Origin of the sequence: Comamonas sp. Y33R10-2, from assembly GCF_019355935.1 — a bacterium.
Classification (GTDB): Bacteria; Pseudomonadota; Gammaproteobacteria; order Burkholderiales; family Burkholderiaceae_C; genus Comamonas.
This window is the reverse complement of the sequence record NZ_CP079925.1, coordinates 1840257-1897805: the sequence shown is the minus strand read 5'-3', so window position 1 is coordinate 1897805 and position 57549 is coordinate 1840257. Positions and strand designations below refer to the sequence as shown.

The following is a 57549-nucleotide window of genomic DNA, read 5'->3' as shown; positions in this document are numbered from 1 at the left end:
CTATGGTCACCTGAACATGCCCGGGGTGATGGACAAAATCGTCAAGGGCTTCAAGGCCAAGGTCAATGAGGATATGTATACCGGCAGCCTATACACGGGGCTGACGATGCTGGATCAGGCCTTTGCCAAGGCCAAGACGACGGAGCCCGTCAAGATCGCCGCAACCATGGAGGGTATGAAGTTCAAGAACTACAACGGTGATGTTGAGATGCGCAAAAGCGACCACCAGTTGCAGCAAGGCCTGTATATCGCGCGCTGGGAAAAAGCGGGTGGTAAGTACCCCACGGATTCTGAAAACACGGGCTACACCTTTGTACCTGTGAAGTACTACGAGCCCTATGTGGCCAGCACGCCCACCAGCTGCGAGATGAAGCGACCTTCTTAAGCTCGATAGGTAGAGCAGTCAAGGGTGCCCAAGCGGCACCCTTTTTCATCTCTGTTTTTGGGCGACTGTTTTTGTTGTTTGCCTAAGTTACAGCACATGTGGCTGGACATATAGCTGCCTATGAAACTGCATAAGTCGCAGCATTTTTCACCTCATCTGTCACTCAAGTGTCGGCAACCGCTGAAAAGTGAGCCTCAAAGTCGCCTGCGTGATAGCTGCTAAGGCTTTCCCTCAAAGGCAAAAGTCTGCAGGGCGATAGATTGGCGTCATTGGCTCAAAACAATGCAAGGAGACAGCGATGCAATGGTTGAATTTTGAGAAAAAGGCATGCTGATGACGCCTGAATTTTTCACCATCTCCATGCTCAACGGCGTGAGTTACGGGCTGCTGCTCTTCATGCTTAGCTCGGGCCTGACTTTGATTTTCAGCATGATGGGCGTGCTCAACTTTGCCCACGCCAGTTTTTACATGCTGGGCGCGTACTTTGCATACACGCTCAGCGGCATCGTGGGTTTTTGGCCTGCGCTGCTGATTTGTCCTGTGCTGGTCGGCGGGCTGGGTGCGCTTTTTGAGCGTTTTTGCTTGCGCCGCGTGCACAAATACGGCCATGTGCCAGAGCTACTCATCACCTTTGGCCTGTCTTACTTGATTTTGGAAGTGGTGCAACTGGTCTGGGGCCGGGGCACCGTGCCTTATGCGCTGCCGCCTGCGTTGCAAGGCCCGCTGTTCACGCTGTACGGCACGCAGTTCCCCAAGTCGCGCTCGTTTGTGATGCTGGTGGCGCTGCTGATGCTGCTGGCCGTCTGGCTGCTGCTGACTCGCACGCGCATTGGTTTGGTGATTCAAGCCGCGCTCAAGAACCCTGACATGGTTGAAGCGTTGGGTCACAACGTGCCCCGCGTTTTCATGATGGTGTTTGGCGGCGGTTGCGCGCTGGCTGGCTTGGCGGGGGTGCTGGGCGGTAACACCTACGTGACTGAGCCGGCCATGGCCGCATCTGTGGGTTCCATCATCTTTGTGGTGGTAGTTGTGGGTGGCATGGGATCGCTGGCCGGTGCCTTTGTCGCCTCGCTGCTGATTGGCGTGCTGCAAACCTTTGCCGTGGCGCTGGACTGGTCGCTGGCGGGGCTGTTTATTTCCATGGGGCAGCAGGTCAATGAAGCCACCTTTGGCTGGCCCGTGCTGCGACTGACGGTGTCGCAAATCGCGCCCATCTTGCCCTACCTGTTTTTGGTGTTGATTCTCATCTTCCGCCCCAAGGGCCTATTGGGCACAAGAGGAGATTGAGCCATGTCATCGATAGCAAAAAATGACGCGAAAAATTCCATGAATGATTCTGATGTCGAAAATTCCAAGGATCAAGCGAAGAAACAGGCCAATGATCAGCGCTATTACCGCTTTAAACCCCTGAACATTGGCCGCATTCTGATCTGGAGCCTGTTTGCGCTGGCCTTGATCGTGGCTCCCATGATCTTCACCAGCTCGCTGGCGCTGACCATGCTCAGCCAGATGGGCTATCTCATCATCATCTGCTTGTCATACAACATCTTGCTGGGGCAGGGCGGCATGCTGAGCTTTGGTCATGCGGTGTATACCGGTTTGGGATCCTTCATTGCCATTCATGCCATCAACAAGGCCAGTGGTGGCGAGTGGCCGATTCCTCTGGTGTTGATTCCCATCATCGGCGGGCTGGGTGGGGTGTTTTTTGCCGCCATGTTTGGCTATGTGACCACCAAAAAATCGGGCACCACCTTTGCCATGATCACCATGGGGCTTGGGGAGCTAGTGGCATCCATGGCACTGATGTTCCCCGAGTTCTTTGGCGGTGAGGGTGGCATCACCACGGACCGCGTCTACAGCAAGTTCTTTGGGCTGGATTTTGGTTCTGGCCTGCAGGTTTACTACCTGATTGCGGCCTACTGCTTTGTCTGCACGGCAGCCATGTTCGCCTTCACCGGCACGCCCTTGGGGCGCATGCTCAACGCCGTGCGCGACAACCCCGAGCGCGTGGAGTTTGTGGGCTACAACACCCAGCGCGTGCGCTACTTCGCTTTCATCATTGCGGGCTTCTTCGCCGGTATTGGGGGCGGGTTGACTGCTATCAATTTTGAGATTATCACGGCTATGGATAGCGTCAGCGTGGTGCGCTCCGGCGGCTATCTGCTCTTCACCTTCTTGGGCGGCGCTACCTTCTTCTTCGGCCCCATTATTGGCGCGGTGCTGCTGGTGCTGGCGTCAGTGCTGCTGTCTGAGCTGACCAAGGCCTGGCTGCTGTATCTGGGCCTGGTCTTTTTGCTCATGGTGATGTATGCGCCTGGCGGTGTGGCGAGCCTGATCATGATGAATTTGCGCGTGGCCAAGTTTGGGCATTTCAAGCGCTTGATAAAGCCTTATCTGGGCGTATTGCTTGCAGCGGTGATGACCTTGGTGGGTGCGGCTTCGCTGGTTGAGATGATCTATCACATACAACTCAACGCCGCGCAAGGCCCCAAGGTGCCATTAATGGGGGCGCAGCTGGACACCAGTGCTGCCGCGACATGGGCTGTGGCGATTGTGGTTTTTGTGGTGGGGCTGGGCTTGTTGGAGACCGCACGGCGCATCACGGCACGCCGCTGGGGGCAGGTGCAAGAAGCGATAGAAGAAAGCATTAAAAAAGGGGAGGGTTGAGCCATGTCCAGCATTGCCATTCATCAACCAACTTCACAAACGACTGCGCAAGCAAGTCAGTCTGCAGGCAAGCCCTATGCGCTGGAACTGCGAGAGCTGCGCAAGAACTTTGGCAAGACTGAAATCATTCGCGGCGCTAATTTGGCTGTGAACGCCGGTGAGCGCATCGCCATCATTGGCCCGAATGGTGCGGGCAAGAGCACGCTGTTTAATCTGATTAGCGGCCGTTTTGAACCCAGCAGCGGAGACATATTGCTGCATGGCCAGCGCATTGACGGCAAAAAGCCATTCGAGGTCAACCGCATGGGCTTGTCGCGCAGCTTTCAGATCACCAACATTTTCCCCAAGTTGTCGGTGTTTGAAAACCTGCGCTGCAGCGTGCTCTGGAGCTTGGGTTATCGCTACAGCTTTTGGCGTTTTCTCTCCAATTTGCATGACGCCAATGCGCGTGCCAATGAGCTGATGGAAATGATTGGCCTGCACCGCAAGCGCGACACTCTGGCCGTAAACCTGACCTATGCCGAGCAGCGTGCGCTGGAGATTGGCATCACCATCGGCGGTGGCGCCAGCGTTATCTTGCTCGATGAACCTACAGCCGGCATGAGCAATAGCGAAACCGCTCATTTCATCCAGCTCATCAAGAAGGTGACGGAAGGAAAAACGCTATTAACAGTAGAGCATGACATGGGCGTGGTGTTTGGGCTGGCGGACAAAATTGCCGTGGTGGTCTATGGCGAGGTAATTGCCTTTGATACGCCTGAAGCGGTACGCGCTAACCCACGCGTTCAAGAAGCCTATCTCGGATCTTCCGTGGCAGATCAACAGGCGGGAGGGCATTGAGATGTTGAAAATTAATGACTTACATGCCTATTACGGCAAAAGCCATGTGCTGCATGGCGTGGATTTTGAGGTCAATGCGGGCGAGATTGTGGCATTGCTGGGGCGCAATGGCTCGGGTCGCTCCACCACGGCAAAAGCCATCATGGGCTTGGTGCATTGGGAAGGCGCTCTGAACTGGAAGGGCAAGAACCTGAAAGGCAAAAAAGCCTATGAGGTCGCTCACTTAGGTATTGGCTATGTGCCTGAAAGCCGGGATGTGTTTTCTAGCCTTACGGTGCACCAAAACCTGATGCTGGGCCAAAAATCAAAGCATCAAAGCAAGAGTAGCCGCTGGGGTTTTGACGATATGTATGCCATGTTCCCGCGCCTGAAGGAGCGCCAGCACACGGAGGCGGGAGTGATGTCGGGCGGAGAGCAGCAGATGCTGACCCTGTGCCGCACGCTGATGGGCGACCCCGACCTCATCATCATCGATGAGCCCACTGAAGGGCTGGCGCCAAAGATTGTGGAGCTGGTGGGCGAGTACCTCAAGAAGATCAAGGACCGGGGTGTGTCTGTACTGCTGATTGAGCAAAAGCTAACCATCGCCATGAATATCTCAGACCGGGCTTTGGTCATGGGGCACGGTCACATCGTGTTTGATGGCACACCCGATACCTTGCGAGCTAATGAGAAGATTCGCAAAGAGTGGCTAGAGGTTTGACACGAGACACCCCCTGAGCGGCTTTGCCGATCCCCCCTCTCTCGCTTTGCGGGAGGGGACGATGCCCTCGCCGCGAGGCGGCTCTTGCTTGGCATCTCTAAGGGAGGAGGCGCCAGTCATTGCGGATCAGGAGGCTGTCTCGCTCAGGACAAACATCAGTTGCGCAATGCAGCAAAAATCGGACAATAAAAACGCACGACCGTTCTTTTATATTTATCGAACAGGGGACAACAGCATGACTGCTGAATACAAAGTGGACGGAGCCATCGCCGTCATTACCTTGAACAACCCGCCAGTCAATGGCCTGGGCTTGTCCACACGCCGCAGTGTGGTTGAGGGATTGCAGAAGGCACTGGCCAACGAGGCTGTGAAAGCCATTGTGATTACCGGAGCGGGCAAGGCCTTCTCCGGTGGCGCGGACATTACCGAGTTTGGCAAGGAAGAGGCCTACAGCGAGCCGCATTTGCTGTCACTGATCAAGCTGTTTGATGAATCTCCAAAGCCGGTGGTTGCCGCTATCCACTCAGTTTGCATGGGCGGTGGGCTTGAGCTGTCGCTGGGCTGCCATTACCGCATTGCAGCGCCAGGCACGGCTGTAGCGTTGCCTGAGGTGAAGCTGGGTCTGCTGCCCGGCGCTGGTGGCACGCAACGCCTACCGCGCGCTTTAGGTGTTGAGCCCGCGCTGAACATGATCGTCAGCGGCGAGACCGTGATGAGCGATATGCTGGCCATGCAGCCCGGCCAGAAGCTATTCAACAAGATGGCATCGTCGACTGAGACCTTGATGGCCGAGGCCAAAGCCTTTGCACTGGAAGTGGCCGATGTGCGCCCCCTGCCGCGTGTGCGTGACCTGCCTTGCAAGCACCCGCAGGGAGAGGCTTACTTTGAGTTTGCCGCCACCATGGTGCAGGGCATGTCCAAGAACTTCCCAGCGCCCATGCGCTGCTTGGAGGCCGTGAAGAACGCCACCACCAAAAAGTTTGAAGATGGCATGGCCGCTGAGAGCGAAGCCTTTATGCAACTGATGATGACGCCCGAGTCCCGCTCGCTGCGCCATTTGTTCATGGCCGAGCGCGCTGCGTCAAAAATTGCCGATGTACCCTCTGACACTCCGGTGCGAGACATCAAGGCAGTGGGCGTGATTGGTGCGGGCACCATGGGCGGCGGCATCGCCATGAATTTCTTGAATGCAGGTGTGCCCGTCAAAATTTTGGAGACCAAGCAAGAAGCGTTGGATCGTGGCGTCGCCACCATCAAGAAGAACTACGAAGCACAGGTCAAAAAGGGCAAGCTGAAAGAAGATAAATACGCCCAGCGCATGGCGCTGCTGAGCACCACGCTGTCCTATGAAGACCTCAAAGACTGCGATCTGATCATCGAAGCCGTGTTTGAAGAGTTAGGCGTTAAAGAAACTGTGTTCAAACAGCTGGATGCGGTGGCCAAGCCCGGAGCGATTCTGGCCTCCAACACCTCCACGCTGGATGTAGACAAAATTGCCGCTTTCACCAAGCGCCCGCAAGACGTGGTGGGCATGCATTTTTTCAGCCCCGCCAACGTCATGAAGCTGCTCGAAGTAGTGCGCGGCAAGGCCACGGCCAAGGATGTGCTGGCCACGGTGATGAAGGTGGGCAAGAAGATCAAGAAGACGGCTGTGGTGTCCGGCGTCTGCGACGGCTTTATCGGCAACCGCATGATTGAGCAGTATTCGCGCCAAGCGGGCTTTTTGCTGGACGAAGGCGCATCGCCGCAGCAGATCGATAAAGCGGTTGAAAAATTTGGCTTTGCCATGGGGCCGTTTCGCATGGGCGATCTGGCCGGTAACGACATTGGCTGGGCGATTCGCAAGCGCCGCTATCAAGAAAAGCCGGACATGAAGTACAGCGCCAGTGCAGACCGCTTGTGCGAGTTGGGTCGCTTTGGTCAGAAGACCGGCGCAGGCTGGTATGACTACGTGCCCGGCAAGCGCGATGCGCTGGTCTCCGATGTGGTGACAAAAATGGTGGACGAGCATCGCAAAAGCTTGGGAATTACGCCGCGCAAGATTTCAGACGAAGAAATTGTGCAGCGACTGGTGTTCGCGCTCGTCAATGAGGGCGCGCATATTCTGGAAGAAGGTATTGCAGGCAAGTCCGGCGATATCGACATGGTCTACCTGACTGGCTACGGCTTCCCGCTGTGGCGAGGTGGCCCCATGCATTACGCCGGCGAAGTGGGCTTGTTCAACGTGATGCAAGCCATGGGCCGCTTTGCCCAGAACCCCCATGACGATGCCAAGTTCTGGCAGCCTGCGCCATTGCTGGCCCGATTGGCCGCCGAAGGCAAACAGTTCAGCTAAGCGCCATTCACACAGCCCTTGATACGTCGTTGCCAAGCCTTGTCGTACCTTTTGTACTGCCTGCGGCTTAGCGCCTCGTCTCAAACGCAAATTTTTTCGTTTTTGCTGGTCTGTGTGAAAGGCTTGATTCCAAGCAATACCCAGAATCAAAGGACAGAACATGACATCCGCAGTGATTGTTTCTACCGCCCGTACCCCGCTGGCCAAAAGCTGGAAGGGCTCGTTCAACATGACTTACGGCCCGACCTTGGGTGCCCACGCGGTCAAGGCTGCTGTGGAGCGTGCAGGCATTGAGAGCGCTGAAGTGGAAGACGTAATCATGGGCATGTCGCTGCCAGAAGGCACGACCGGCGCCAACGTTGCCCGCCTGATCGCCGTGCGCGCAGGCCTGCCGGTGACGACGTCCGGCATGACCATCAACCGTTTTTGCTCCTCAGGTCTGCAGTCAATCGCACTGGCGGCCCAGCGCATCATCGCGGGCGAAAACGATGTGCTGGTGGCCGGTGGTCTGGAGAGCATCTCCTGTGTGCAGCCCCATCTGAACCCGCACATGGCGTTTGACCCCGAGCTGACCGCCATGAAGCCAGAGATTTACTGGAGCATGCTGCAGACGGCCGAGCAGGTTGCCAAGCGTTACAACATTAGCCGCGATGCGCAGGATGAGTACGGCGCATCCAGCCAGCAGAAAGCCGCCGCTGCGCAGGCCGCCGGTTTGTTTGAAGCCGAAATTGCTCCCATGAAGACGGTGATGGGCGTGGTCGACAAGGTGCGCGGCATGATCACCAAGGAAGTGACTGTCAGCCAGGATGAAGGCATTCGCGACGGCACGACCAAGGAAGGCATCAGCGGCCTGCGCAGCGCGCTGCCGGGCGGGGTAATTACGGCAGGCAACGCCAGCCAGTTCTCTGACGGCGCCGGCGCCTGCGCCGTGGTCAGCGAAGCCTATGCATCGCGCAAGGGGCTCAAGCCTCTGGGCCGTTTTCTGGGCTTTGCTGTGGCCGGTTGCGAGCCTGACGAGATGGGCATTGGCCCCATCTATGCCATCCCCAAGGTGCTTAAAAAGCTGGGCTTGTCCATCAACGATATTGACCTGTGGGAACTCAACGAAGCCTTTGCCGTGCAGGTAATCTACTGCCGCGACAAGCTGGGCATTCCACCCGAGAGGCTCAACGTCAACGGCGGCGCGATTGCTGTGGGTCACCCTTATGGCGTCTCGGGTCAGCGTCTGACGGGCCACGCTCTGATTGAAGGCAAGCGACGCGGCGCCAAGCGCGTGTGCGTGACTATGTGCATTGGCGGAGGCATGGGTGCAGCGGGCGTGTTTGAAGTCCTGTAAGCCTGCTGACTTAAGGCCGCTATCCGTAAGGGGGCGGCCTTTTATTTGCTTTTGGTTGATAAAAGTAATAGCTACTAGCGCTTACTGGTAAAGCGTTGCAGTAGTTTTTGATGGGATATTGATATGCGCCTGCGCTCCACCATTGATTTCTTGCTCTACGACTGGCTGCAGGCCGAAGATTTGAGCCGCCGCCCCCGTTTTGCGGATCATTCGCGCGACACCTTTGATGCCGTGATGGACACCTGTGAGCGCATTGCCCGCGAGAAGTACGCGCCCTTTAATCGAACGGTGGACCAGCAGGAGCCGCAGTTTGATGGTGAAAAAGTCATCTTGCCGCGGTGCACGTATGACGCCCGAGAAGCCTATGCCCAATCAGGCATGCTTAGCGCCGCGCAAGACTATGAAATTGGCGGTATGCAGCTGCCCTATGTGGTGGAGTCCGCCGCTAATTGCTTTTTTGCCGCAGCGTCGATCAGCATCGGCTCGAATATGCTGACTAGCGGCAACGCCAACGCCATCATGGCGCACGGTACGCAGCTGCAAAAAACGGTGTTTGCCGCCAATGAGTTCAACGGCCGCTGGGCAGGAACCATGGCGCTGTCCGAGCCGCAGGCGGGCTCGTCCCTGTCCGACGTCGCCACGCGCGCCGAGCCTGATGGCGATGATTTTGAAAACGAAGAGCTGGGTCCACGCTACCGCCTCAAGGGCAACAAGATGTGGATCAGCGCGGGAGACCATGAGCTGACCGAGAACATCGTGCATCTGGTGCTGGCCAAGATTCCCGGCCCCGATGGCAAGCCTGTACCCGGCGTCAAAGGCATTTCGCTGTTCATCGTGCCTAAGAAGCTGGTTGATGCGCAGGGCCAGTTGACTGGCGAGCGCAATGATGTGGTGCTGGCCGGCCTGAACCACAAACTGGGCTGGCGCGGCACGACCAATACACTGCTTAATTTTGGCGAAGGCAAGTACCCGGTGCGCGGGGCGTCCGGGGCGATTGGCTATCTGGTTGGCAAGCCCGGCGAGGGCCTCAAATGCATGTTTCACATGATGAACGAGGCGCGTATCTCCATCGGCATGGCTGCATCCATGCTGGGCATGGCGGGCTATCACGCCAGTCTTGAATATGCGCAAAGTCGCCCGCAAGGTCGCCCGATTGGTGGTGGCGGCAAGGATGCCAGTAAGCCGCAATCGCGCATCATTGAGCACGCGGATGTCAAGCGCATGCTGCTGGCGCAAAAAGCCTACTGCGAAGGCGCGCTGGCGCTGAACTTGCTCTGCGCAAAACTGGTGGATGAGCAGAACACGGGGGAGGGCGAACAGGTGGCAGAGGCCAGGCTGCTGCTGGAGGTGCTGACTCCCGTCGCCAAAAGCTGGCCCAGCGAGTTCTGTCTAGAGGCCAACTCTCTGGCCATTCAGATTCATGGTGGCTACGGCTATACGCGTGACTTTGCGGTCGAGCAGTACTGGCGTGACAACCGTCTGAACATGATTCACGAAGGCACGCATGGCATTCAGGCCATGGATTTACTGGGGCGCAAAGTCATCATGGAGGGGGGCAAGGGCCTGCAGTTGCTGGCCACGCGCATCAACGCCACGATTCAAAAAGCGCAGCAGCAGGCAAAGCTAAGCACCTATGCCAACCAACTGGCCCGCGCGCTGGCCGATGTGGGGTCCACCACCAAGGCGGCTTGGGCGACCGACAACCCGCAGGAAGCGCTGGCCAATGCTGTGCCGTACATGCAGGCCTTTGGCCATGTGGTGCTGGGCTGGATCTGGCTGGATGTGGCGCTGGCCGTGCTGGCCAAGGATGACGCGCTGGCCATTGCCGCACACCGCGGCAGCATGGCGGCGCAGCGCTTTTTCTTTGTCTACGAGCTGCCGCGTGTCAGCGCTTGGTTGCAGGTCGTCAAGACGCGGGATATGACCTGCGCGAACATGGAAGAAGAAGCTTTTTAAAAAGCTCTCACACCAATAAAAAAATCCTGCATTGCGCGGGATTTTTTTATGGGTGACTTGGCTCAGGGCTTTTCGCAGTCATCACTCATGCCCACCATGCCAGATAGCTTTTGCAGGCTGGAGCGCTGTTTCAGGCATTCCTGATGCTTGACTTCCTGCGCCTTGAGCTGCGCGGTCTGCATGGCTTTGGCGCGTTCCGCACGTAGCAAGGCGATGCGTTCGCGGATTTGCGGCATCAGGGCGGTGGTGGCTTTTTCGCCTTCCACAATGGCATGGCTGCGCTGGGCAAAATCAGCAGGGCCAATGTCTAGTACCTTGGGGCGAATGATGATGTCGGCACGTGCCAGTTCGGCCTGTCCCAGCTTTTGCCCCATGATGGCAATCGACTGGTTGAGCGCGCCCAGCATATTGCCGGGTGTCTTGCCGCTGGCCTTGTTGGAGATGTCCACGGCAATCACGATGTCCGCACCTAGCTTGCGTGCAGCGTCAACCGGCACGGGGCTGACTATGCCACCATCGACGTAGTGAAACTTGCCAATAGAGACTGGCTGAAACATGCCCGGCACGCTGCTCGATGCGCGCACGGCTTGACCTACATTGCCGCGTGTAAACACGGTGCGCTCACCGTCTTCCAAGCGTGTAGAGATAGCCACAAAAGGCTTAGCTAGCTGTTCCATCGGCTTGCGGCTGACTTGCTCATTCACATAGTCTTCCAGCTTCTGGCCCAACACCAGACCGCCTGAGGAAAATTGCAGATCTCGAATCTTGCTTTCGTCCAGCGCCACGGCTTTTTCTTGTAGCTCAAACGCATTCATGCCGCTGGCGTACATGGCACCCACCACGCTGCCTGCGCTAGTGCCCGCGACAAACGCAGGGGTGAGGCCGTTGGCCTCCAAAATCTTGATGACGCCAATGTGGGCAAAGCCTTTGGCTGCGCCGCCGCCGAGTGCCAGGCCGATCTTGATTGGGGGTGCCGATGCGGTGGTTGCAGGCCCATCTGCCACAGCTTTGGGAGAGGGCGGGTTGCTGCCGCATGCGGCAAGGCCGAGCAGGCTCAAATAGACCAAGGGGCGCAAAAAAGCATTCGAGCGCATACCAGAAAGTCCTGCTGTCATAAAGGCACAAAGTATAGCTTTTGGCGTTTTGACCTTCCCGCACGAGTGTCAGCTTGCAGGCAAACAAAGACTATAGCTGTAGCGCACGGGTTGTCTGCAAGTCTTGAACTCCATAAACAGCATCGGACTTTTCCTACAAGCGTGGACGAGTTTTTCGTATTAGAAAGAGAAAGATGGGTCGTTACAGTTACTAGTCAAATTAATGTCAGAAATAAGGGGGCAATAAACATGTCAATGATTTTTACTCGTACCGTTCAAGTTCTGGCTATCAGCACTTTAGCTTTCGGTTTGGCTGCTTGCGGCAAGACAGATGACAACAAAACTGCGGGCCAGAAGCTGGACTCCGCTATTTCCCAGACTCAGCAAGCCACTGACAACGCTGGCAACAAGATGGCTGACGGTGCTGCTAAGGCAGGTGACTCTGCAGCTGATGCACTGGCTAAAGCTGGCCAAGCTACAAGCAATGCAGTGGAGAATGCCGGCAACAAGATCGAAGAAGGCGCTGACAAAGCCGGTGCTGCATTGGACGATGCTGGCATCACCGCTGCCGTCAAGACTGACCTGATCAAGGCTCCTGACATTAGCGCGCTGCAAATCAATGTGGATACCAAAGGTGGCGCCGTGACTCTGTCGGGCACCGTTCCTTCGCAAGCTGTGAAGACACAGGCCGGCGATATCGCCAAGGCCACAAAGGGCGTGACCTCGGTCAACAACAATCTGACCGTGAAGGCTGGCTAATACTCTTTAGCTACCGTCTCGTATAAAGCCAGAGCGCGCAAGCCCTCTGGCTTTTTTTCGCCGTTATCGCGTCTCTACGCCAGCTAAGATAGCTTTATGACCCAAGCCGATCAAAAGCTCTCCACCCATCTGATTCACCACCCGTACCGTGCTCCCGTGGACTTTGATGCGCCGCAGCCTGCTGTGCACAAGGCTTCGACCGTGTACTTCGAGAATGTGCAGGCCATGCGTGATCGTCGCTGGCTTGATAAGAGCAGCTACACCTATGGTCTGCATGGCACGCCCACCACGTATACGCTGGAAGAACGTCTGGCTTCTCTAGAAGGCGGCTTGCAATGTTTGTTGGTTCCCAGTGGACTGGCGGCCATCGCCACGGTCTCGCTGGCGCTGCTGAAAACAGGCGATGAAGTGCTAGTGCCTGATAACGCCTACGGCCCCAACAAAACCTTGACCGAAGGCGAGTTAGCCCATTTCGGCATCACCCACCAGTATTACGACTCCATGAACGTGGAAGATCTGGCCGCCAAGATCACGCCCGCGACAAAGTTAGTGTGGCTGGAGGCTCCGGGCTCGGTCACCATGGAGTTCCCCAATTTGGTCGATCAAGTGCGACTGTGCCGCGAAAAAGGCGTGACCACAGTGCTGGACAACACTTGGGGCGCGGGTCTGGCTTTTCGGCCTTTTGATTTGTTGGGCGACGGCAGTGTGGGCGTTGATATCACTGCCCATGCGCTGACCAAGTACCCTAGCGGCGGCGGTGATGTGCTGATGGGAAGCATCATTACGCGGAGCCAGTCGCTACACATGCGAATCAAGCTGGCGCATATGCGACTGGGGCTGGGCGTGAGTGGCAATGATGCAGAAGCCGTGCTGCGCAGCCTGCCCAGCATTGGCCTGCGTTACCACGCTCAAGACCGTGCTGCACGCCAGCTGGCGCATTGGTTGGCAGCGCAAAGCGCCGTAGTTCAAGTGTTGCACCCGGCCATGCCAGATGCTCCGGGTCATGCGCATTGGAAGCAGTTGTGCGCTCAAGGTCACAACGCCGATGGTGTGGCCGCAGGCTTGTTCAGTGTGGTAATCGATGAGCGCTTTGACCAAGCTGCGGTGGACCGCTTTTGCGACAGCCTGAGTTTGTTCAAGATTGGCTATAGCTGGGGTGGCCCTGTGAGCTTGGTGGTGCCTTATGAGCTGCCAGAAATGCGTAACCAAGCCACACCGCATATCAAGGCAGGTACGGTCGTGCGCTTTGCTATTGGTCTGGAAGATGCCGGCGACCTGCAGGCAGATTTGGCACAAGCATTGAGCCAAGCCTTTGCTTAAATTGCTATTGAAATAGAAGCAATAAGTCTATTGAATTGGCTGGGTTCATGGTAATTTTTCTGTGGAACCTAGTTAAATCAAAGACTTGCTGCTTTAGTTTTTACAATTGTTCATGTGTTCGTGCGTGCGTGGGCTGTTCTGAGCTGGTTGTCGGATTGAAACAGGAGGGTGCCATGGAATTTTTTGCTTGGGTGAAAAAAATCTTTACACCGCAGACCCCAGTTAACTCAGTAGCGCGTAGTTCAGACTCGTCGCATGGCTGGAGCTCATCGAGCAGCCGCGATGACGCAGGCGTTGTTTTTAACGACAGCGACCTCTATGGATCAGGCAGCGGGGATAGTTCAAGCGATTTGAGTGATTCAGCTAGTTCGGATAGCAGCAGCGATGGCGGTGGAGGGGATGGTGGTGGCTCTGGCGGCGGTGATTAAAGCCGATTCTCTTACTTCAGCAGCGGCTTGAGTTTAGGCCAGACGTTGTCCAGCATCTGAGGCTGGGCATTGGCGTTGGGGTGAATGCGGTCTGACTGAAACCACTGAGCGGCATCCGGCGCATCGCCAAAGCCGGCAAGCAAAAACGGCACCAGTGGCAGCTTTTGCGTGCTGGCAATCGTTTCAAACATCTTGGCAAACTGCTCGGTATAGGTCGCCCCGTAATTGGGCGGCACTTGCATTCCCACCAGCAGTACCTGCGCGCCTGAGTCCTTGGAAGCTTTGACCATCGCTTCTAGATTGCTTTGCGTGCTTTGCAGTGCTAGCCCACGCAGCGCATCGTTGCCACCTAGCTCTAGTATCACCACGGCTGGCTGATGTTGGCTCAGCAGCGATGCCAGTCGGGACCTGCCGCCAGAGGTGGTTTCGCCGCTGATGCTGGAATTGACGACTTTGCGCTGTATTTTTTCCGCATCCATGCGCTGCTGCAGCAACTGCACCCAGCCCTTGCCGCGTGTCAGGCCATATTCAGCGCTGAGCGAGTCGCCAAGCACCAGTACCGGACCGGACTTCAAAGAGACCGCGGGTTTGGCGGCTGCTTTAGGTTGAGCGACGGCAACGCCGCAAGCCCCTGAAATTGCCAGCGTCAGTGCAACAGCGATACAGTGACGACGCTGCACAGCAAAGTGTGTGCGACCGTCCATGGTGTTTTTTTTGTCCAATTGATTCATGTCCAAAACTCTTGCCATTCCTTTGATTGCGGTTGAGCAACTATCTAAGTCGGTCAGTGACTCAACCGGCGTGCTGGATATTTTGCGGGATATCAACCTGAGCTTCACTGCGGGTGAAACCGTTGCCATTGTGGGCGCATCGGGCTCAGGTAAAAGTACCTTGCTGTCGATTCTGGCGGGTCTGGATACCCCCAGTCGTGGCACGGTTCGGCTGCAAGGGCAGGACTTGTTTGCTCTAAGCGAAGATGACCGTGCGGCTATGCGGGCGCAGAAGATGGGTTTTGTCTTCCAGAGCTTTCAGCTGCTGGGCAATCTCACCGCACTGGAAAACGTCATGCTGCCGCTGGAGTTGGCCGGCCAGCGCGACGCCAGAGCGCGTGCGACCCAGATGATGGAGCGGGTGGGGCTGGGCCAGCGTCTCAATCACTACCCCAAGCTCATGTCTGGCGGCGAGCAGCAGCGCGTGGCGTTGGCGCGTGCTTTTGTGGTGGAGCCTGCTGTGCTACTGGCCGATGAACCCACGGGCAGTTTGGACTTTGCCACCGGCCAGACCATCATGGAGTTAATGTTTGCACTGAACCGCGAGCGCGGCACAACGCTGATCTTGGTCACGCATGACCGGGGGATCGCGGCTCAATGTGATCGCAGCATCACGATTGAAGCCGGGCAAGCTGTTTAACTTCCAATCTTTCTCACAAAAAAGGCCTGTATGAAACAGGCCTTTTTTATAGATGTTGCATGGACATGCAGCTATCAATTTTGCATTAGATGGCTGGCACTTCTTCGCCCGCCTTGCGCTGGGCAGCGCGGGAGGCTGCAGCAGTGAATAGCACGTCGGTCGATGAGTTGAGGGCGGTCTCGGTCGAATCCTGAATTACGCCGATCACATAGCCCACGCCCACAACTTGCATGGCCACATCGTTGGAGATACCGAACAGGCTGCAGGCCAGCGGAATCAGCAGCAGCGAGCCACCGGCTACGCCAGAGGCGCCGCAGGCGCAGACAGAAGCCAGCACGCATAACAACAAAGCGGTCGGAATATCCACCGCAATGCCTAACGTGTTGGCCGCTGCCAGCGACAACACGCTGATAGTGATGGCCGCGCCGGCCATGTTGATGGTGGCGCCCAGTGGGATGGAGATGCTGTAGGTGTCTTTGTCGAGCTTGAGCTTTTCAGCCAGCGCCAGATTGACAGGGATGTTGGCCGCCGAGCTACGGGTGAAGAACGCAGTCACAGCGCTTTCGCGCAGGCACGTCAGCACCAGCGGATAGGGGTTGCGGCGGGTTTGAGTCCAGACAATGACGGGGTTGACCACCAGCGCCACAAACAACATGCAGCCGACGAGTACGACCAGCAGGTGGGCATAGTCTTTGAGCGCATCCAGACCGCCTTCGGAAAACGTAGCCACCACTAGGCCGAAGATGCCGAAAGGAGCCAAGCGAATCACACCTTGAATGACGCGGGTGATGGCGTTGCCCAAGTCGTCCAGCAGGGTGCGCGTGGTGTCATTGGCGTGGCGCAGCGCGATGCCCAGAGCAATCGCCCAAGCCAGAATGCCAATGTAGTTGGCTTGCTGCAGGGCATTGACGGGGTTGTCAAACGCGCTTTTCAATACGTTCATCAACACCGTGCTGATTTCACCAGGCACGCCTTGCGCAGCAGGTGCTTCACGAAAGTGAATGACTGAGGGGAACAGCATGCTGGCTGCCACACCGACGCAAGCGGCTGCCAATGTGCCGATGACATACAGCCAAATGACGGGCTTGATTTGGGTTTCTTGGCCGGGACGGTGGTTGCTAATGGCGGCAATCACCAGCAAAAACACCAAAATAGGTGCGACAGCTTTCAGAGCTGAGATGAACAAAGTGCCCAGCAAAGATGCGGGCTGCGCCGCAGCCGGCAAGAGCCAGGCCACGAGACCGCCCAAAACGAGGGCAATCACAATCTGCAGCACCAAGCTGGTGCGATTAAGCTTATCGAGCAAAGCGTTGAGCATGCTGAATCTTTTTGGTGGAATAGGTGGGAAAGCAAGGCAGTTGACCCACCGAGCATGGGCAAGGTGAGGTCAATTTCGGAGCCGTCTTGAAGGCCGGGTAAGGCTTTATGTGCTGGTGCAGGGCTTTAATGCAACCCTGGTGCGAAGGCTTGCATTCATCAAAAACTCTGCTCTGACTTGCACTTAACAGCTACCCGTATCTTTTGGTGGCGCAGTGTAGCTGGATTGAAAAAACACAGTGCTCAGCCTAGGCATGGCCCTGCGCGCGCTGCCTGATGAAAAGGCCGGGATAATGCGGCCCTATGTCGTCCCCTAAAGTTCTTTTCGGCTTTCACGCCGTCGGCGTGCGTCTGAAGACCGCCCCCCAATCCATCGTCGAAGTTTATTTCGAGTCCTCGCGCCGTGATGCGCGTATGCGCCAGTTTCTGGATCGCGCCAAAGAGGCCGGAGTTCGCCTGATCGAAGCCGATGCGCTGCGTCTTGCCAAGCTGGCTGGCTCGCACGGTCACCAAGGCGTGGCGGCTCGCGTGGAAGAAATCAAGGACACACGTACCTTGAACGAGTTGCTAGAGGACTTGGAAGCCGAAGGCGTTAAGTCGCCTTTGCTGCTGGTGCTTGACGGCGTGACTGATCCGCATAACCTTGGCGCTTGCTTGCGCGTGGCCGATGGCGCTGGCGTGCACGCCGTGATCGCGCCAAAGGATCATGCTGCCGGCATTAACGCGACCGTGGCTAAAGTGGCCAGCGGCGCAGCTGAAACCGTGCCTTATTTCATGGTGACCAATCTGGCCCGCACGCTCAAGGAATTGAAAGACCGCGGCGTTTGGATTATTGGCACCAGTGGTGATGCGGACAAGCATCTCTATCAAATAGACCTGACTGGGCCCACTGCCTTGGTGCTGGGCGCTGAAGGCGACGGTATGCGCCAGCTCACCCGTAAGACCTGCGATGCGCTCATCAGCATCCCCATGCAGGGCGCGGTTGAAAGCCTGAATGTGTCTGTTGCCAGCGGTGTGTGTTTGTATGAAGCCCTGCGCCAGCGTATCGCCGCAGGTGCTGCAGTGGGTAGCAGCACCCCTAAGCTTTAACGCAGCTATAGCCGCTTAGCCTCTTTAGGCCTGAGCCACAAAGCGCCTTCTGCTAACGCAGGGGCGCTTTTTTACGGGCGATTGAGACTTAAGTGTTAAGGCTCAAGGGTTGAGGCTATCTGTCGCTAGCTTGGCCTGCCAGTTGATCCGTTTATCTCCCAGCGCCTGATTTCATGCAGGCAACTGGTCAAACGAAGAGTCTTGAGAGTCTGCGCGATCTGCATTCAGCAGGCTTTGTACGGTGTGTGCCAGCTCGTCCACATTCAGTGGGTTGCTCATGGTTACGCAGTCGCTGGCGCCAAGGAGCTTGTCCTTGCTCTCAGAGCGCATGCCTGATTCAACGCCGGTAATGATGATTGGAATGGCAAGCGCCTTTGCGCTGAGCTGGTCCTGCATTTGCGTGATGCTCATCAGGCCGGGCACTTGATTCGCAACAATGACGAGATTGACCTTCAAGCCGTTGCTGATGTAGCGCAGTGCCACCTCAGGCTGGTAGGCCGTGACGATCTCATAGCCCTGTTCATATAGCTGCTTAGCTATTGTGTTGCGTGTATCCAGATCGGGTTCTATGAGCAAGATCGTTGCTGGAGCATCTTTTTCGCTGTGCTTGTTTTGGTCCAGTGAAGCAGTCTGGGGCGCAGCACGAGGGAAATACAGGCTGACGGTAGTGCCCAGACCCGGGGTGCTTTCGACCTCAATCAAGCCGTGAACTTGATCCATGAAATTTTTCACCATCGGTAAGCCCAGGCCTGCACCTTCGCCCTCGGGCTTGGTGGTGAAGAACATGTCAAAAATGCGGGCCAGTACCTCTTGGCTCATTCCAGTGCCGTTATCGGTCACGCTGACCATGACATGCTCACCGACATGGCTGGGACGTTTGAGCAGCATGTTTTCCATTGTCAACGTGATCTGTCCGCGCGCTTCGGTCGCATCGCGAGCGTTAATGCAAAGGTTGATCAATGAATTTTCAAAATACAACTTGTCCACGCTGATGGGCCAGACGCTGGCGGCAATATGTAGTTGCAAGCTTGCGTTCTGCCCCACGGCCTTGTTTAGTAATGTTTCCAGATCTCGAACCAGCACACGTGGATCGGCTGCGGCAAGCTGCATTGATTTGCGGCTGCTGAAGCCGGTCAAATTCGAGGCCAGACTGCCGGCTTTTTGAAGGGTGTTGAGAATGACATCTACATGCTCGCGCTGCTCGGGCTCGGCCAATTGCTTTTGCAGCAGGCCAGCGTGCAGGCCGCTGATGAAGAGCAGGTTCTTCATGTCATGCACGACGCCGGCTGAGAGCTGGTTGACCATGCTCATCTTTTGCGCCTGTGCCAGATGGGTTTCGGATTGCTCCAGCGCCCGCTGCTTGAGCATGAGCTGGTGGTTGAGCGTGGTGATTTGATCGCGCAGCTGATTTTCAGACTGCCTCAGACCATCAATGCTGAGATTGGCACCAACCCAGTAGAGCGCCTGTCCCTCATCATTTTTAACGGGAGAGAGCGAGGCAAAAAACCAGTGGTAATCACCATCATGGTGCTTGATGCGCAGCCGGTATCCCGTGGACTTGCCCGTGATCAGTGCGCGTGACAAGCCTGTGTTGACGGTGGCCAGATCGTCGGGGTGAACGATATCGATCCAGATACCTTCATTGAGATTCAATGGAAGAACTTGCCCATAGGCGTATTCATGCAGGGCGCGGTTAAGCCAAGTGAGTTCGCCGTGTGGCGTCGCAATCCAGACCTGATAGGGCAGGTGGTCCAGAAAGACTTCAAAGTAGTTGATATGGCCAAGGCCCAGCTCTAGCTGCGACTGATGCAGCGGGGTGCGGGGCTGCAGCACATAACACTGCACCGCAGCAATGCCCTCATCTGCAAGCACGGGGGAGAAGTGCCAGTGTCCGATGCTTTCGGGTAATTCGGTGCTGACCTCTTTGCCTGTCTCAAGGCACTCGGTAATTGCCTGCTTGGCATGAGCAAAAATCTGTAGATTAAGAGGGCTGGGCAAGCGGCAAAGCTCTAGGTGGCGTTCCAAAGCTGGATTGCAAAAACTCAAACCCATCGTCTGGACATCAACTAGCCCCCATGCCAATGCTGCGGACTGCATGGTTTGCTGAAGTGTGAATAGTGATCCCGATTTATTCATGTGCTGGTCTTGTGCAATATCAAGCAATGAGACACATCTATTGTGGACGCTTAATATTTCACTCTTAGCGCTTGATTTTTAAGGATTTCCCCTTGTTTTAAGCATTTGTTGCGTTCGCTTTTATTGCATGCGCTTGATTCAAGCATCGCGAGACAGCTACAAAGCCCAGCACTTGCTTGCGCTGAGCCAGGTTTTTACGGTTCATTCTCAAATTAATAGCTGCTAGTGCTTGATAGATAAGCACTTCAGACATAAATCATTGAATTTTTATACCCAATGCAAGGCTCCTAGCCCTGCGCCAGCTGCGAGTAGCCATAGCAGATGAATGCGTGTGCGCCAGACCATTAGCGTACAAACTAGGCTGAGCAGCCACAGCTTCCAGTCTTGTTGCCATTGACCGCTGGCGCTGCCCAGCAGCCAGCCGGTGGCCAGTAGCAGACCAATGACCAGCGGTGCCATACCCTGCTTGAAGGCGCGCACGCTGCGATTGTCACGGTTGCGCTGCCCCCAGCGCGATGCCTGCCAAGTCAGCAGTGAGCTGGGCAGCAAAATGCCCACCATACATACAGCAACGCCCAAGGCACCCAAAGTCCATGCGGCTGCTCCGCTGCCGCCGCCAGCATTCAGACCCACATTCCAGCCTAGCAAGGCGATAAACAGCACGTTCGGGCCGGGTGCGGCCTGCGCGATAGCGATGGAGCTGGTGAACTGTGTCTCGGTCAGCCAATGATTGCCATCGACTAGGTGGCGATGCATATCAGGGGCTGCCGTAATTGCGCCGCCTACGGCCATGAGGGAGAGCGTTAAAAAATAGACCAGCAGGTGAAACCAGTCTGTTGTAGTCAGCTGAATGGTCAGGCCGCTCATGTCAGCTTTCGGTACGTCAGCACGCAGCCTGTGCCGCCCACTAAAACCAAGGCCCAGACCAGTGGCAAGCGCATTACGGCCACCAGTACAAAGGCGGCGATGGCCAGACCCGCGCAATACCATTTGCCCAATGGGTGCTTGCGCAGCGTACCTGCTAGCTTAAGGCCCATGCCTGCGACCAAGCCGGCGGCCACAGCGCCCATGCCGCGCAGCGCACCGGCAACTGCTGGGTGGCTTGCAAACTGGGCGTAGACCAGTGTGAGGCTGATGACTACTACCATCGGAAAGAGCAACATGCCGCACAGACCTGCCAGCGCGCCGCGCCAGCCGAAGTAGCGATCGCCCAGCATGATGGACAGATTGACCACATTGGGGCCGGGCATGATCTGGGCCACCGCCCAGTCCTCCATGAATTCCTCGTTGCTCAGCCATTGGCGCTTTTCAACCAGTTCACGCTGCACAACGGCCAGCACGCCGCCAAAACCCTGCAGGGCCAGAAAGGTCATGGACCAGAACAGCTCGCGAAGGTTGCTAGGCCGGGGGCGCTCGTTCAGCGCGAAGGATGAAGAATCGTCAGAAGAAGAGTCAGAAAGTGAAGGGGCGGTGGGCGAGGGGGAGGGTTGTCTCATTATTTTTTAATGCGCCTGCCGCTGTTTTTTATGTGGCTGCTGCAGTTCTCTTTTTTGCAATTATTTCTGCAAATCTTGAGCCTGCCTGATATCGATGCGTTTGGCTGCAATCTTAGCCACGCATTCAAGTTTATTGAGGTCTTTGGCAGTCAAGCTTTCATCGGCCGTTTGGCTAAAGCAGCAAAGCGTGCCGTAGATCTTGCCACTGGCCAGCACGATGGGCGTACTGATGTGCGCGCCTATGCGAAACGGTGTGGTGGGCAGCAAAGGGAAGGCGGGGTGCTTGGCCACGTCGTTGACCAGCATAGGCAGGCGGCCATCCAACACGTACATGCAAAACGACTCTTCCAAAGGCCCACCGCCGCCGGTGGCAATTAGCTCTTTGCCTGCTGCCGTGTCCACATGCTTAAACATGCGCTGGCCATTGCGGATTTCTGAGACAAAAATCACATCCATCGAAAGGTTCTGGCGCAGGTCGTGCAAGACCTGACGCACGCTCTCGTCAATCAGTTCATCGCTTTGATCCGCTGTGGCCAAAAGCAACTCGCTGACCTCGACCTCCAACGCTTCTGGTGCGTAATCCCAATTGTGAATAGCCATATATCAAGCCTTGAGCGGTGTTGTTAAACCCACTGATTGTGGCTGAGCGCCCTCATTTGAGGTATTAACAATACGTAAGATCTTGAGTTCAATGCAGGCTTGATGCTGATTCCAGCCTTCAAGACTCTTTGCTGGCCGTTTTATCCGCTGGAGCTGCTGCTTCACTGGTGCTCGCTTGAATCAGCGCCTGCACTTGGCCATGTAATCCCTTGGGTACCGCCATCAACTCCATACCCAGCACGCGCGCCATTTCTTGCAGGGTGGAAAAGCGCGGGTCTACATCGCCGGTTTCAGTGCGCTGCACGGCCATGCGCGATAAGCCTGCGCGCTCGGCTAAGTCGGCCTGAGTGATGCGGGCGGCTTTACGGGTCTGGGCGAGGGTGGTGATGAGTTCAGAAATCATGCGTATGAATGTACGCTTTTTGAGCAGTGTTAAAGCACCCGTAGGGCTAAAAATACGACGTTCGCAGACATGAATCCAGCATAGTGTGCGAGCATGGCTGTGCTTCAACTGCCAATCTGCCCATAGGAGTGTGAAATTGGACTGGATATCCGCCCAGCTCAGCCATGAAAACGTCAAGCTCTGGATGTCTGCTATCTGGACGCTGTATGTCGTTGTGGTGGGTGTCTGGATCTTGCTGCAGCGCAGCCAGCCCGTTGCTACGCTGAGCTGGCTTTTGTCTATGGCGGCGCTGCCCGTGGTGGGCTTGCTGGTCTATTACTACTTTGGCCCGCAGCGCATGAAGCGCCAACGCATCAAGCGGCTGCGCTCGCGCAAGCACGCACGGGTGCGTACCAGCATGCAAAAGCTGCGCGCGCGCATACCGGCGCAGCAAGAGCGCCTACGGCAAGTGGCTCGACTGGTAGGCATGACGACGGACTTCCCGGTCAGCACTGCAACCTCGATGAACCTGCTGGTGGGCGGCGCAGCCACGTTTGATGCCATTGCCGATGCCGTGCGCGCCGCACGCCACCATGTGCATCTGGAGTACTACATCTATGAGCCCGACGAGACCGGTACGGCGCTGCGCGATCTACTGATCGCCAAAGCCCGCGAAGGCGTGCAAGTGCGGTTCTTGGTCGATGCCTTGGGCTCTAAAAAACTGGGGCGCAAGTTTATTGAGCCGCTGCAGCAAGCCGGCGCTGAGGTGCTGCGCTTTCACGATTCCAAGATCGGACGGCGGCTGCGGCCAGTGGTCAACTTTCGCACCCACCGCAAGATTTTGATTTGCGATGGCAAAGTCGGCTTTACAGGCGGCGTGAACGTGACCGATGAAGAAAACAAGCGCATTCGGGCTGATGCCTATCACGACGTACATATTCGGGTCGAAGGCTCTGTCGTCAACTGGCTGCAGACGGTATTTCTGGAAGACTGGGCATACACCCGTGGCAATGACGCCTATCACTTGCCCGATGATTTAGATGATTTTTTGCCTGATTGCGAAGATGGGCCCATTCCCATGCAAGTGGTCACATCTGGCCCGGATGACCAACTCGACGCCATCTACCGCGCATACCTCGCCACCATCAACGCAGCGCAGCAGCGCATTTGGCTGACCACGCCTTACTTTGTGCCCACTGAGGGGGCCTTGGCCGCACTCACAAATGCTGCGCTGCGCGGTGTGAATGTGCGTATTTTGGTGCCAAAAAAGTCTGATTCTGCTTTTGTGACCGCCGCTGCGCGCTCTTACTTTGATGAACTGATTCGCTGCGGAGTGCATGTCTATGAATACGAGGCCCGCATGCTGCACTCCAAGACACTGGTGGTTGATGAATACATGGGCATGATTGGCACGGCCAATTTTGACTACCGCAGCTTCTTTTTGAACTATGAAGTCTGTGTGATTGGTTACGGGCCAGAACTCAATCAAGCGCTGGCTGCACAGTTTGAGGAAGATCTAGAGCAGTCCATGGCTGTCGTCTATCGCAGCGAAAAAGGCTTTCGCAGCCGTCTGTCTGGCTCTGTTGCGCGCCTGTTATCCCCGTTGTTGTAAGAAAAACTTGACTCATATTGCTGAACCCTTGGCGCTGTGGCGCTTGCAAGACTGGGCGCATGCCCACCCGCGCCTTCTGGTGATTGGCGGTGCAGGCTGCAGCACCGAAGTGGGTATTCCGGACTACCGCGACCAAAACGGGCAGTGGAAGCGCCCGCAGCCTGTGACTTATCAAGCCTTTATGGGCGATGCGCTGGTGCGCCAGCGCTACTGGGCGCGATCTATGTTGGGCTGGCGAGTCATGGCCCAAGCCCAACCTGGCGCGGCCCATAAAGCGCTGGCGCTGCTAGAGCAGCAAGGCCGGCTTGAATTGCTGATTACCCAGAATGTGGACGGCTTGCATGAAGCCGCTGGCAGCAAGCACACCGTTGACTTGCATGGTCGCATTGATCAAGTCATTTGCACCGACTGCGGCCACCGCTTTGCGCGGGCTGATTTGCAAGTGCAATTGCTGGCCTTGAACCCTGCATGGGCGCAGCTCTACGCAGCACCCGCGCCGGATGGCGATGCCGACCTAGAGCATCAAGACTTCAGCCAGTTTGTGGTGCCCAGTTGTCCTCATTGCGGCGCGGGCCTGATCAAACCCGATGTGGTCTTTTTTGGCGAAACCGTGCCTCGCCAGAGGGTGCAGACTTGCATGGATGCCGTGGCTAGCGCCGATGCGGTGCTGATTGCCGGCTCATCCCTGATGGTGTATTCGGGCTACCGTTTTGCACAGGCTGCGCATGAGCAGGGCAAAAGCATCATCGCCATCAACCGAGGCGTGACGCGCGCGGATGCGCTGCTGGACTTTAAGGTCGAGGCGGATGTGGGGCAGACCTTGATGTCGATGGTATTAGCTTGAGTCAGAATAACTCCTTTTTTCATAGCTATAAGTCTATGTATATCAATGGCTAAAGGCCGATTTAGCTCTTTTCCTTGTGAGTAACTGCTTCACAGGCATACTTTCGCCCCATGGCTCATACCTTCTTTTGGCACGACTACGAAACTTTTGGCGCCCAGCCGCGCTATGACCGCCCGGCGCAGTTTGCCGGCATACGCACGGACGCGGAACTCAACGAGATTGGCGATCCCGTCATGTGGTACTGCCAGCCTGCCAATGACTACCTGCCCGACCCGCAGGCCTGCCTCATCACCGGCATTACCCCCCAGCGCGCGCTGGAGGAGGGCGTGCCTGAGCATGAATTTTCGGCCTTGATTGAGGCCCAACTGGCCCAGCCCGGCACCGTGGGCGTGGGCTACAACACTATTCGCTTTGACGATGAAGTCACACGCTTCATGTTCTGGCGCAACCTCACCGAGCCCTATGCCCGCGAATGGCAAAACGGCTGTGGCCGCTGGGATTTGCTCGATGTCGTGCGCATGGTTTATGCGCTGCGCCCCGATGGCATCCAATGGCCGACCAAGGAAGACGGCACCCCCAGCTTCAAGCTCGAAGACTTGGCCCGTGCCAACGGCCTGCTGCATGAGCAGGCTCACGATGCATTGAGCGATGTGCGCGCCACCATCGGGCTGGCCAAACTCATCCGCAGCAAACAGCCGCGTTTGTTTGACTTTGCTTTTGGCTTGCACAAAAAAGAGGGCGCACTGCGCGAGATGGGCCTGCCCGCCACGCAAGAGCATGCCCGCCCGTTCTTGCATGTGACCGGCATGATCAGCCCCGCACGCGGATGTATTGCGGCGATGTGGCCGCTGGCCACGCACCCAACGAATAAGAACGAAGTCATCTGCTGGGATTTATCGGCAGACCCCAGTGAGTTAGCGGGCATCAGCATCGAAGAGCTACGCCTGCGCATGTTTACCCGCCAAGCGGATCTGCCAGAGGGCGTGATGCGCCTGCCCATTAAGAGTATTCACGTCAACAAATCGCCGATGGTGGTGGGTAGTCTTAAGACGCTTAGCCCCGCCATGGCTGAAAAGTGGGGCGTTGACATGGAGCAAGCCCTGCAATACGCCGCCATTGCCCGCGACCTGCCTGACATGAGCGCGCAGTGGAAGGCCGTGTTCACCCGCGAAGCGGGCGAGCCGCTGGATGCCGATCAAGACCTGTATGGCGGTTTTGTGGGCAATGAAGACCGCCGCCGCTTAGAGCGCATCAAGCGCCTGTCGCCGCAAGAGCTGGCGCTGGATAAAACTGGTTTTGACGACGCACGTTTGGGCGAGCTGGTCTGGCGCTACCGCGCGCGTAACTTCCCCATGACGCTCAACGCCGACGAGCAGCAGCGCTGGGAGGAGCACCGCGCCGCCTGCCTGATCGAAGGCGCAGGCAAAGCGCGCACGGCTGAGCAAATGTTCGCCATGATCGACACGCTGTCCGAAACCGCCGATGAGCGGGCCGAGGAAATCCTGGGTGCGCTGTATGACTATGCCGATGGGATCGTGCCTGAGGTCTGATCGACCTAGTTTTGCCCGTTAAAAAAGGCTGCTCCCGATTAATGCGGGAGCAGCCTTTTCTTTGCGTGATTTGCTATCAGCGCTTGGGCAAGATATCCAGCTCTGCAGCACTGGGCAAAAAGCTGCCATTCCACACAGCGTTCACGGGCACAGGGTTCTTGGTGGCATAGGCCTTGGCCACTTGCTCGGCCATTTTGCCCAGGCGCTCGGTGCGCAGCTGGCCAAAGCCTTCCTCGCGTGCTCCCTTGCTGTCAATAGCGGTCTCTATGGTCAGCTTCAGGCGTTTGACTTCCAGCGGGGTGTTGACCAGTCCGTCCTTGGCTTTCATCGATGCAATGGCGGCTTCAGGGCTGGCGATGGCTTCTTTGGCGCCCTTGGCAAAGGCCTTGAGGAAGGCGCGCACAGCTTCGGGCTTTTCAGCTAACAGCTTGGGGCTGGCAATGATGACGTTGCCGTAGAGTTGCACGCCGTGCGTGGCGTAAGGCAGCACGACCACGTCTTCGGGCTTGACGCCCCGCGCTTCCAGGTTGAGCAGGCTGGTGAAGGTGTAGCCCGTCACCGCATCCAAGTCACCGCGCGCCAGCATGGTTTCACGCAGCTGTGGGTCCATGGTGCTCCACTGCACATCACCCACGCCATTGGCTTGCGCAAAGATGGGGAAGGTGCGGCGGCCCGCATCAAAAATAGGGGCGCCCAGCTTTTTACCCGTCAGGTCGCTGGCCTTGGTAATGCCGGATTTTTTGAGCGCCATGACGGAAGCAGGCGTGGTGTTGTAGATCACCATGACGGCAACGGGCTTGATAGGCGCGTCGGGGTTGTTGGCGTGAAACTCCATCAGCGCGGCGAGGTCGGCAAAGCCCAGATCATGCGTGCCCGATGCCACGCGCTGGATTGCGCCCGCGCCGCTGGCAGCTTCCACACTCACGTTCAGACCCGCTTGCTTGAAGTAGCCTTTTTGCTCGGGGTGAACGAAGAGGGCAGCGGGCCCTTCAAAGCGCCAGTCCAGCTGAAATTTGAGCGGCGTTTCTGCAGCCTGAGCGCTGCCCCATGTCATAGCGATGGCGGTTGCGGCAGCTTGCAGAAAAAGTCGTTTGCGCATGAGAAATCCTCGTTGAGTCAATCGCGATAAAGATGACAAGCCAGTGCGCAAGATCGATGCCAAGTTGTATACAAAGTGCATGGCTGTGATGTTTGCACTTTGTTGGTGCGCTGCTTACGTGTTGGTTCGAAAACAGTGCATTCGCTGGTGCAAAAACACGTTAATACGCTCGATTTTTGCGGGCATGAATATTGCAGAAATAGCCGTCAAGTCTATGAATTGATTCCACTGACTGCTATTGAATCCATATCAAATCTGAATTAGAGATTGATAGAAACCGCTATAAAAGAGACCGCCATGACCGAGATCGATTTTTCTCAACTCGATACCTATGCCCGCTACAAATTAATGTCCAGCCTGATCGTGCCGCGCCCGATTGCATTGGTAACCACGCTGGGGCCTGACGGCACGGTAAACGCCGCGCCTTTTAGCATGTTCAACATGATGGGCGAGGACCCGCCGGTGGTCATGCTCAGCATTAACAAGGTGCAAGATGCGGCGCAAAAAGACACAGCTAGCAACATCTTGCGCACGGGCGAATTTGTGGTTCACATCACCGATGAAGCCATGGCCGCTGCCATGCACCGTTGTGGCGACCGCCTGCCGCCAGAGCAAAGCGAGCTGCTGTATACGGGGCTGACGGCTACGCCCTCACAAAGCGTAAAACCCCCGCGTATTGCCGAGGCTCCGGTGGCCTTTGAATGCGTGCTGCATGAGACGCTGGAGACGCAAAGCCGTTATGTCTTTATTGGCAGGGTGCAATGGCTGGCCGTGCGCGAAGGGCTGGTAGACACCGAAAAATGGCGCGTGCGCCTGCAAGAGTTCTTCCCCGTGGGGCGCTTTGGAGCCAGTTTTTATGTCGACTGCCGGGGTCGCTTTGCCATTGAGGCGCATGAAGGTAAGGCCCAAGCCCAAAGCGGTGCGGCCAGCACGGTGATCGATGAGATGTGAAGGGACTTGCAGTTTTCGGCAGTGACTTAGATCTGCCCTAAGTTGCGCCGCGCCTGCGCCTCAAGCCGTTGGTGAAAGTGGGGCGTGGTGTAAATAGCGTCGCGCTGCAAAAAGCTTTTGAGAACTTGCTTGCGCTTAAAGGCATAGACCCATCGCGGCACCCATGAGTATTCGGCGGCGACTTGCTCGTCGTACTCGGCAAAGCGCTCTGGGCTGGCGCCGAGGATGGCGAGGTCTATGTCGACCAGCAGTTTGGCGTCGGGCTCAACGGGCGTGACGGTGTGACAGGTCGCCATGATGAGGGCATGTACGCGCTGGCAGACCTCTTGCGCCGCGCCGCAGTTTTTGAGAACTCGTACAGCCCATTCAGCGCTGCGCAGTTCATTGTCTTTGGCTTTGATGTCGTAGATGGCATCGTGAAACCACAGCGCAATGGCTACCTCGCCGGGGTGCTGGGCTTGCTGCTCGGCGGCATCAAAGTGCGCCAAGCATTCAGCCAGATGCTGCTGGGTGTGATAGTGGCGCTGAGGCTCTGCATAAGCGGCCAGCAGGCACTGCTGAAGATCAGCGGGCGCTGTCAGATTGAGGTGTGCCCAGCAGCGCTGCCATGAGGTCTGAAACAGTTGGGCGGGCTCTGTGCTCATACGGCTTATCTTTGAATTTAATATTCACAAATCGGCTTGCAGTGCTTGTCAATGTTAGGCTTTAACCAAAAAATTGATAGCAAACCACAATGGCGGCGACCACGCCAGCCAACTCGGCCAGCAGCGCGCAGGGCACGGCGTGGCGGGCGCGTTGAATGCCTACGGCGCCAAAGTACACGGCCAGCACGTAAAAGGTGGTTTCTGTGCTGCCTTGAATGGTGGCGGCGGCTAGGGCGGCAAAGCTGTCCACGCCTTGGCTTTGCATGGTCTCAATCAGCATGGCGCGGGCGGCACTGCCCGAGAACGGTTTGACCAGCGCAGTGGGCAGGGCGTCGACAAAGCGGGCGTCCATGCCCACGGCATCTACCACCCAGCGAATGGCTGACAGTGCATATTCCAGCGCCCCTGATGCGCGAAACACGCCCACGGCGCAAAGCATGGCCACGAGGTAGGGCAGCAGGCTTTTGGCCACATCAAAGCCTTCTTTGGCGCCTTCGATAAAGCTGTCGTACACAGCGACTTTGCGGTAAGCGCCCAGCCCCACAAACAGCACGATCAGGGCAAACAGCGTGAGGTTGCCCATCAACGAAGAAAGCTGGGCCAGCGCCGCCGCGCTCAGCGTGGTGAGAAAGGCCATAAAAGCACCCAGCGCCAGCGCCACAGGCAGCAAATAGGCCAGCACCGCGGGGCTGAAGATGGGCAGTCGCTGCACGATAGCCACGCTGAGCAAACCCACTAAAGTCGAAGCGGAAGTGGCCAGCAAGATGGGCAAAAAAACCAGCGTTGGGTCTGGCGCACCTTGCTGCATGCGGTACATGAAGATGGTGACGGGCAGCAAGGTGAGCGATGACGCGTTGAGCACCAGAAACAGAATTTGCGCATTGGATGCACTGTCCGGGCGCGGGTTCAGCTCCTGCAGCGATCGCATCGCTTTAAGGCCCATAGGCGTAGCCGCGTTATCCAGCCCCAGTCCGTTGGCAGCAAAGTTCAGCGTAATCAGGCCCAGCGCCGGGTGGCCGCGCGGCACTTCGGGCATCAATTTGGCAAACAGCGGCCCCAACACCTTGGCCAGCCATTCGACCACGCCCGCCTTTTCAGCAATGCGCAAAAAGCCTAGCCACAGCGTGAGCGTGCCAAACAGCAGCACCATCACCTCGACCGATAGCTTGGCCATGGAGAACAGGGCTTGCACCATGCCGGAAAACACATCGGCCTGACCGCCGATGAGCCACTGCGCTAGCGCGGCCACAGCTGCTACCAAAAAGAAACCCAGCCACAAGGCATTGAGCATAAAGACCTATCGGTGTCCTGAATTGGCGTTGATTATGCGTTTGCCAGGCACGGGTTGCGTCTATGCCGCCGCACATCGATGACAAAGTCACTGCTATGCTCGGCTGCGCTTGCTGGTTGGGTTGGTGCGGTTGGTAAGGTTGGTTCTGCACTTCTTGTGTATCTCATCTATTTCGCTGTCGAATGTTTGTGCGTTGATTGGCCTGTATGTCTGAAAGACTCGTTTTGTGGAATGCGCCTCAGGGCAAAGGTTTGGTGCTGCTGATGGCGCTGTTTGCTTGGTCCGGCCTGATGCTAGCCTGGGGCCTGATGGAAATGGATTTTTCGGGTGGAGCGCTGGGTTACGGTCTGAGCTTGCAGGCCTGGATGGCGCTAGGCGCTGCGCTGAGTTTGACCATGGCCTGGCTTTTGTTTCAGCGCAGCAAAGCCGCTGTGCTCGTGGGTTGGTTGTATGTGCTGACCACGCTGATCAGCCAGATCGCCGGGGTGGTAATCATGGGTCGGTATGGCGTGTATGACGTATGGAGTGTGGTCATCTGGCTGCTGATGCTTGCCTTCTGGGGTGCGGTGCTGGTCTATCTGCACTTTTTGCGTCGGCATGGCTTTCTGCGCTGAAATTGGCTGAACTTGGGCACTAGGCCATGTCAACAACTGCTTCAATGGCCCACCAGAGCCTGCCAGCGGGTGTATAACCAGCGGTTCAAGTTTTTCTCAAGACTCTGCGCAACGCGCGCTGGTCTCTCACCAATCAACAAGGAATCGCACCCATGGGCGCGCAATGGAAAGCAAAGGGCAAGGCGCTGGTCGCCGATGCCAAGGGCAAGCTGTTTGGCAAGCTGGTCAAAGAAATCATGGTCGCAGCCCGTCTGGGCGGCGGTGACCCCGCAGCCAATTCGCGCCTGCGTATGGCGGTTGAAGCGGCCCGCAAGGCTTCCATGCCCAAGGACACGCTGGACCGCGCTATTAAAAAGGGCGCCGGCGTTGGCGCTGACGCAGTGAACTACGCCAGCGTGCTGTTTGAGGGCTACGCCCCTCACCGCGTGCCGGTGATGGTGGAATGCCTGACCGACAACCCTAACCGTACCGCGCCCAATATGCGCGTGTGTTTCCGCAAGGGTCAGATGAGCGCTGTGGCATGGGACTTTGACCATGTGGGCATGATCGAAGGCGAAGCCGAAAGCGGCGCTGACGTGGAAATGGCTGCCATTGAAGCGGGTGCTCAGGACTTTGAAGCAGGCGACGAAGAAGGCGTGACTTTGTTCATTACCGAAATCGCCGATCTGGACGCTGTCAGCAAAACCCTGCCATCGCATGGCGTGAAGGTTCTGTCCGTCAAGCTGGGTTACAAGGCCAAGAACCCCGTCAGCATGTCTAGCCTGTCTGCCGAGCAGCAAGAAGAAGTGCAAGACTTCTTGGCTGGTCTGGAAAACGACGATGACGTGCAACACGTCTTCGCCGGTCTGGTTGACTGAGAGCAGTTCTCTATATTCTGAACAATTAGCTAAGCAAGATCTCTCTTTAAAAATGACCTGATAGCAGGCCATATTTGGAGAGATCAATGGCTACCCAAGCAAGACGCAAGCACAGCCTGACTTTCAAGTCTAAGGTGGGTCTCCAAGCTCGACGCTTTTTGATTCGTCACAAAAAATGCCCGCATTTTGCGGGCACTTTGTTTTTCCAAATTGCTTAAACTGGCTTGGATTGACTGCTTACCAGATCCATTTGACGCCTGCGGTCACAGCCACGCTGTGGCCGCCGCCGGTCAATCTCTTTTCATAGCGGCCTGAGGCATAAAGCGACGTCTTTGTCGAAATTTTGCTCTCTACGCCCCCAGTCAGTGCCACTGAGGTTCCCTTCAGGCTCGACACCACTGTCAACGGGTAAGCGCCGCGCAAGGTACTGACCGTGGTGTTGCTGCGCCCTTCAAACTCATGAATTACATCGAAACGGCCCCACAAGTTGGTGCTTTCGAAATGGCGTGACAGGCGCAGACCAGCACGTGTGCTCAGAGATTTGAGGTTGTCAAAACTCACGGCACTGGCGCCATCGTTGGCGCTATCCAAGCTGCCGCGCTGAACGCGCAATTGCAGTTGTGGTTCGAGCTTGAGGCCCGATTCCAGCTCAAAGGATTTGCCGCCCTCTAGTGAGAGGCTCACGCTATCGCCCTTGGTTTTGAACGTGCCGACGCTCTGGTGCTGATAGCTGGACTTCAGTGAGTGATAGCTGTACTGCCCCACCACATCGAGATAAGTACCCTGTGGGAAGAAGCGGGTCCAGTACGCCCCCAGACTGGTGGAGTTGAGCGCATTTTTACCGGCCTGGCGGTCGTCATAGTGCTTCACATCGCTGCTTGAATAGGCCTGAACCAGATACAAACCAGCCGCTGTGCGTAGGCCCTGTCCATCGTCTTCGCGAAGCACATCTACGCCTAGTTGCAGCGCATAGGTACGGTAATCAAAACGGGCTCCAAGACCACCTTGCACGCCCTGGCCTTTGGGGCGGATGTCACCGCCATTGCCAATCACACGGACCCATAAGCGGCCATCGTCCGCTCGCGTTTTCTCGGTGGGTCCATCGGCATTGCCGCCCATGCGCTCATGCAGACTGTCCATCACTGCTGCGTTTTGCAGCAGGATCAGGCTAGGAGCCGTAGAGTACAAGGACACCGTAGGGCTCAGGGTATCTTTGGGAGGCGCAGGATTTGGTGCTGGTGCTGGTGCTGGTGCAGGAGCAGGAGCAGGAGCAGGAGCAGGAGCAGGAGCAGGAGCAGGAGCAGGAGCAGGAGCAGGAGCAGGAGCAGGGGCAGGGGCAGGGGCAGGAGCAGGGGCAGGAGCAGGAGCAGGGGCAGGGGCAGGGGCAGGGGAGGGAGGCGGTGGAGGAGCGTCGACAGAGGTCAAATACCAGCTCTGATCCGCATTTCGGTCCAACGAATATTCATAAGCACCTGCGATCAGGGTTCCGCCCTGCAGCGCAAAAGTAGCTGCATTGGTGACAGCAGTGCCCAGCGCCTGTACGACTTGAATACCTTTGCCATCACCCGTGGTGGTGGTGGGAGCGCCCAAACCGCCGGTATTGGTAACTTGCACCGTTGTATTGCCAGTGGCAGAGCCGCCATCCTTGATCACCAGCTTGTCGCTGGCTGACCCACTTTCTTGCTGAAAAGTGCGTATTTTCAGCAGGCCGTTATTGCCCACATAGTTGTTCACCGTCACAGTGCGATAGTCCGCAGAATTGTTGCCGCTGGCAGCGCCATCAAACACCACGGTGCCAGCGTTGTTCAACTTGTTCAGCAGTGAGCTGGTGGCAACATGCCAGGTGCTTGCGGTGTCTTTCAAAACCAGGTTCAGAGCCGGTGCATTGACAGCGCCCATTAAAGTGCTGGCATTGGAGAGTGCCATCTGCACCGGAGAGGTTGCGTCGGCCACGACATTGCCCGTGAGTTGGCTGGCACTGACATTGAAAGCCAGTGACGGGCTTGAAGCAACATTGAGCAGGAGGTTCGAGCCAACGGCATTGGCGCTCGAGCGGTTCAGGGTAATGACTGAGCCTTGAGTCGCCTTATCTGAACCGATAACATCGATCAACGCCGCACTGCTGCTGCTCGTCGTCATGCTGTCCAGCCCGCTTAGGCTGACCCTCATGTCCTGGCCGCTGGTCATCACCACGGCACTACCGGACGTGTTGATGTGCCCTCCACTTTGCGCCTGCTCTGCCGTAAAGGAAGAGCTATTGCCAGACACACTCACACCTGAGCCGGCAGCTGCATCAATGCTCAATGCGCCTTGCACGGCAATAGTTCCGCCATTGGTGACAACGGCTCCGGTGCCAGCTTGGGAATTCACCGCCAGCTTGCCGGCGATCTTCATTTTCCCCGCATCAGCCCAAACGCCCCCTGCACCTGCACCCTCGGCGGTTGCAGCAGCGTCATTCAAGCTAATCAGGCTAGCTGAACCTTGAACAGCAATGGCATACGCTCCCGGGCGAGTCGTCTTGGCCGTGGTGGCTCCTGTGGACTCAATCAAGCCAGCTGCATTGGCATAGATAGCATGGTTTTCATTGCTGAGCACATCTGCATCACGATATTTAAGGGTACTGACACGCCCGTTATAAGTTCCACTTGCAAGCAGGGCGAAGCTCGATGGGTTTCCAGTCCCTTGCAGTTTTCCCGCTAAGTTGATTACCGGCACAGCCACCTGTACGTCCAACTTGCCCCCGGAAAAATCAATCAAGTTGCCTTGAACGACAATAATCCCGGGAGAGCCTTCTGTTCGCACCGTCACCTGTCCATTGCTCACACCGGGACCAAACTTGATCGTCGATGGGTTAGTACTGACGAACTCCGCGACAATACCTCCTCCATTGGTTGAATTGCCTGCAAAGTCAACCCGTGTGTTCTGGCCCAGTTGCACCATGCCACCCCATTGGGCATCAATCGGCGTCAATGAATCTGTACCCAACACACGGACATAAGTATTACCCGTGACATTGATCAGACCACCGCCGCGCGCACCAAGGGCAGAAACGCCAGACACATTTGCCAAATAGATAGAAGCATCTTTCAGATTGATGATGCCTTGATTGCTCGGGACGCTTGAATTCACACCAGCGACTACAGGGCCGGCCATACTGTTATGGATATTTGCACCATAGATCAAAAGCTTTCCTGCTGAAGAAATTGTTCCTCCGCTATCAACCCTCAAACCGGTGCTTCTAGGTCCATCCAGAAAAATAGAGGTATCACCTGTCAGGTTGATGGTGCCTGCATTAAATGCGAATACACCATCACCATTAATTCCCGGAACGGCTGGAGGCGCTGTATTCGGAGCAGGTATAGGACTTACTCCAAAAAGGCCACTCAGATTTAGGTTCGCCCCTGTGGATCCTTGCACAGTAGTCGCGCCGACGTTCAGTACGCTGCTAGGTTGAGACGCACTCAGCGTTCCGTTATAGACCGGCAGTGCTGCAGTACAAATCTCACCCGTTATAACTTGCACCCCAGCCGAAGTGTCTGGAGGGCATGCCGCCAGCGCGGTTTGAGAAACCACCGTTAGCGATAGGCCCAGCGATACATTGAGCAAGCCCTTGCCCAATGCATGAGAAGCGCTGACGACTTTTGCACCAAGCCCGGCCTTGCTGGACTTGCCCTGAGTGGACTGACACTCAGATACGGCCACCCAGGAGCCAAGGGATTCGTTCCAGACACTTCGATAGACCTTGTTCATGTTCAATCATTAGGACTGCTGTAACACATGTATCAAATGATTGCAGAAGACGTATTGCGAGCCTATCGTCCTCTAGCTTTGGTGTGTGTAGGGGGTTTCCTACAGATTGCTTGAAATCGGTGCTGTCGCAAAACTCCAGTTTGAAACGAGCAAATCCACGCCCAAGACTTGCCTACACCACACAGCCACTGTTTGAGCACGCCCAAATGGAGTAAATCATCTCAAGTTAGCTATTCGGAAGTGCAACTCATTGACTCGGCGCTAAAGCTTTACATGTAAGTGGTGTCCTATATGTCTAGTAGGCAGTGTTTTTGTTAGAATAAGAATCGTTATCACTTCGATGTTCATTCGAAGTTCACGTTACCACTTCTAACTCATGCCTTCCTCTTTTGATCGCGACCGTGCCAGTGGCACCCGCCTAGCGTCAGCTCGGCCATCTCTTTCTGCTCAGCTCACACCTTCCATTCTGGCTTGTGCGGTTACGGCGTTGATCGGCTCCTCTGCCATGGCGCAAGAGGTGCAAGGTGTGACACTGAGCTCTGTGCCAGAAAAAGAAATGCCCACCGTGCATGTACAGGGCGAGCGTACGGATGCCCGGGTCTATGACCGCACCGAGATGGATGCCACGCCGGAAGGCAACCGTGATTTGACATCGCTCATCAGCAACCACCCAGCAGTGCGTCTGGACCCGAGTATGAGCAATAGCGGCAATCGAGGCTCTTTGGCTCCCGAGTCGTTTTCGGTGCATGGAGAGAGTCCGTTTCAGAACCAGTACCTGATTGATGGCATCAGCGGCACCAATTCCATTAATCCGCAGTCCAAGCAGGCGGGTATTCCGCAGGTGGGCAATGTGCCGGGCTTTGCCCAAGCCTACAACGTCGACACCGATCTGGTGGACCAGGTCAAGGTCTATGACAGCCGCGTGCCTGTGGAATTTGGCAAGTTTCAGGGCGGGGTGGTGGATGCGCGTATCAAGACGCCGACCGGCAGCAACAAAATATCTATCAAGCGCAGCTTCAACAGCTCCAACCTGACCCAGCAGCAAGTGCCTGATCTGGACCAGGAGGAATGGCGCAATGGCGAACCCGGCTACTCTTCGGCCTGGAAAAAACACTTCACCAGCATGAATGGCGACTTCCGCTTGACGGAAGATACAACGGCGCTGATTTCGCTCTCGCGCCGCGAGTCGCAAATTCAGCGTCAAGCCCGGGTGCTGGACCCTTCGGCCCCCATTCTCAACGGTAAGAACAGCACGCAGGAGATGCGGGACTCGAAAGATACGGTGGACAACCTCATGGCCAAGCTGCACACCAACTGGGGTGGCGGCACGTCCAGCAGTCTGCTGCTCAAGTACTCTGATCGCCAGGAAAATCAAGTCGCCAACGGCTATGGCAATACCTCGTGGGTGAACCGCCAGAAGGCCATGGGCCTGGCTTTTGATCTGAACCAGCAACTGGCCAGCGGCAAGTTGACCGCGACTTTTGGCGTGGACCAGTTGGACTCGGCGCGTGAGTCTGATACCAACACCTTCGTGATTCAGAACTTTGCGGACAAGAGCTTGTCTAGCTATAGCTCGATTGGTTACGGCACGGAGTCGCTGGAGCAGCGCCAGTACACCGGCAAGCTGCGCATGGACTGGGATGCGTTTAAGACGGGCAGCGTGCAGCACAAGGTGTATGCCGGTGCGCAATTGCAAAGCACCGATGCCAGCTTTGTGCGCGATCAGGATGCCTACAGCCTGGTGCAGACGCTGCAGCTCAATGGCACGCAGAAGATCACCACCCGCAACCGATACGGTGCCGGCTCTGTAGGGGTGGACTACAACAGCATGGGCCTGTTTGTCTCGGACACCATGCAATTGGGCAACTGGGCGCTGACGGCGGCGGCACGACTGGAGCGTGACGACTTTTTGAAGAACACCAACCTGTCCCCCCGCGCCCGGCTGGATTGGGACGTGCTGGGAAATGGCCGCACGCAACTGGGGCTGGGCTGGTCGCGATATTACGGGCAGGACATGCTGGGTTATGCGCTCAAGCAGGGCAAAAGTGCATTGTTTAGCCAGCAAATCCAAAAGGGTGTGGAAATCAACAAGCCCGGGAAGATTGAATACAACAGCTTTGATGGTGTAAAAACTCCACATTCGGACGAATGGGCCTTTACCGCCAGCCAGCAACTCTCGTCGGATCTGGAGGCGGGCTTTAGCTATGTGCGCCGGGCCAGTCGCAATGGCCTGACGCAAAACGGATCTTCCGATGCAGGCTACTACTACGCCAACGGTGCATCTGCCAAGGCGGAGACCGCGACGATCAGCCTGCGCACGCTGCGCCCCTGGAAGGCGGCTGCCGCGCATTGGACGGGTCGTGTGGACTTCAGCTGGCAAAACGTGGTGCGTAACCACGACTCTACGCTGGGCTGGGAGTCGGAAGAGCAGGCACCGGATGACTTCATCGTCGTCAACGGCGTGCAGATGCTGCGCAAGGACAAGCCCGCCAGCGGTTTCCATGTGCCGCGCAAACTCAGTGCGACCATCAATGGCCGCTGGGCGCAGGCCGGTGTGACCTGGGGCAACCGCCTGAACTGGAACAGCGCCCGCACGGGTATTGGCTTTGCGGGTAGCCCTAAAGGGGTGGACCACTTCAACAGCCAGCGACTGTCGTCGTATATGACTTGGGACAGCTCTGTCACCTATCAGCCGCATTGGGCCAAGGGTGTGACGCTGAGCCTGGATATTCTTAACGTGCTCAACAAGCGAGTACCTCTGGCGGTGCCCATGGCCGGAGCCTACGTGAACAATGCCCGCTGGCAGACAGGGCGCGAAATTTGGCTCACTGCGGGCTACCAGTTCTGATTTAGGCCAAATCGGCGCAGTGTCCTTGTAATACCTAGGCATTGCGCTATCTTTTTTTTGAATGACTTTAATGACATCCCGTCTAGCTAATAGGCTTGTGCAGCCGCTGCGATTCACCCTAGTGGTGACGGCGCTGGCGCTGTTCCTGCCTAGCGCCATGGCGCAAAACACCACCATCGAAACCAACGCCACGACCAAGCTGGTGCAGGGACGAGACCCGGACACCGCCTTGGGGCGACTGCTGCTGCCCGTGGACAACCGCGCCTTTGAATGCGGCAAGGCCGATGGCTGGGATGAGGCTTGCCTGAAGGCGCGCTACCAAGGTCAGCCCACGCAGTGGCCGCTGCCTGTGGTCGATGCGGGCAAGAACTGGAAGGAAATGTCCCCCGTTCCCGTCGTGCAGCTAGCCGCAGATGCCAAGGCCCTTGCCAAGTTGGAGCTGGGCACGGCTTTGTTCTTTGATGCAGGCCTGTCGCGCAAGGGCGGTGTCTCCTGCGCAAGCTGCCATCAGGCCGGAAAGTCCTTTACCGATGGCCGTGCGCAGGCCGTGGGCGAAGACAAGCTCATGGGCCGCCGCCGCGCTCAGACCTTGTTTGCCGCACCGTTTGCCAGCCATTTGTTCTGGGATGGGCGCGCCGCATCGCTGGAGGAGCAGGCCAAAGGCTCCATCACCAATACTTTTGAGATGAACAACACGCTGGCGGCAGCGGTGGCGCATGTGAACTCTCAACCTCACTATCGCAAGCTCTCCCGAGAGGTCTGGGGGCGCGACAAGCTGACCGCCGATCAGATGGTGACCGCCATCTCGACCTTTGTGCGCACCATTCGCCCGCCTACCACCAAGGTCGATGCTGTGATTGCGGGGGAAACTTCGGTGCTCAACGACCAGCAATTGCTGGGCCTGCATCTGTTTCGCACCAAGGCCCGCTGCATGAACTGCCACAGCGGTGCCTTGCTCACGGATAACGAATTCCATGATCTGGGCTTGTCATCCTATGGTCGTCGCAATCAGGATTTGGGCCGATTTGAAGTCACGCGCGACAAGGCCGATCTGGGTAAGTTCCGCGTGCCCAGCCTGCGTGGTGTGAGTCAGGCGGGTCCTTGGATGCACAACGGCCAGTTTGGCAATCTGCCGGGCTTGCTGCGTCTGTATAACGTGGGCATGGGTGCCGTTGGGGGCGATCCTGAGCAAGATTCTTTTGTGCCGCCTAAATCGCCGCATATCAAGTCGCTTAACTTGAACGCGCAGGAGATTGATGCTTTGGTTGAGTGGCTGAAAATCTTATGATTTTGATCGCTTTAAGTGCTTGATGGATAAGCGCTAGAGTCGGTTTTAGGTATAAAAAAAGCCCCTGACGCAGGCCAAGGGGCTTTTTTCTGAGTGCGCTAAGCCGTCGAGGCTAAGGAACTCAGACTTGTGCTTACTTGGTGCCGAAGATGCGGTCGCCTGCATCACCCAGACCGGGCAGGATGTAGCCGTGGCTGTCCAGCTCACGGTCTACCGCTGCTGTGTAGATGTCCACATCGGGGTGGGCGTCTTGCATGGTTTTCACGCCTTCAGGGGCGGCCAGCAAGCACATGAACTTGATGGACTTGGGGGCGCTCTTGTCCTTGAGCTGCTGCACGGCGGCGACGGCGGAGTTGCCGGTGGCCAGCATGGGGTCCACCACGATCACATCACGCTCTTGCATGTTCTCGGGCATCTTGTAGTAGTACTCGACGGGCTTGAGCGTCTCTGGATCGCGGAACAGGCCGATGTGGCCAATGCGGGCGCCGGGCACCACGTTGAGCATGCCGTCCAGAAAGCCATTACCCGCGCGCAAGATGGAGACTAGAGCCAGCTTCTTGCCGTCGATGACCCTGCCGGTCATCTTTTCCATGGGGGTCTCGATTTCCAGATCTTGCAGGGGGAAGTCGCGGGTGATCTCGTAGGCCATCAGCGTGGACAGCTCGCCCAACATGCGGCGAAAGCTGTTGGTGCTGGCTTCCTTGCGGCGCATCAGCGTCAGCTTGTGTTGAACCAGAGGATGGTCGATTAAATGCAGAGTGCTCATGTTCTTGGTCTTGGTTGAGTAGGGCGTAGCCATCGCTTGTGGCGAGGCCATCACCTGTATTGGAAGGTTTTAAGCAGTGCGCCGCAAAAGCGCAACACCCGCTATTTTCGCGCTCAGCTCGATAGCAGGTGAGAAAAGCGCTCTAAATCCACATTACCGCCACTGATCACGATGCCTACGCGCTTGCCTTGCAGCGGTAGATCGCCATTGATGGCGGCAGCCAGTGAGAGTGCTCCTGTGGGCTCTACCACGATTTTCATGCGTTCTGCGTAAAAGCGCATGGCACTGACGAGTTGCTCGTCTGTGACAGTCAAGACCTCGCTGACGCGCTGCTTGATGATGGCAAACGTGATACTGCCGGGCGCTTGGGTCTGCGCGCCATCGGCAATGGTGCGGGGTGTCTCAATTTTCACGATGTGGCCGGCGCGCAGCGATTGCTGCACATCGTTGCCCGCTTCGGGTTCGACCCCTATCACCTTGCATTGCGGGGCCAAGGCATTGGCCGCCAGCAAGCTGCCCGAGAGCAGGCCGCCGCCGCCCAGGCAGAGGAATAAATAGTCCAGATCAGGCACTTCCTCCAGCAGTTCTTTGACGGCTGTGCCTTGCCCGGCAATCACATTGGGGTGGTTGTAGGGTGGGATGAGGGTCATGCCGCGCTCAGCGGCAAGGCGGCTGGAAATGGCTTCGCGGTCTTCGGTAAAACGGTTGTAGGTCACGACTTGCGCGCCATAGCCACGGGTGGCTGCCATTTTTGAGGCTGGGGCATCCTCAGGCATGACGATGAGGGCGGGCATGTCCAGCAACTGCGCGGCGTGGGCGATGGCTTGGGCGTGGTTGCCAGATGAAAAGGCCAGTGCGCCGCCCTTGCGCTGCTCAGGCGTGAACTGGGCCAGAGCGTTATAGGCGCCGCGAAATTTGAAAGCGCCAATGCGCTGCAGGTTCTCGCACTTGAAGTACAGGCGTGCGCCCAGTTCCTCATCCATGGTGCGGCTGGTCAGCACCGGCGTGCGGTGGGCCACGCCTTGCAGCCGCTTGGCAGCAGCTACTACGTCGTCATAGGTAGGAAGCAGGGCGGGTGTGGTGTTCATGGCGATTCAGGCAGGGTTGGTGACTGATTTCATGATAGCGGGGCATGACCCGTCTTGGCATAGTTGGGGTGGGTGTTTGCTGCGCCAGTGCGAGGGATTGAATATGATTAAAAATGCCATGAAGTCCTTTCAATAAAAGGACTTGCAGCTATTAGTTTTGAATAATTGATCAGTTTTTGCGCTCTACGGCACTGCGGTGCTGCGGGCGCAAAGGCTTTAAGCGGCTCCAGTGGCGCAAAGTCGCCATTGCGCTTGGCTTGCATGGCGCTCACGGCTTCCATCACGTGGCGGTTGCTCCAGATGCCGCTTTGCACCCAGCCCATTTGTTGCAATGAGTCATGCACGCTGTGGTCGCGGGCGTAGTTGATGACTTGCTTGCTGCCCCAAATGGCGACGGGTGGCTTGGCCGCAATCTCGCGGGCACAGGCCAGCGCGGCAGTCAGTGTTGCTTCTGGCGTGTCATAGACGGCATTGAGCAAGCCGTGGCTGGCGGCCTCTTGCGCGCTTAAGCGTCGGCCGGTGTAGGCCAGCTCTTTGACGATACCCAGTGGCATGAGCTTGGGAAGGCGCTGCAGGCTGCCCAGATCGGCCGTCATGCCGATATTGATTTCTTGCACGCAGAAAAACGCCTCGCGGCTGGCGTAGCGTATGCAGGCTGTGGCGACCAGATCCAGCCCGCCGCCCACGCAAGCGCCCTGAATGGCGCAGATGACAGGCATGCGCAGGGCTTCAATTTTGTTGAAAGTGGCTTGCAGCTGCGCCAGCGTATCGATAATGGCGGCGCGGCCCTCGGGTGTGCGGTCGTTGGGGGCAAAGTTGGGGTCGGCAAAAGTCTCCAGCGCCATGCCCGCGCAAAAATGCTTACCCGTGCTGCTAATGACTAAGGCCCGCGCCGAGCCGCTGCGGTGCACGGCGTCCAGCACGGTATCCAGCTCTTGCCAGAACTGGGGGCTCAGGGTGTTGAAGGCATCGGCTCGGTTGAGCACCAGATGGGCGATGTGCTCGTTTTGCTCCAGCTTAAAGCAGGTCAAGCCCTTGGGTGAAGGGCTGCTGCTGTGGTGGCTTGGGTGAGAGGTGGCATCAGTCATGCCCGCATACTGGCTTGCCTTGGTTGCAGAAAAAGTCACATGGGTGACGGTGTAGCCTTCGCTGCACCCAAGTAGGGCTGCGCCCTAGTACCAGTGCTAGCCCCAGTAGCCGTCACCGGGGCTTAGGCACTATCAGCGAAGAGCGCGCATCGCTGGGTTGGCGTAGTCATAGGACGCTGCCGATTCGCCCACCTTGAATACCGCCACCATGCCTGTCAGGCGCTGGGCTTGGTCGTGCAGGGAGACGGCTGCAGCGGTCGATTCCTCGACAAGCGCGGCATTTTGCTGGGTCATTTGATCCAAGTGCGTCACAGCCTGATTGACTTGATTAATGCCGTCGCGCTGCTCGGTAGACGATGCGCTGATCTCGCCAATCATGTGAGAGACTTTTTGCACGCTGCTCACAATGTTCTCCATCACCAAGCCTGCCTGAGAGACTTGCTCTGTGCCGGCGTTGACGGCATCGACCGAGGTGGCAATCAAGGCTTTGATTTCTTTGGCTGCATCGGCGCTGCGATGGGCCAAAGCGCGTACTTCGCTGGCGACGACGGCAAAGCCACGGCCCTGCTCACCGGCGCGAGCGGCCTCCACAGCGGCATTCAAGGCCAGGATGTTGGTCTGAAAGGCGATGGAGTCGATGACGCCGATGATGTTGGAGATGCGGTGGGCGCTGTCGTTAATGCGGCCCATGCTGACCACCACCGACTTGACGACCGAGCCGCCGTGCTCGGCAGCTTGCGCGGCATTGCTGGCGAGCTGGTTGGCCTGCTGTGAGGTATCGGCCGCTTGCGCTACGGTGGCGGTGAGCTGCTCCATGCTGGCAGCAGTTTCTTCCAGATTGGCGGCGGTTTGCTCGGTTCTGGCGGACAGGTCATGGTTGCCGCTAGCAATCTCTGACGAGGCGGTGGAGATGGAGTGCACGCTGTCACGCACATCGCTGACCAGCGCGCGCAGGCGCTCTGCCATGGTGGACACGGCGCTAAGCAGTTGGCCAAATTCGTCTTGTCGCTGGTGATTGGCGCTGACCGTGAGGTCGCCTTGGGCGATGGCGTTGGTTAGTTGTACGGCTTCGGCCAAGGGCTGAGTGATCGATCGAGTCAGCACAAAAGCCAAACCCAGACCCGCCAGCAGCATCAGCCCTTGCAGGCTGCGTGCCAGCCAAGTTGCACGTTGCTGAGCTTTTTCAGTCAGAGCATTGGACTCATCGCGTTGCTGCTCTTGCAGTTTGACGAAGGCATCTAGCGAGCCCACGTAATGGCCGATGGCGCCCAGATACTTTTGCTCAATAAAGCTGCGCATGACGTCAATGTCCCCGCCGTTCTTGATTTCGCGGGCCTGTTTGTTCAGGGCCAGCACATCAGTACGGGCGCTGGCGATGGTGGCCAGCGCCTGCTTGTCGGCATCGCTTTGGGCGAGCTTGACGACCTGGGCTTGGAGCTGACCGTTGACGGCAACGCCTGCTTTGACACGCGCGTCCATCAGGGCGGTCAGTGCGTCATCTGTAGTCATGTTGCTGGTGAGCACGCGCTCGCCGGTGGTTTCAGTGGCCCCTTTCCACTGCTGGGCTAAGACGATGCGGTGGTTGTAATCTGCCTGTGTCTGCAGGCCTGCATGCATGGTTTGCGAGGCATTGTGCTGAGTCCACAAGGACACTGAAAGCATCATGGCCAGCAGGCCGCCGAGGGTGCACCACAGCTTGGTGGAGACACGCCATTGATTGAATTGCATTCGCCGAACTCTTGTACTGAATAAATAGATAACTGCCGCGCAGGCACTAAGCAGGCGCAGATTGGCTGACCGGATGGTCTGCTTGAGATGTATCGGCAAACAGCGCCCAAGATTCAAAAAGTGGTGCAGGCAAATTTCGCTCGGATGACTCTTAAATCTCTAAAAACAGCATCACCGCGCAGGCTGTGCAGCGTGGCAGATGGCGCTGCTCGGGTTGTGTGGGTGAGTGTGTGTAAAAAGTAGGTTTACCCATGAAAAAGGCCTGCAGTGCAGGCCTTGTATAGAGGTATTGCTATAAAAATTAGCGTTTTTTGCCGCCCAAAATTCCGCCAAGTACGCCGCGCAAAATCTCTTTGCCCAAGTTATTGCCCATGGTACGCATGGTGGACTTGGCCATGGTTTGCACCAGACCGTCATGCTGAGCGCCGCGCGGGCCGGTGCGGCCAAACAGCATTTCTTTGAGGCCACTCATCATGGAGTCCGTAGCGCTGCCTTGTGAGGCTTCACCTGCAGCACTAGCCGCACCGGCTGCCACAGGCGAATCGCCGGGCTTGGCGGGTGTGGCACTGGCTGTGCGGTCACGCAGCATCTCGAAGGCGGATTCGCGGTCAACCAGCTTTTCATAAACGCCGGCGACCAGTGATCCGTCAATCAAAGCCTTGCGCTGCTCGGTAGAGATGGGGCCTAGCTGGCTGCCGGGCGGCACCACAAACACGCGCTCGGTTACGCTGGGGCGGCCTTTTTCATCGAGGAAGCTGATCAGCGCCTCGCCCACGGCCAGCTCGGTAATGGCGGTGGCCACGTCCAAGCCGGGGTTGGGGCGCATGGTGGATGCGGCCGACTGCACGGCCTTTTGGTCACGCGGGGTGAAGGCGCGCAAGGCGTGCTGCACTCGGTTGCCCAGCTGGCCCAGCACGGTGTCAGGCACATCCAGCGGATTTTGGGTGACGAAATACACGCCCACACCCTTGGATCGCACCAGACGCACGACCAACTCAATGCGTTCAATCAGCACCTTGGGCGCGTCGTTGAACAGCAAGTGCGCTTCGTCAAAGAAGAAGACAAGCTTGGGCTTTTCGGGGTCACCAATTTCGGGCAGTTGTTCAAATAGCTCAGACAAGAGCCAGAGCAAGAACGTCGAGTAGAGGCGCGGCGCGTTCATTAGCTTGTCAGCGGCCAGCACGTTGACGATGCCCATGCCGTTGGCGTCGGTCTGCATCAAATCATTGATGTCGAGCATGGGCTCGCCAAAGAATTGGTCGCCGCCCTGGCTTTCAATGGTCAGCAGGCCGCGCTGGATAGCGCCCACGCTGGCTGAGCTGATGTTGCCGTACTGGGTTGTGAACTGCTTGCTGTTCTCGCCCACAAAATTGAGCATGGCGCGCAGGTCTTTGAGGTCTAGCAGCAGCATGCCGTTGTCGTCGGCAATCTTGAAGACGATGTTGAGCACGCCCATTTGCGTGTCGTTCAGGTTCAACATGCGGCCAATCAGCAGCGGCCCCATGTCTGAGATGGTGGCGCGCACGGGGTGGCCTTGCTCGCCAAACACATCCCACAGCGTGGTGGGGCAGGCCAAGGGCTGGGGCAGCGTAATGCCGCGCTCTTTGAGGGAAGCGGCAAGCTTGCCTTCAATTTTTCCGCTTTGACTGATGCCGCTCAAGTCCCCTTTGATGTCGGCCATGAAGACTGGCACGCCAATCTGTGAAAAGCTCTCCGCCATTTTTTGCAGGGTGACGGTCTTGCCAGTGCCAGTAGCACCCGTTATCAGGCCATGTCGATTGGCCAGTGCGGGCAGCAGAGCGCATTCTGTGGCAGAGTGCTGGGCAATCAAAAGGGGTGAAGCCATTCGGTTTTCCTTTAGGGGGCTTACAGTCAAAAGTAAAATCTCACCTGCTAGGTTAAATCAAATATTAAAGGACTCCCGTGGCAGGACACAGCAAATGGGCCAACATCCAGCACCGCAAGGGTCGCCAGGATGAAAAACGCGGCCGTATCTGGACCCGCATCATTCGTGAAATCATGGTGGCAGCCCGCCAAGGTGGTGCTGATCTGGCGGCCAACCCGCGTCTGCGTCTGGCCGTGGACAAGGCCAAGGCGGCCAATATGCCGGCCGACAATATCAAACGTAATATTGATAAGGCCACAGGCAATCTCGATGGGGTGACGTACGAAGAAATTCGATACGAAGGCTACGGAATTGGCGGCGCAGCCATCATCGTGGACACAATGACGGACAATCGCGTGCGTACCGTTGCTGATGTGCGCCATGCTTTTAGCAAATACGGTGGCAACATGGGCACGGAAGGCTCAGTGGCTTTTCAGTTCAAACATGTGGGGCTGCTGATGTTTGCCCCCGGTACGGACGAAGAAAAAGTCATGAACGCTGCGCTAGAAGCGGGTGCCGAAGACGTCATCACCGATGACGAAGGCGGCATGGAAGTGCTGACAGCCCCGGCTGACTTTGAAGCAGTGCGTGACGCACTTCAAGCTGCTGGCTTGACGCCGGATATGGCTGAAGTGACCATGCGCCCAGAAAATACAATCGCTCTTGAAGGCGACGACGCAGCTCGTATGCAAAAGCTGCTGGACATGATCGAAGACCTGGATGACGTTCAAGACGTCTACCACAACGCAGACTTATGAAAATTCTTGTGATTGGCGGCGGTGGCCGTGAGCACGCACTAGCGTGGAAATTGGCCGAATCGCCCAAAGCGACCAAGGTGTATGTGGCTCCCGGTAATGGCGGCACCGCCTTGGCGGGTGGCAAGCTGGAGAACCTGAACATCACCGATGTGCAGGCTCTGCGCGAATGGGCGCAAGCTGAAAAAATCGGCGTGACCGTGGTGGGCCCCGAAGCCCCTCTGGCCGCTGGCGTGGTCGATGAGTTCCGCGCCCATGGTCTGAAGGTCTTTGGCCCGACTAAGCAAGCCGCTCAGCTGGAGTCGTCCAAGGCTTTCTCCAAAGATTTCATGGCGCGCCACAGTATTCCGACTGCGCAATATGAAACCTTTACCGACGCCGTTGCGGCCCACGCCTATGTGGAACGTCTGGGTGCGCCCATCGTCATCAAGGCTGACGGTCTGGCCGCTGGCAAGGGTGTGGTGGTTGCCATGTCGCTGCAAGAAGCGCATGACGCAGTTGACTTCATGCTGGTGGACAACAAGTACGGTGTGACCCACAACGAAGGCGCGGATGGGAAGGCTGTGCCGCGTGTTGTCATTGAGGAATTCCTCGACGGCGAAGAAGCATCCTTCATCGTGCTGTGCGACGGCAAAAACGTGCTGGCGCTGGCCACCAGCCAAGACCACAAGCGCCTCAAAGACGGTGACGAAGGCCCCAACACCGGCGGTATGGGCGCTTACTCGCCCGCGCCTGTTGTGACGGCGGATGTGCACCACCGCGCCATGCGCGAAATCATTCTGCCCACCATTCGCGGCATGGAAAAAGACGGCGTGACTTACACCGGCTTCCTGTACGCGGGCCTGATGATTGACAAGGCTGGTCAGCTCAAGACGCTGGAATTTAACTGCCGCATGGGTGACCCAGAAACTCAGCCCATCATGATGCGCCTCAAGAGCGATCTGGTGGACGTGGTGCTGGCCGCCTGCGACGGCAAGCTCGACCAGTTTGAGCTGCAATGGGACCGTCGCACTGCATTGGGCGTGGTCATGGCAGCTGCTGGCTACCCTGAAGCGCCTCGCAAGGGCGATGTCATCACCGGCCTGCCCGCAGCGGCAGATGACGCCATGGTCTTCCACGCAGGCACCCAGCTGGGCGATGACGGCCAGCCCGTCACCAGTGGTGGCCGCGTGTTGTGCGTGACTGTGCTGGCTGACAGCGTCAAGCAAGCCCAGCAAAAGGTCTATGACGTGGCCCGTGGCATCCATTTCGATGGCGCCCAGTACCGCCGCGATATTGGCTTTCGCGCTATCAAGAAGGCCGACTGATGACGCAGCCATCCTCATCTTCCGTATCTGACCATCTGCCCGCGCCCGAGGTGACCGAGGTGCGCGAGTACCTGATGGGTCTGCAGGTCCGTATCACCGAGGCGCTGGAAGCGATCGAAGGTGAGGGCGGCGCTCGTTTTCTGGCTGATGCCTGGCATAAAGAGCCGGGCGAGAAGCTGCAGGGCAACGGCATCACCAAGATCATGGAAGGCGGGCGCGTCTTTGAGCGCGCAGGCTGCGGTTTCTCGCATGTGAGTGGCCCGCAACTGCCGCCTTCGGCGACGCAGCACCGGCCTGAATTGGCGGGTGCGCCGTTTGAAGCCATGGGCGTGTCGCTGGTGTTTCACCCGCGCAACCCCATGGTGCCCACGGTGCACATGAATGTGCGCATGATCTCGGCGGGCCACCCCGGCCAACCCAAGACCTGCTGGTTTGGTGGCGGCATGGATTTGACGCCGGTTTACGGTTTTGAAGAAGACGCAGTGCATTTTCACCAAACCTGCCGCGATGCGTTGGCGCCGTTTGGTGATGCGCTGTATCCGCGCTTTAAGACTTGGTGCGACGAGTACTTCTTTCTCAAGCACCGAAGCGAGCAGCGCGGCATTGGCGGCATCTTTTTTGATGACTTCAGCGAACTGGGTCAGCATCAAAGCTTTGCCATGTTGCGCTCTGTGGGTGATGCCTTTTTAAAGTCATATTTGCCTATCGTGCAGCGTCGCCAAAATGCCGCGTACACTCAGCAGCAGGTAGACTTTCAGCGCTACCGCCGTGGCCGCTATGTTGAGTTCAACTTAGTTTGGGACCGCGGAACCCACTTTGGCCTGCAGTCCGGTGGTCGAACCGAATCTATCTTGCTGTCTATGCCGCCCCATGCGGACTGGAGCTATCAGCGTGAAGATGCAGCGGGCTCCCCTGAGCGAGAGTTGCTAGAAAAGTACTTGATTCGCCGCGACTGGCTGTAACAAGCCTCAGTTCCTTGTGAGCGGTGCAAAAGCCCTGTCAGCAAGGAACTCTATAGAAAACTATAATTTCCAAAGCTGGATGCGCACTAGTTAATTAGCGCATCACCATTTTCCATTGCGTGGTGAGTGCAGGCCTTACGAGTCTGGATGCTTACGTCAACCCAGCCCTAATACGGGTGTGGCGCGGCACACGCTATATTGATCCCATCTTTACTGATTCCATCGCCTGATGACCACCTCCACACAATCGGATTCCGCAGCTAAGCGCGACGTCACCAAACTCCAGCGCGCCATTGTTGACGGCCTCGAAGACGTTAAGGCCCACGACATTCAAGTGTTCAACACTGAAGCGCTGTCGCCATTGTTCGAGCGCGTGATCATTGCCTCGGGCACATCCAATCGTCAGACCAAGGCTCTGGCCTCCAGCGTGCGTGAAGCCGTCAAGGATGCCGGCTTTCCCGTGCCCCGCCAAGAAGGCGAGCAAAACGGTGAGTGGATCATTGTTGACTGCGGCTCTATCGTTTGCCACATCATGCAGCCCGTGATTCGCCAGTACTACCGTCTGGAAGAAATCTGGGGCGCAACACCTGTGCGCTTGAAGCTGGGTGCCGCTAAGCCAAAGCCCGCTGAGCTGGCTGCCAAGAAACTGGCTGCTAAGCAGGCTGTGGACAAGGCCGCTGCTGAAAACACCGTGGTCGAGAAGAAGAAGCCTGCTGCCAAGAAGGCCGCAGCTAAAAAGCCTGCAACTAAGGCTGCTACCAAGACTGCTGCCGGTGCCAAGCCTGCTGCAAAAAAGCCAGCGGCCAAGAAGGTTGCAGCGAAGCCAGTCAAGACCGTGGTTGTCAAGCCAAGCGTTCCGCGCACTGCCAAGGCTGAAGTGGCTGCCAAGCCTGCAGCAAAGCGTGCTCCCCGCGCCAAGGCCTGATGAAGCTGACGATTGTGGCCGTAGGCCTGCATGTGCCCGACTGGGCGCAGACGGCCTACGACGATTACGCTAAGCGCTTTCCGCCTGAACTCAAGGTTGAACTTAAAGCCGTCAAAACAGAGCCTCGCGGCTCCAAGACACTTGAGACCTTGTACGCGGCGGAGCGCAAGCGTATCGAGGCAGCGATTCCGCGTGGCACCCGCATCGTGGTGCTCGATGAACGCGGCACTAATCTGACCACCAAAGCGCTGGCTCAGCGTCTGCAGGGGTGGCAGCTTGAAAGTGATGACGTGGCTTTGATCATCGGCGGCCCCGATGGCTTAGACCCTGAGTTTCGCGCTCTTGCGCATGAACGCATTCGTTTGTCTGACCTGACCTTGCCGCATGCCATGGTGCGCGTGCTGCTGATTGAGCAGCTATACCGTGCTTGGTCGGTGAACGCCGGTCACCCTTACCACCGCGAGTAATCACCGCTGCAAGCGCCGTAAGTCATTACGCTTAGTTATGACGCTTGTGGTGCGCTGTGTGCAAATATATGCAGCGCGTGATACTATGATTTTGATAGCCTTATGCGCTTGATTTATGGGCGCTTGAGGCCTTTTTTAATCAAAGTCATGGCCTCTTACATTTATCTCGCATCTCAAAGTCCTCGTCGTCGCCAGCTCCTAGAGCAGTTGGGTGTGGGGCATGAGCTTTTACTTCCCAACGCCGTAGGTGATATTGCCGAAGATGCCGAGGCTATAGAGGCTGAGCTGCCCGGTGAAAACCCGCACGACTATGTGCAACGCGTGACCGCTGGCAAGCTCGATGCAGCGGTGGCTCGCCATGCTCGCCGTGGCCTGCCTGATGCGCCAATTTTGTGTTCTGACACGACTGTCGCTTTGGGTCCGCAAATTCTGGGCAAGCCCGTTGATGCGGACGATGCGCGCCGCATCTTGCGCTTACTTAGCGGCGCTGAGCATGAAGTGCTGACCGCCATCGCCGTGCAAAGTGGCGCACAACGTTTGCAGGCGCTGTCTGTTTCTACCGTGCGTTTTGCGCCTATGACGGATGCGCAAATTGATGCCTATGTGGCGACTGGCGAGCCCATGGGCAAAGCTGGTGCCTACGGCATTCAGGGTATGGCGGCGGCGCATATTGCAGAAATTCGCGGCAGTTACTCGGCCATCATGGGGCTGCCGGTCTTTGAGACAGCCGGGTTACTTCGTCAACTAGGCTGGGCGCTCTGAACTTCAATGCTGCTTTAGTAAAGCAGGTTCACAGTCTTGCGCCCAAGGTGCGCGCGCCACACACTGGGCAACGCAAACGGCTAGACCGATAAAGAAAGAACAAGAGTCAATGCAGCAAGATATTTTGATCAACTGGTCGCCGCAAGAAACACGTGTAGCGATTATCGAAAACGGCGCCGTGCAAGAGTTGCACATGGAGCGCCCCCTAGAGCGCGGTCTCGTCGGCAACATCTACTTGGGCAAGGTCTCACGCGTGCTGCCTGGCATGCAGTCGGCGTTTATCGATATCGGCCTTGAACGTGCAGCCTTTTTGCACGTGGCCGATGTGTGGCAGCGCCAAGATGGTGGTGAAGCACCGATGTTTGCGCGCAAGGACCAATCCCAAGTACCGATTGAAAAACAGGTGTTTGAAGGCCAATCCCTCTTGGTTCAGGTCATCAAGGACCCGATTGGAACCAAGGGCGCACGCCTGTCCACGCAAATCAGCATCGCTGGCCGTTTGCTGGTATTTTTGCCGCAGGATGACCATATTGGCATTTCCCAAAAAATACCGCAAAACGAGCGTGATGCACTGCGTGCGCGCTTGCAAGAGTTGGTGGGCACCAAGGCGACGGGCGGTGGCGGCGGTTTTATTTTGCGCACTAACGGTGAAGAATCTAGCGAGGCTGAACTGGCCGACGATATTCGCTACTTGCGCAAGACATGGGCGCGCATTAAAGACTCGGCGCAAAAGCTGCCTGTCATGTCGGTGCTGCACCAAGACCTGAACCTGCTACAGCGCGTGCTGCGGGATTTGGTGGGTGAGGGCACGCAAAGTATTCGCATTGACTCCACAGAGCAGTTTGCGTTGCTCAAAAGTTTTGGCCAAGAATACATGCCAGCAGCGGTGCCCAAGCTGGCACTGTACAAGGGCGAGCGGCCCATTTTTGACCTTTACTCCATCGACGAGGAAATTGCCCGGGCGCTGGGTCGTCGTGTCGATCTAAAGTCTGGCGGTTATCTCATCGTCGATCAGACCGAGGCGCTGACCACCATCGACGTGAACACTGGTGGCTATGTCGGAGCGCGCAATTTTGATGAAACCATCTTCAAGACCAATCTTGAGGCAGCCCACGCTATTGCCCGTCAGTTGCGACTGCGCAACTTGGGCGGCATCATCATCGTGGACTTTATCGACATGGTGCGCGAAGATCATCAGGCCGAGGTCTTGTCCGAATTCCGTCGCCAATTAGGGCGTGATCGCGTCAAGACCATGGCGGGCAGCTTCTCGCAATTGGGCCTGCTAGAGATGACACGTAAGCGCACGCGTGAGTCGCTGGCGCATATGTTGTGTGAACCATGCTCTGCTTGCTCAGGCAAGGGCGATGTGAAGACTGCGCGTAGTGTTTGCTATGAAGTTCTGCGCGAAATTCTGCGTGAAGCCCGTCAGTTCAACCCCCGAGAGTTTCGCGTAGTGGCGTCTCCTAAGGTGGTGGAAATGTTCCTCGACGAAGAAAGCCAGCATCTTGCCAGTCTTTCGGACTTCATCGCCAAACCGATTTCTTTGCAGGCAGAAACAGCGATGGCTCAAGAGCAATACGATATTGTGTTGCTTTGAGTTTTTTGACGTCTCTTGTTGTTTGCTTTGAAATCGGTTTTCAATAAAAACAATAGCTTCTAAGGTTTTTGGTCCAAACCCCTCCAGTGCGATCTACACATCTAGCGTTTTATGTATAGCTAGATGTGTAGATTAGGCTGGATGAATCAGATCGGGCTCGACCGCAATTCAGAGGCAATCAGAAGCTGTACATCAGGTTCATGCCGGTGCTCCAGTTGCGGCCGGGTGCGCCTTCGTAGAAGCGGCCGTTGCCATCGTTGACGATGACCGAGCCCACGTGCTGCTTGTCAAACAGGTTGTTGACACGGGCAAAAGCGCGCAGTGTCCAGGGGCCCATGACCTTGCGGTAGCCCAAGCTGGCTGCTGCCACGGTGTAGCTAGGAGCTGCTTCGCTGTTGGCGTCGTTCACAAACACCTTGCCCATGTGTTCGGCTGAGATGCCAACCTTCCATTCCTGCGTGATGCGGTAGTCCAGTCCCAGCCACAGGTGCTGCTTGGCCAGACCGGGTAGCAGGTTGCCGCTAGTGGCATTGCCCGATGCCTGGCGGAAGCTGGCGTCCAGATAGGTGTAAGCGGCTTGCAGTTGCAGTTGGGGCGTCAGGCGCAGATCACCTTGCAGTTCCATGCCTTGACGGCGGGTGTTGCCAGCATTGCGGTAGGTGGTGCGTCCGCCAGCGCTCAGATCGCTGACGATCTCGTCGCTGGTGTCCGAGCGGAAGACTGCCGCACTCCAGCTGCCTTTGACCGGGCCGTTCAGACGTTCTCGGTAACCTACTTCGTACTGGGTGCTGACGCTGGGCTGCAGCGCAGTGTTCATGCCGCTTCCGTTATTGCGGTAGGACATCTCGGCCAGAGTGGGGGTTTCAAAGCCGCGGCCCATGCTGGCGTACAGCGTTTGGTCAGGGCTTAGTTGGTGGGCTAGCGATACCTCCGGCAGGGCTTTGTGCTGGCTGATGCTGTCAGAGTCATCGGGGTTGCCCGAACGGATGAAGCGGTCGTCAATCTCAAACTTTACCCGGCTATAGCGCAAGCCAGTGTCCAGCGTCCAGCGTGGTGCTAGCTGCCAGGTGGCTTGCACATAGGGGTCGACATTGGTGATGGTGTTTTTTTCGTCTCGGCTTAGATTGCCTTTAACGCCAACGGCTGTTGGCGAATCCACGTTGCCAGTGTAATTTTTGTAGCCCTTGCGGTCTTCTTGTACGTAGTCCATTGCCAGTCCTGCCGTCACAGTGACGGGTACGGGTGCATCGTTGAATTTCCCCGTCCAACGAGCATCGACACCGGCATACTCGCGGGACATATCGATCACTCCGCCTGCGTGCTTTGCATTCTCTTGAATGGCGTAGCCAGAGCTATTTTTCAAAGGGATGGATTGATACTGCTCCATAGAGCGATGGCCGGCGTATGCCATCAATGTCATGCTGTGGGTGGCATTGAGTTGATGCTCATAAGTAACGCCAATCTGGGTCTGCTTGAGCGACTTGCGGGTATTGAATCGCTCAGCGACGGGGGCATCACCGTTGTCTTGATCCATAGACGAGCGGCGTGAGTTGGCTTGATATTGGTTCCACGTCAGACCCTGCGGGTCTTGCGCGCTGGACTCCATGGCGTTGGCCACCACGGTCAGGCGGGCATTGTCGCCAATGGCGGTGCTGAGTTTGGCGTTCGCAATATTGCGGTCCGCTGCACTGTGGTCGCGGTAGCCATCGGTGAGGAAACGGCTGGCGCTGAGCACATAGCTCAGGCCCTGCGCGGTCTGGCCGCTGGCTTTGGCAGAGATGCGCTTTTGGCCATTGCTACCCAACGAGAAGCCGCCTTCCACGGTGGGGGCCCCCTCCGGAGTTTCTGTGTACATGCTGACCACACCGCCGGCGGAGTTGCCATACAGCGCCGAGTACGGGCCACGCAGCACTTCCACGCGTTCCAGACTGCCGATATCGATATGCGACAGCGAGCCCTGACCATCCGGCATGGTTGCAGGAATACCATCGACATACAGGCGCACGCCGCGTAGGCCGAAGGTGGAGCGCGCGCCGTAACCACGAATGGATAGCTGCAAATCTTGCGCGTAGTTCTGGCGGTTCTTGATCTGCAGGCCGGGCACGCGGTCCAGACTCTCCGAAAGGTTCACCTGCATCTGGCGGTCACGCAGAGTGTCTCCATCGAGCACCGTGGCCGAGGCCGGCAGGGCCTGCAGGCTGGGGCTGCCGGCGGCGGAGCGCACTTCCACCGTCTCCAGTGTTGCTTCAGTCTGAGCCAATGCCGGCATTGCAATAGCTGGAAGGATGACCAATGGAATGAAATGACGATTCATAAGATGCATAAAACAAGCATGAGCTTGTCTGTTAAATAAGGATCAAGCTGTGTGTAATCGGGAGGTCGTTGTTTAATCTCTAAGAGCCGCTAACACCACCCTCGATAAGTCGTTGTTTCGCCTTGTCGTACTTCTGTACTGCCTGCGGCTTCACGCCTCGTCTCGACCGCAAACCTTTGGTTTGCTGGGTGGTGTTAGCGGCTCTAAGTAACCAAGTCAGGCTTGTTGCTCTGCAATGGTTGTGACCCAGAGTTGATGACTTTTTTCTGTATAAGCAGTCTGCATATTTATCTGTGTTCCTGTGATGCCCATTTCTCAACGTACCGATCAACCCAACCCACGCCGTGTGCGCGGTCCCAGCTTCCAGAAAACTGAACTGACTCGCAGCGAGATCGTCACGGCTGCAATTACTGAGTTCATGGAAGTGGGCATTACCCGTGCCACGATGGACAAAATTGCCAAACGGGCGAATCTGGCAAAGGGCACGCTGTACTTGTACTTTGCTTCCAAGGAAGAACTGCTGCTGGGTGCTCTGGAGGTGACATTTAGCGAATCTGCCCTGTCGACCCAAAACTTGCCACGCCACCCCGGTGAGAGCATGCACACCTATATCTCGCGCTTGGTATTGCCACCTATGGAGCGTTTTCATCATTCGGTACGCGCCGATCTGGCCCGGCTGATGCTGGGTGAGACCAAGCGTTTTCCAGTGCTGGGTGAGTTTTATTACGACAAGATCTTTGCACCGTGGCATGTGCATCTTGAAGCGCTATACCAACGGGCAATCGATGAAGGAGAGCTGCAAGGAATCTTGCCAGCTACAGCGGCCATGCTGACGGGGTCACCGTTCTGGCTTTATCTGGCCAGTGATTCCCTGCAAGCGCCCGTCAGGCCTGGTTGCTCTGCGGCTGAATTATCTCAGGCGCAGATCAATTCCATTTTTGGGCACTACAAAACGTCACAAGCGAAGTAAGTATTTAGTTTGGATAAAAAACCCTGCCTGGCTTGCGCCCTGCAGGGTTTTTTATCAGCGCTCAGTCAATGAATGGAAGCTTCTAAATGACTTACTTCTGCTTTGGCAGTGCGTAAGCAATGATGTAGTCACCGCGGTCGTCGGTCATGCGGGCACCACCGGCGACAGTGACCACGAACTGGCGACCGGACTCGGGCGACAGATAGGTCATGGGCGTGGCTTGTGCACCTACGGGCAGACGGTTCTTCCACACTTCCTTGCCGGTGAGCGTGTCATAGGCGCGAATGTAGTAGTCCTGCGTGCCCACATGGAAGATCAGGTTGCCAGCGGTGGCAATGGGGCCGGACAGCGAAGGCATGCCCAGCGGCACAGGCAGCGAAGCACGCACGCCCTTCAGGACGCTGTCTTCCACCGTGCCCATAGGCACTTGCCAGGCGATCTTCTTGGTGGTCAGGTCGATAGCAGTCAAATTACCCCAGGAAGGCGCGTGGCAAGGGATGTCGAGTGGCGAGTTGAAGGGGCCACGGATGGCCACATACGGTGTGCCCTTTTGCTGTGGCACGCCTGCGCCCTTGCCCATGGTCTTGGCAATGGCCTTGGCTTCTTCGAACTTGTCCTGTGGCATCAACCAGCCGATTTGCGGCATGTGCATGTCGTTGACAATCAGCAGGTTGCGCTGCTTGTCCACGGCCATGCCACCCCAGTTAAAACCGCCGTAGTAGCCGGGCCAGATCAGCGAAGGCTTGTCGGTCAACTTGGTAAACATGCCGTCGTTGCGCAGTTGCTTGAACTTGATGCGGCAGTAAAGCTGATCAAACATGGTGGCGCCCCACATGTCTTTTTCTTCCAGCTTGTTGGTGGCCAGTTGGGGCATGCCCACCGAGAACGGCTGTGTGGGCGAGACGCGATCGCCTTCCAGCATCTCTTGCGAGACGGGACGATCTTCGACTTGGGCCACGGGCTTGCCGTCGCGGCGGTCCAGCATGAACAACTGGTGCGTCTTGGTGGCAATCACCAGCGCAGGGGTTTCGCCGCCCTTGCCATCGGGCAGGTCGACCAAGGTGGGGGGCGAGCCGATGTCGTAGTCCCAGGTGTCGTTGTGCACGGTCTGGTACTTCCAGGCCAGCTTGCCGGTGTCTGCGTGCAGGGCCACCATGGCGCTGCTGTGCGCGTCGGTTTCCTTGCTGCGGTGACCGCCCCAGAAGTCGGGTGTGCCATTGCCCAAAGGCAGGTAGATCAGGTTGAGCTTGGCGTCAAACGCGCCGGACGACCACCAGTTGGGCGTGCCCTTGGTGTAGGTCTCGCCTTCGGGTGGCAGCTTGGTGGTGTTGGGG

Annotated in this window: 48 protein-coding genes (2 of these 48 running past the window's edge); 29 read left to right on the top strand and 19 right to left on the bottom strand. The window is 57.1% G+C overall.

What is annotated here, in order from left to right:
- The 8 genes from KUF54_RS08500 to KUF54_RS08465 all read left to right on the top strand — a co-directional run.
- Window positions 1–385: the end of a branched-chain amino acid ABC transporter substrate-binding protein gene (locus tag KUF54_RS08500; RefSeq protein WP_219346184.1), read on the top strand. The gene continues 851 nt to the left of window position 1, outside the view; the window shows 385 of its 1236 coding nt (coding positions 852–1236); its start codon lies beyond the left edge, outside the window; the stop codon is at window positions 383–385.
- A gap of 333 nt (window positions 386–718) precedes the next feature.
- Window positions 719–1672 (top strand): branched-chain amino acid ABC transporter permease, encoded by a 954-nt coding sequence (locus tag KUF54_RS08495; RefSeq protein WP_219346333.1) that lies wholly within the window; start codon window positions 719–721, stop codon window positions 1670–1672.
- Between the two features lie 3 nt (window positions 1673–1675).
- On the top strand, window positions 1676–3052 hold the full coding sequence (locus KUF54_RS08490; RefSeq protein WP_219346183.1) for a branched-chain amino acid ABC transporter permease: 1377 nt from the start codon (window positions 1676–1678) through the stop codon (window positions 3050–3052).
- A gap of 3 nt (window positions 3053–3055) precedes the next feature.
- Window positions 3056–3892 carry an ABC transporter ATP-binding protein gene (locus KUF54_RS08485; protein ID WP_219346182.1) on the top strand — a complete coding sequence of 279 codons (837 nt, stop codon included), beginning with the start codon at window positions 3056–3058 and terminating at the stop codon, window positions 3890–3892.
- A gap of 1 nt (window position 3893) precedes the next feature.
- Window positions 3894–4595 (top strand): ABC transporter ATP-binding protein, encoded by a 702-nt coding sequence (locus KUF54_RS08480; protein WP_219346181.1) that lies wholly within the window; start codon window positions 3894–3896, stop codon window positions 4593–4595.
- 235 nt (window positions 4596–4830) lie between these two features.
- Complete coding sequence (locus tag KUF54_RS08475) at window positions 4831–6930, top strand: 3-hydroxyacyl-CoA dehydrogenase NAD-binding domain-containing protein (RefSeq protein ID WP_219346180.1); 2100 nt, start codon at window positions 4831–4833, stop codon at window positions 6928–6930.
- A gap of 160 nt (window positions 6931–7090) precedes the next feature.
- Complete coding sequence (locus KUF54_RS08470) at window positions 7091–8266, top strand: acetyl-CoA C-acyltransferase (RefSeq protein WP_219346179.1); 1176 nt, start codon at window positions 7091–7093, stop codon at window positions 8264–8266.
- Between the two features lie 123 nt (window positions 8267–8389).
- Window positions 8390–10222 (top strand): acyl-CoA dehydrogenase, encoded by a 1833-nt coding sequence (locus tag KUF54_RS08465; RefSeq protein WP_219346178.1) that lies wholly within the window; start codon window positions 8390–8392, stop codon window positions 10220–10222.
- A gap of 62 nt (window positions 10223–10284) precedes the next feature.
- Here KUF54_RS08465 and KUF54_RS08460 read toward each other — a convergent pair whose 3' ends face one another.
- Window positions 10285–11316 carry a patatin-like phospholipase family protein gene (locus KUF54_RS08460; RefSeq protein ID WP_219346177.1) on the bottom strand — a complete coding sequence of 344 codons (1032 nt, stop codon included), beginning with the start codon at window positions 11314–11316 and terminating at the stop codon, window positions 10285–10287.
- A gap of 249 nt (window positions 11317–11565) precedes the next feature.
- Here KUF54_RS08460 and KUF54_RS08455 point away from each other — a divergent pair, with 249 nt between their 5' ends.
- From KUF54_RS08455 to KUF54_RS08445, 3 genes are all read left to right on the top strand, one after another.
- Window positions 11566–12075, top strand: coding sequence for a BON domain-containing protein (locus tag KUF54_RS08455; RefSeq protein ID WP_219346176.1), 510 nt, complete (start codon window positions 11566–11568; stop codon window positions 12073–12075).
- Between the two features lie 96 nt (window positions 12076–12171).
- On the top strand, window positions 12172–13395 hold the full coding sequence (locus tag KUF54_RS08450; RefSeq protein ID WP_219346175.1) for a PLP-dependent transferase: 1224 nt from the start codon (window positions 12172–12174) through the stop codon (window positions 13393–13395).
- Between the two features lie 173 nt (window positions 13396–13568).
- Entirely contained in the window at window positions 13569–13823 is a 255-nt protein-coding gene (locus tag KUF54_RS08445; RefSeq protein ID WP_219346174.1) for a hypothetical protein, read from the top strand.
- An 11-nt stretch (window positions 13824–13834) separates the two neighbouring features.
- Here KUF54_RS08445 and KUF54_RS08440 read toward each other — a convergent pair whose 3' ends face one another.
- Window positions 13835–14554 carry an arylesterase gene (locus tag KUF54_RS08440; protein WP_219346173.1) on the bottom strand — a complete coding sequence of 240 codons (720 nt, stop codon included), beginning with the start codon at window positions 14552–14554 and terminating at the stop codon, window positions 13835–13837.
- Between KUF54_RS08440 and KUF54_RS08435 the strand changes: the two genes are divergently transcribed.
- On the top strand, window positions 14553–15233 hold the full coding sequence (locus KUF54_RS08435) for an ABC transporter ATP-binding protein (RefSeq protein ID WP_219346172.1): 681 nt from the start codon (window positions 14553–14555) through the stop codon (window positions 15231–15233). The two genes, KUF54_RS08440 and KUF54_RS08435, sit on opposite strands and share 2 nt — an antisense overlap.
- A gap of 85 nt (window positions 15234–15318) precedes the next feature.
- On the opposite strand, the gene sstT is transcribed toward KUF54_RS08435, so the two are convergent.
- Complete coding sequence (gene sstT, locus KUF54_RS08430) at window positions 15319–16551, bottom strand: serine/threonine transporter SstT (protein ID WP_219346171.1); 1233 nt, start codon at window positions 16549–16551, stop codon at window positions 15319–15321.
- A 302-nt stretch (window positions 16552–16853) separates the two neighbouring features.
- On the opposite strand from sstT, the gene rlmB reads away from it, so the two are divergent.
- A complete protein-coding gene (gene rlmB / locus KUF54_RS08425; protein ID WP_219346170.1) occupies window positions 16854–17639 on the top strand; it encodes a 23S rRNA (guanosine(2251)-2'-O)-methyltransferase RlmB in 786 nt (261 codons plus the stop codon).
- A gap of 171 nt (window positions 17640–17810) precedes the next feature.
- Here the strand turns inward: rlmB and KUF54_RS08420 are convergent, their stop codons facing one another.
- The 5 genes from KUF54_RS08420 to KUF54_RS08400 form a co-directional block, all read right to left on the bottom strand.
- Window positions 17811–19775, bottom strand: a complete 1965-nt coding sequence (locus tag KUF54_RS08420; RefSeq protein ID WP_219346169.1) for an ATP-binding protein — start codon at window positions 19773–19775, stop codon at window positions 17811–17813.
- A 267-nt stretch (window positions 19776–20042) separates the two neighbouring features.
- Entirely contained in the window at window positions 20043–20642 is a 600-nt protein-coding gene (locus KUF54_RS08415; protein ID WP_219346168.1) for a chromate transporter, read from the bottom strand.
- Window positions 20639–21271, bottom strand: a complete 633-nt coding sequence (locus tag KUF54_RS08410; RefSeq protein ID WP_255576397.1) for a chromate transporter — start codon at window positions 21269–21271, stop codon at window positions 20639–20641. The genes KUF54_RS08415 and KUF54_RS08410 overlap by 4 nt, the downstream gene beginning before the upstream one ends.
- A gap of 60 nt (window positions 21272–21331) precedes the next feature.
- The gene (locus KUF54_RS08405) at window positions 21332–21871 is read right to left on the bottom strand and encodes a GAF domain-containing protein (protein ID WP_219346167.1); all 540 of its coding nucleotides are present in this window, start codon (window positions 21869–21871) and stop codon (window positions 21332–21334) included.
- Between the two features lie 118 nt (window positions 21872–21989).
- Window positions 21990–22274: a helix-turn-helix transcriptional regulator gene (locus KUF54_RS08400; protein WP_219346166.1), complete on the bottom strand. Its 285-nt coding sequence runs from the start codon at window positions 22272–22274 to the stop codon at window positions 21990–21992.
- 184 nt (window positions 22275–22458) lie between these two features.
- Here KUF54_RS08400 and cls point away from each other — a divergent pair, with 184 nt between their 5' ends.
- The 3 genes from cls (at window position 22459) to sbcB (ending at window position 26259) form a co-directional block, all read left to right on the top strand.
- The gene (gene cls, locus KUF54_RS08395) at window positions 22459–23865 is read left to right on the top strand and encodes a cardiolipin synthase (protein WP_370627605.1); all 1407 of its coding nucleotides are present in this window, start codon (window positions 22459–22461) and stop codon (window positions 23863–23865) included.
- Window positions 23866–23872: 7 nt separating this feature from the next.
- Window positions 23873–24709, top strand: coding sequence for an NAD-dependent protein deacetylase (locus tag KUF54_RS08390; protein WP_255576396.1), 837 nt, complete (start codon window positions 23873–23875; stop codon window positions 24707–24709).
- A gap of 110 nt (window positions 24710–24819) precedes the next feature.
- On the top strand, window positions 24820–26259 hold the full coding sequence (sbcB, locus tag KUF54_RS08385; protein WP_219346164.1) for an exodeoxyribonuclease I: 1440 nt from the start codon (window positions 24820–24822) through the stop codon (window positions 26257–26259).
- A gap of 76 nt (window positions 26260–26335) precedes the next feature.
- On the opposite strand, the gene KUF54_RS08380 is transcribed toward sbcB, so the two are convergent.
- The gene (locus KUF54_RS08380) at window positions 26336–27358 is read right to left on the bottom strand and encodes an ABC transporter substrate-binding protein (RefSeq protein WP_219346163.1); all 1023 of its coding nucleotides are present in this window, start codon (window positions 27356–27358) and stop codon (window positions 26336–26338) included.
- Between the two features lie 297 nt (window positions 27359–27655).
- On the opposite strand from KUF54_RS08380, the gene KUF54_RS08375 reads away from it, so the two are divergent.
- Window positions 27656–28309 carry a flavin reductase family protein gene (locus KUF54_RS08375; RefSeq protein WP_219346162.1) on the top strand — a complete coding sequence of 218 codons (654 nt, stop codon included), beginning with the start codon at window positions 27656–27658 and terminating at the stop codon, window positions 28307–28309.
- A 26-nt stretch (window positions 28310–28335) separates the two neighbouring features.
- On the opposite strand, the gene KUF54_RS08370 is transcribed toward KUF54_RS08375, so the two are convergent.
- The gene (locus tag KUF54_RS08370; RefSeq protein WP_219346161.1) at window positions 28336–28953 is read right to left on the bottom strand and encodes an N-methyl-D-aspartate receptor NMDAR2C subunit; all 618 of its coding nucleotides are present in this window, start codon (window positions 28951–28953) and stop codon (window positions 28336–28338) included.
- Between the two features lie 61 nt (window positions 28954–29014).
- Complete coding sequence (locus KUF54_RS08365; protein ID WP_219346160.1) at window positions 29015–30244, bottom strand: nucleoside recognition domain-containing protein; 1230 nt, start codon at window positions 30242–30244, stop codon at window positions 29015–29017.
- A gap of 206 nt (window positions 30245–30450) precedes the next feature.
- Here KUF54_RS08365 and KUF54_RS08360 point away from each other — a divergent pair, with 206 nt between their 5' ends.
- Together KUF54_RS08360 and KUF54_RS08355 are read left to right on the top strand one after the other, a co-directional pair.
- Window positions 30451–30858 (top strand): virulence factor MviN, encoded by a 408-nt coding sequence (locus KUF54_RS08360; RefSeq protein ID WP_219346159.1) that lies wholly within the window; start codon window positions 30451–30453, stop codon window positions 30856–30858.
- Between the two features lie 152 nt (window positions 30859–31010).
- Window positions 31011–31715: a YebC/PmpR family DNA-binding transcriptional regulator gene (locus KUF54_RS08355; RefSeq protein ID WP_219346158.1), complete on the top strand. Its 705-nt coding sequence runs from the start codon at window positions 31011–31013 to the stop codon at window positions 31713–31715.
- A gap of 237 nt (window positions 31716–31952) precedes the next feature.
- Here the strand turns inward: KUF54_RS08355 and KUF54_RS08350 are convergent, their stop codons facing one another.
- Window positions 31953–35465 (bottom strand): autotransporter outer membrane beta-barrel domain-containing protein, encoded by a 3513-nt coding sequence (locus KUF54_RS08350; protein ID WP_219346157.1) that lies wholly within the window; start codon window positions 35463–35465, stop codon window positions 31953–31955.
- Window positions 35466–35841: 376 nt separating this feature from the next.
- Between KUF54_RS08350 and KUF54_RS08345 the strand changes: the two genes are divergently transcribed.
- Together KUF54_RS08345 and KUF54_RS08340 are read left to right on the top strand one after the other, a co-directional pair.
- Entirely contained in the window at window positions 35842–38313 is a 2472-nt protein-coding gene (locus KUF54_RS08345; protein WP_219346156.1) for a TonB-dependent receptor plug domain-containing protein, read from the top strand.
- A 70-nt stretch (window positions 38314–38383) separates the two neighbouring features.
- Window positions 38384–39601, top strand: a complete 1218-nt coding sequence (locus KUF54_RS08340) for a cytochrome-c peroxidase (RefSeq protein ID WP_255576392.1) — start codon at window positions 38384–38386, stop codon at window positions 39599–39601.
- A 133-nt stretch (window positions 39602–39734) separates the two neighbouring features.
- Here the strand turns inward: KUF54_RS08340 and upp are convergent, their stop codons facing one another.
- The 5 genes from upp to KUF54_RS08315 form a co-directional block, all read right to left on the bottom strand.
- Window positions 39735–40367 carry a uracil phosphoribosyltransferase gene (upp, locus tag KUF54_RS08335; protein WP_219346155.1) on the bottom strand — a complete coding sequence of 211 codons (633 nt, stop codon included), beginning with the start codon at window positions 40365–40367 and terminating at the stop codon, window positions 39735–39737.
- A 113-nt stretch (window positions 40368–40480) separates the two neighbouring features.
- Window positions 40481–41455, bottom strand: coding sequence for a threo-3-hydroxy-L-aspartate ammonia-lyase (locus KUF54_RS08330; protein ID WP_219346154.1), 975 nt, complete (start codon window positions 41453–41455; stop codon window positions 40481–40483).
- Window positions 41456–41562: 107 nt separating this feature from the next.
- Complete coding sequence (locus KUF54_RS08325; protein WP_219346329.1) at window positions 41563–42543, bottom strand: enoyl-CoA hydratase-related protein; 981 nt, start codon at window positions 42541–42543, stop codon at window positions 41563–41565.
- A 132-nt stretch (window positions 42544–42675) separates the two neighbouring features.
- Window positions 42676–44271 (bottom strand): methyl-accepting chemotaxis protein, encoded by a 1596-nt coding sequence (locus tag KUF54_RS08320; protein ID WP_219346153.1) that lies wholly within the window; start codon window positions 44269–44271, stop codon window positions 42676–42678.
- A 301-nt stretch (window positions 44272–44572) separates the two neighbouring features.
- Complete coding sequence (locus tag KUF54_RS08315) at window positions 44573–46117, bottom strand: helicase HerA-like C-terminal domain-containing protein (RefSeq protein WP_219346152.1); 1545 nt, start codon at window positions 46115–46117, stop codon at window positions 44573–44575.
- 77 nt (window positions 46118–46194) lie between these two features.
- Here KUF54_RS08315 and KUF54_RS08310 point away from each other — a divergent pair, with 77 nt between their 5' ends.
- The 7 genes from KUF54_RS08310 to rng all read left to right on the top strand — a co-directional run bounded on the left by KUF54_RS08310 (window position 46195) and on the right by rng (window position 52931).
- Window positions 46195–46914: a YebC/PmpR family DNA-binding transcriptional regulator gene (locus KUF54_RS08310; RefSeq protein ID WP_219346151.1), complete on the top strand. Its 720-nt coding sequence runs from the start codon at window positions 46195–46197 to the stop codon at window positions 46912–46914.
- Window positions 46911–48218, top strand: a complete 1308-nt coding sequence (gene purD, locus KUF54_RS08305; protein ID WP_219346150.1) for a phosphoribosylamine--glycine ligase — start codon at window positions 46911–46913, stop codon at window positions 48216–48218. Before KUF54_RS08310 ends, purD begins: the two co-directional genes overlap by 4 nt.
- A complete protein-coding gene (gene hemF, locus KUF54_RS08300) occupies window positions 48218–49180 on the top strand; it encodes an oxygen-dependent coproporphyrinogen oxidase (RefSeq protein ID WP_219346149.1) in 963 nt (320 codons plus the stop codon). Before purD ends, hemF begins: the two co-directional genes overlap by 1 nt.
- Before the next feature lie 229 nt (window positions 49181–49409).
- On the top strand, window positions 49410–50105 hold the full coding sequence (gene rsfS, locus KUF54_RS08295) for a ribosome silencing factor (RefSeq protein ID WP_219346148.1): 696 nt from the start codon (window positions 49410–49412) through the stop codon (window positions 50103–50105).
- Window positions 50105–50572, top strand: coding sequence for a 23S rRNA (pseudouridine(1915)-N(3))-methyltransferase RlmH (gene rlmH / locus KUF54_RS08290; protein ID WP_198462156.1), 468 nt, complete (start codon window positions 50105–50107; stop codon window positions 50570–50572). Before rsfS ends, rlmH begins: the two co-directional genes overlap by 1 nt.
- Before the next feature lie 147 nt (window positions 50573–50719).
- The gene (locus KUF54_RS08285) at window positions 50720–51334 is read left to right on the top strand and encodes a nucleoside triphosphate pyrophosphatase (protein WP_219346147.1); all 615 of its coding nucleotides are present in this window, start codon (window positions 50720–50722) and stop codon (window positions 51332–51334) included.
- Between the two features lie 109 nt (window positions 51335–51443).
- A complete protein-coding gene (gene rng / locus KUF54_RS08280; RefSeq protein ID WP_219346146.1) occupies window positions 51444–52931 on the top strand; it encodes a ribonuclease G in 1488 nt (495 codons plus the stop codon).
- Window positions 52932–53109: 178 nt separating this feature from the next.
- Here the strand turns inward: rng and KUF54_RS08275 are convergent, their stop codons facing one another.
- Window positions 53110–55245 (bottom strand): TonB-dependent receptor, encoded by a 2136-nt coding sequence (locus tag KUF54_RS08275; RefSeq protein ID WP_255576391.1) that lies wholly within the window; start codon window positions 55243–55245, stop codon window positions 53110–53112.
- 304 nt (window positions 55246–55549) lie between these two features.
- On the opposite strand from KUF54_RS08275, the gene KUF54_RS08270 reads away from it, so the two are divergent.
- Window positions 55550–56215, top strand: coding sequence for a TetR/AcrR family transcriptional regulator (locus tag KUF54_RS08270; RefSeq protein WP_219346144.1), 666 nt, complete (start codon window positions 55550–55552; stop codon window positions 56213–56215).
- Window positions 56216–56306: 91 nt separating this feature from the next.
- Here the strand turns inward: KUF54_RS08270 and KUF54_RS08265 are convergent, their stop codons facing one another.
- Window positions 56307–57549 carry the 3' portion of a membrane-bound PQQ-dependent dehydrogenase, glucose/quinate/shikimate family gene (locus KUF54_RS08265; RefSeq protein ID WP_219346143.1) on the bottom strand. The gene runs 1139 nt beyond the window's last position, so 1243 of the gene's 2382 nt are visible here — the last part of the coding sequence; its start codon lies beyond the right edge, outside the window; its stop codon occupies window positions 56307–56309.

What these genes read in the sequence shown, in the direction of transcription:
- KUF54_RS08400 (WP_219346166.1), bottom strand. Translation starts at nt 22,274, where the DNA reads ATGATTTCTGAACTCATCACCACCCTCGCCCAGACCCGTAAAGCCGCC.
- KUF54_RS08285 (WP_219346147.1), top strand. Translation starts at nt 50,720, where the DNA reads ATGGCCTCTTACATTTATCTCGCATCTCAAAGTCCTCGTCGTCGCCAG.
- hemF (WP_219346149.1), top strand. Translation starts at nt 48,218, where the DNA reads ATGACGCAGCCATCCTCATCTTCCGTATCTGACCATCTGCCCGCGCCC.
- KUF54_RS08350 (WP_219346157.1), bottom strand. Translation starts at nt 35,465, where the DNA reads ATGAACAAGGTCTATCGAAGTGTCTGGAACGAATCCCTTGGCTCCTGG.
- KUF54_RS08355 (WP_219346158.1), top strand. Translation starts at nt 31,011, where the DNA reads ATGGGCGCGCAATGGAAAGCAAAGGGCAAGGCGCTGGTCGCCGATGCC.
- KUF54_RS08345 (WP_219346156.1), top strand. Translation starts at nt 35,842, where the DNA reads ATGCCTTCCTCTTTTGATCGCGACCGTGCCAGTGGCACCCGCCTAGCG.
- KUF54_RS08380 (WP_219346163.1), bottom strand. Translation starts at nt 27,358, where the DNA reads ATGCGCAAACGACTTTTTCTGCAAGCTGCCGCAACCGCCATCGCTATG.
- KUF54_RS08470 (WP_219346179.1), top strand. Translation starts at nt 7,091, where the DNA reads ATGACATCCGCAGTGATTGTTTCTACCGCCCGTACCCCGCTGGCCAAA.
- KUF54_RS08485 (WP_219346182.1), top strand. Translation starts at nt 3,056, where the DNA reads ATGTCCAGCATTGCCATTCATCAACCAACTTCACAAACGACTGCGCAA.
- KUF54_RS08325 (WP_219346329.1), bottom strand. Translation starts at nt 42,543, where the DNA reads ATGACTGATGCCACCTCTCACCCAAGCCACCACAGCAGCAGCCCTTCA.
- sbcB (WP_219346164.1), top strand. Translation starts at nt 24,820, where the DNA reads ATGGCTCATACCTTCTTTTGGCACGACTACGAAACTTTTGGCGCCCAG.
- KUF54_RS08360 (WP_219346159.1), top strand. Translation starts at nt 30,451, where the DNA reads ATGTCTGAAAGACTCGTTTTGTGGAATGCGCCTCAGGGCAAAGGTTTG.
- KUF54_RS08270 (WP_219346144.1), top strand. Translation starts at nt 55,550, where the DNA reads ATGCCCATTTCTCAACGTACCGATCAACCCAACCCACGCCGTGTGCGC.
- KUF54_RS08460 (WP_219346177.1), bottom strand. Translation starts at nt 11,316, where the DNA reads ATGCGCTCGAATGCTTTTTTGCGCCCCTTGGTCTATTTGAGCCTGCTC.
- KUF54_RS08420 (WP_219346169.1), bottom strand. Translation starts at nt 19,775, where the DNA reads ATGAATAAATCGGGATCACTATTCACACTTCAGCAAACCATGCAGTCC.
- rlmB (WP_219346170.1), top strand. Translation starts at nt 16,854, where the DNA reads ATGTCGTCCCCTAAAGTTCTTTTCGGCTTTCACGCCGTCGGCGTGCGT.
- upp (WP_219346155.1), bottom strand. Translation starts at nt 40,367, where the DNA reads ATGAGCACTCTGCATTTAATCGACCATCCTCTGGTTCAACACAAGCTG.
- KUF54_RS08405 (WP_219346167.1), bottom strand. Translation starts at nt 21,871, where the DNA reads ATGGCTATTCACAATTGGGATTACGCACCAGAAGCGTTGGAGGTCGAG.
- KUF54_RS08435 (WP_219346172.1), top strand. Translation starts at nt 14,553, where the DNA reads ATGTCCAAAACTCTTGCCATTCCTTTGATTGCGGTTGAGCAACTATCT.
- KUF54_RS08465 (WP_219346178.1), top strand. Translation starts at nt 8,390, where the DNA reads ATGCGCCTGCGCTCCACCATTGATTTCTTGCTCTACGACTGGCTGCAG.
- KUF54_RS08415 (WP_219346168.1), bottom strand. Translation starts at nt 20,642, where the DNA reads ATGAGCGGCCTGACCATTCAGCTGACTACAACAGACTGGTTTCACCTG.
- rsfS (WP_219346148.1), top strand. Translation starts at nt 49,410, where the DNA reads ATGACCACCTCCACACAATCGGATTCCGCAGCTAAGCGCGACGTCACC.
- KUF54_RS08475 (WP_219346180.1), top strand. Translation starts at nt 4,831, where the DNA reads ATGACTGCTGAATACAAAGTGGACGGAGCCATCGCCGTCATTACCTTG.
- KUF54_RS08440 (WP_219346173.1), bottom strand. Translation starts at nt 14,554, where the DNA reads ATGAATCAATTGGACAAAAAAAACACCATGGACGGTCGCACACACTTT.
- KUF54_RS08445 (WP_219346174.1), top strand. Translation starts at nt 13,569, where the DNA reads ATGGAATTTTTTGCTTGGGTGAAAAAAATCTTTACACCGCAGACCCCA.
- KUF54_RS08315 (WP_219346152.1), bottom strand. Translation starts at nt 46,117, where the DNA reads ATGGCTTCACCCCTTTTGATTGCCCAGCACTCTGCCACAGAATGCGCT.
- KUF54_RS08455 (WP_219346176.1), top strand. Translation starts at nt 11,566, where the DNA reads ATGTCAATGATTTTTACTCGTACCGTTCAAGTTCTGGCTATCAGCACT.
- cls (WP_370627605.1), top strand. Translation starts at nt 22,459, where the DNA reads ATGTCTGCTATCTGGACGCTGTATGTCGTTGTGGTGGGTGTCTGGATC.
- rng (WP_219346146.1), top strand. Translation starts at nt 51,444, where the DNA reads ATGCAGCAAGATATTTTGATCAACTGGTCGCCGCAAGAAACACGTGTA.
- KUF54_RS08375 (WP_219346162.1), top strand. Translation starts at nt 27,656, where the DNA reads ATGACCGAGATCGATTTTTCTCAACTCGATACCTATGCCCGCTACAAA.
- KUF54_RS08370 (WP_219346161.1), bottom strand. Translation starts at nt 28,953, where the DNA reads ATGAGCACAGAGCCCGCCCAACTGTTTCAGACCTCATGGCAGCGCTGC.
- KUF54_RS08340 (WP_255576392.1), top strand. Translation starts at nt 38,384, where the DNA reads ATGACATCCCGTCTAGCTAATAGGCTTGTGCAGCCGCTGCGATTCACC.
- KUF54_RS08410 (WP_255576397.1), bottom strand. Translation starts at nt 21,271, where the DNA reads ATGAGACAACCCTCCCCCTCGCCCACCGCCCCTTCACTTTCTGACTCT.
- KUF54_RS08275 (WP_255576391.1), bottom strand. Translation starts at nt 55,245, where the DNA reads ATGAATCGTCATTTCATTCCATTGGTCATCCTTCCAGCTATTGCAATG.
- KUF54_RS08320 (WP_219346153.1), bottom strand. Translation starts at nt 44,271, where the DNA reads ATGCAATTCAATCAATGGCGTGTCTCCACCAAGCTGTGGTGCACCCTC.
- KUF54_RS08450 (WP_219346175.1), top strand. Translation starts at nt 12,172, where the DNA reads ATGACCCAAGCCGATCAAAAGCTCTCCACCCATCTGATTCACCACCCG.
- KUF54_RS08490 (WP_219346183.1), top strand. Translation starts at nt 1,676, where the DNA reads ATGTCATCGATAGCAAAAAATGACGCGAAAAATTCCATGAATGATTCT.
- KUF54_RS08480 (WP_219346181.1), top strand. Translation starts at nt 3,894, where the DNA reads ATGTTGAAAATTAATGACTTACATGCCTATTACGGCAAAAGCCATGTG.
- rlmH (WP_198462156.1), top strand. Translation starts at nt 50,105, where the DNA reads ATGAAGCTGACGATTGTGGCCGTAGGCCTGCATGTGCCCGACTGGGCG.
- KUF54_RS08365 (WP_219346160.1), bottom strand. Translation starts at nt 30,244, where the DNA reads ATGCTCAATGCCTTGTGGCTGGGTTTCTTTTTGGTAGCAGCTGTGGCC.
- KUF54_RS08330 (WP_219346154.1), bottom strand. Translation starts at nt 41,455, where the DNA reads ATGAACACCACACCCGCCCTGCTTCCTACCTATGACGACGTAGTAGCT.
- sstT (WP_219346171.1), bottom strand. Translation starts at nt 16,551, where the DNA reads ATGCTCAACGCTTTGCTCGATAAGCTTAATCGCACCAGCTTGGTGCTG.
- KUF54_RS08495 (WP_219346333.1), top strand. Translation starts at nt 719, where the DNA reads ATGACGCCTGAATTTTTCACCATCTCCATGCTCAACGGCGTGAGTTAC.
- purD (WP_219346150.1), top strand. Translation starts at nt 46,911, where the DNA reads ATGAAAATTCTTGTGATTGGCGGCGGTGGCCGTGAGCACGCACTAGCG.